At 66.4% G+C, this 56,791-nt stretch carries 51 protein-coding genes (1 of these 51 running past the window's edge); 33 read left to right on the top strand and 18 right to left on the bottom strand.

From position 1 onward, the window contains the following. The 7 genes in view from BM436_RS22355 to BM436_RS22325 are tightly spaced (at most 28 nt apart) and all read left to right on the top strand, a layout consistent with a single transcriptional unit that may run on beyond the window. A protein-coding gene (locus BM436_RS22355) for a type IV pilus biogenesis protein PilM (RefSeq protein WP_229490610.1) crosses the window boundary here: on the top strand, nucleotides 1-454 show its final stretch. The gene continues 521 nt to the left of window position 1, outside the view; 454 of the gene's 975 nt are visible here — the last part of the coding sequence; the start codon falls outside the window, past its left edge; the stop codon is at nucleotides 452-454. Then, on the top strand, nucleotides 451-1,140 hold the full coding sequence (locus BM436_RS38530) for a hypothetical protein (RefSeq protein WP_093557740.1): 690 nt from the start codon (nucleotides 451-453) through the stop codon (nucleotides 1,138-1,140). Before BM436_RS22355 ends, BM436_RS38530 begins: the two co-directional genes overlap by 4 nt. Further along, a complete protein-coding gene (locus tag BM436_RS22345; RefSeq protein WP_093557739.1) occupies nucleotides 1,137-1,910 on the top strand; it encodes a type II secretion system protein GspM in 774 nt (257 codons plus the stop codon). Before BM436_RS38530 ends, BM436_RS22345 begins: the two co-directional genes overlap by 4 nt. Further along, nucleotides 1,907-2,245 carry an MSHA biogenesis protein MshK gene (locus tag BM436_RS22340; protein ID WP_229490608.1) on the top strand — a complete coding sequence of 113 codons (339 nt, stop codon included), beginning with the start codon at nucleotides 1,907-1,909 and terminating at the stop codon, nucleotides 2,243-2,245. Before BM436_RS22345 ends, BM436_RS22340 begins: the two co-directional genes overlap by 4 nt. 28 nt (nucleotides 2,246-2,273) lie before the next feature. Continuing rightward, the gene (gene mshL / locus BM436_RS22335) at nucleotides 2,274-4,049 is read left to right on the top strand and encodes a pilus (MSHA type) biogenesis protein MshL (RefSeq protein WP_093557737.1); all 1,776 of its coding nucleotides are present in this window, start codon (nucleotides 2,274-2,276) and stop codon (nucleotides 4,047-4,049) included. Then, nucleotides 4,049-4,939, top strand: a complete 891-nt coding sequence (locus BM436_RS22330; RefSeq protein ID WP_093557736.1) for an ExeA family protein — start codon at nucleotides 4,049-4,051, stop codon at nucleotides 4,937-4,939. The genes mshL and BM436_RS22330 overlap by 1 nt, the downstream gene beginning before the upstream one ends. Next, entirely contained in the window at nucleotides 4,921-6,324 is a 1,404-nt protein-coding gene (locus BM436_RS22325; protein ID WP_229490606.1) for a tetratricopeptide repeat protein, read from the top strand. Before BM436_RS22330 ends, BM436_RS22325 begins: the two co-directional genes overlap by 19 nt. 91 nt (nucleotides 6,325-6,415) lie before the next feature. Here BM436_RS22325 and BM436_RS22320 read toward each other — a convergent pair whose 3' ends face one another. The 3 genes from BM436_RS22320 to BM436_RS22310 form a co-directional block, all read right to left on the bottom strand. Further along, the gene (locus BM436_RS22320) at nucleotides 6,416-7,417 is read right to left on the bottom strand and encodes an HD-GYP domain-containing protein (RefSeq protein ID WP_093557734.1); all 1,002 of its coding nucleotides are present in this window, start codon (nucleotides 7,415-7,417) and stop codon (nucleotides 6,416-6,418) included. A 49-nt stretch (nucleotides 7,418-7,466) separates the two neighbouring features. Continuing rightward, nucleotides 7,467-8,645 carry a pyridoxal phosphate-dependent aminotransferase gene (locus BM436_RS22315; protein ID WP_093557733.1) on the bottom strand — a complete coding sequence of 393 codons (1,179 nt, stop codon included), beginning with the start codon at nucleotides 8,643-8,645 and terminating at the stop codon, nucleotides 7,467-7,469. Between the two features lie 97 nt (nucleotides 8,646-8,742). Next, nucleotides 8,743-9,180: a putative toxin-antitoxin system toxin component, PIN family gene (locus tag BM436_RS22310; RefSeq protein WP_093557774.1), complete on the bottom strand. Its 438-nt coding sequence runs from the start codon at nucleotides 9,178-9,180 to the stop codon at nucleotides 8,743-8,745. Between the two features lie 38 nt (nucleotides 9,181-9,218). Between BM436_RS22310 and yaaA the strand changes: the two genes are divergently transcribed. Next, nucleotides 9,219-9,989 carry a peroxide stress protein YaaA gene (yaaA, locus tag BM436_RS22305; protein ID WP_093557732.1) on the top strand — a complete coding sequence of 257 codons (771 nt, stop codon included), beginning with the start codon at nucleotides 9,219-9,221 and terminating at the stop codon, nucleotides 9,987-9,989. Nucleotides 9,990-10,084: 95 nt separating this feature from the next. Here the strand turns inward: yaaA and BM436_RS22300 are convergent, their stop codons facing one another. Continuing rightward, on the bottom strand, nucleotides 10,085-10,885 hold the full coding sequence (locus BM436_RS22300) for an outer membrane protein assembly factor BamD (RefSeq protein ID WP_093557731.1): 801 nt from the start codon (nucleotides 10,883-10,885) through the stop codon (nucleotides 10,085-10,087). Between the two features lie 86 nt (nucleotides 10,886-10,971). Between BM436_RS22300 and BM436_RS22295 the strand changes: the two genes are divergently transcribed. Further along, complete coding sequence (locus BM436_RS22295) at nucleotides 10,972-12,036, top strand: RluA family pseudouridine synthase (protein WP_371859659.1); 1,065 nt, start codon at nucleotides 10,972-10,974, stop codon at nucleotides 12,034-12,036. An 80-nt stretch (nucleotides 12,037-12,116) separates the two neighbouring features. Next, nucleotides 12,117-12,866 (top strand): peptidoglycan editing factor PgeF, encoded by a 750-nt coding sequence (pgeF, locus tag BM436_RS22290; protein ID WP_093557772.1) that lies wholly within the window; start codon nucleotides 12,117-12,119, stop codon nucleotides 12,864-12,866. Here pgeF and BM436_RS22285 read toward each other — a convergent pair. Beyond that, nucleotides 12,863-13,132, bottom strand: a complete 270-nt coding sequence (locus BM436_RS22285) for a hypothetical protein (protein ID WP_307666149.1) — start codon at nucleotides 13,130-13,132, stop codon at nucleotides 12,863-12,865. The genes pgeF and BM436_RS22285 overlap by 4 nt on opposite strands. Between BM436_RS22285 and phaC the strand changes: the two genes are divergently transcribed. Beyond that, the gene (gene phaC / locus BM436_RS22280; protein ID WP_093557729.1) at nucleotides 13,112-14,848 is read left to right on the top strand and encodes a class I poly(R)-hydroxyalkanoic acid synthase; all 1,737 of its coding nucleotides are present in this window, start codon (nucleotides 13,112-13,114) and stop codon (nucleotides 14,846-14,848) included. The two genes, BM436_RS22285 and phaC, sit on opposite strands and share 21 nt — an antisense overlap. Before the next feature lie 176 nt (nucleotides 14,849-15,024). After that, a complete protein-coding gene (gene phaR, locus BM436_RS22275) occupies nucleotides 15,025-15,582 on the top strand; it encodes a polyhydroxyalkanoate synthesis repressor PhaR (RefSeq protein WP_093557728.1) in 558 nt (185 codons plus the stop codon). A 33-nt stretch (nucleotides 15,583-15,615) separates the two neighbouring features. On the opposite strand, the gene BM436_RS22270 is transcribed toward phaR, so the two are convergent. Continuing rightward, on the bottom strand, nucleotides 15,616-16,461 hold the full coding sequence (locus BM436_RS22270) for a flagellin N-terminal helical domain-containing protein (RefSeq protein WP_093557727.1): 846 nt from the start codon (nucleotides 16,459-16,461) through the stop codon (nucleotides 15,616-15,618). A gap of 133 nt (nucleotides 16,462-16,594) precedes the next feature. Continuing rightward, a complete protein-coding gene (locus BM436_RS22265) occupies nucleotides 16,595-17,422 on the bottom strand; it encodes a hypothetical protein (RefSeq protein ID WP_093557726.1) in 828 nt (275 codons plus the stop codon). 249 nt (nucleotides 17,423-17,671) lie between these two features. On the opposite strand from BM436_RS22265, the gene rimO reads away from it, so the two are divergent. Beyond that, nucleotides 17,672-19,069 (top strand): 30S ribosomal protein S12 methylthiotransferase RimO, encoded by a 1,398-nt coding sequence (gene rimO / locus BM436_RS22260; protein ID WP_093557725.1) that lies wholly within the window; start codon nucleotides 17,672-17,674, stop codon nucleotides 19,067-19,069. A gap of 71 nt (nucleotides 19,070-19,140) precedes the next feature. After that, entirely contained in the window at nucleotides 19,141-20,313 is a 1,173-nt protein-coding gene (locus tag BM436_RS22255; protein WP_093557724.1) for a cystathionine beta-lyase, read from the top strand. Here the strand turns inward: BM436_RS22255 and BM436_RS22250 are convergent. Next, entirely contained in the window at nucleotides 20,294-21,514 is a 1,221-nt protein-coding gene (locus BM436_RS22250; RefSeq protein ID WP_093557723.1) for a DUF2252 family protein, read from the bottom strand. The genes BM436_RS22255 and BM436_RS22250 overlap by 20 nt on opposite strands. A 115-nt stretch (nucleotides 21,515-21,629) precedes the next feature. On the opposite strand from BM436_RS22250, the gene BM436_RS22245 reads away from it, so the two are divergent. From BM436_RS22245 to BM436_RS22225, 6 genes are all read left to right on the top strand, one after another. Further along, nucleotides 21,630-22,790, top strand: coding sequence for a lactonase family protein (locus BM436_RS22245; RefSeq protein WP_218164909.1), 1,161 nt, complete (start codon nucleotides 21,630-21,632; stop codon nucleotides 22,788-22,790). Nucleotides 22,791-22,914: 124 nt separating this feature from the next. After that, complete coding sequence (locus tag BM436_RS36390; RefSeq protein WP_143133270.1) at nucleotides 22,915-23,427, top strand: hypothetical protein; 513 nt, start codon at nucleotides 22,915-22,917, stop codon at nucleotides 23,425-23,427. A 36-nt stretch (nucleotides 23,428-23,463) separates the two neighbouring features. Then, entirely contained in the window at nucleotides 23,464-24,387 is a 924-nt protein-coding gene (locus BM436_RS22240) for a LysR family transcriptional regulator (protein WP_093557722.1), read from the top strand. Nucleotides 24,388-24,583: 196 nt separating this feature from the next. Then, nucleotides 24,584-25,777 carry a CaiB/BaiF CoA transferase family protein gene (locus BM436_RS22235; protein ID WP_093557721.1) on the top strand — a complete coding sequence of 398 codons (1,194 nt, stop codon included), beginning with the start codon at nucleotides 24,584-24,586 and terminating at the stop codon, nucleotides 25,775-25,777. Further along, a complete protein-coding gene (locus tag BM436_RS22230; RefSeq protein ID WP_093557720.1) occupies nucleotides 25,774-26,736 on the top strand; it encodes a hydroxymethylglutaryl-CoA lyase in 963 nt (320 codons plus the stop codon). Before BM436_RS22235 ends, BM436_RS22230 begins: the two co-directional genes overlap by 4 nt. Nucleotides 26,737-26,812: 76 nt before the next feature. After that, nucleotides 26,813-28,117 carry an MFS transporter gene (locus tag BM436_RS22225; protein WP_093557719.1) on the top strand — a complete coding sequence of 435 codons (1,305 nt, stop codon included), beginning with the start codon at nucleotides 26,813-26,815 and terminating at the stop codon, nucleotides 28,115-28,117. 21 nt (nucleotides 28,118-28,138) lie between these two features. Here the strand turns inward: BM436_RS22225 and BM436_RS22220 are convergent, their stop codons facing one another. Further along, nucleotides 28,139-28,498, bottom strand: coding sequence for a DUF4870 family protein (locus BM436_RS22220; protein ID WP_093557718.1), 360 nt, complete (start codon nucleotides 28,496-28,498; stop codon nucleotides 28,139-28,141). Nucleotides 28,499-28,716: 218 nt separating this feature from the next. On the opposite strand from BM436_RS22220, the gene BM436_RS22215 reads away from it, so the two are divergent. Together BM436_RS22215 and BM436_RS22210 are read left to right on the top strand one after the other, a co-directional pair. Continuing rightward, nucleotides 28,717-29,628 (top strand): lipase family alpha/beta hydrolase, encoded by a 912-nt coding sequence (locus tag BM436_RS22215; protein WP_093557717.1) that lies wholly within the window; start codon nucleotides 28,717-28,719, stop codon nucleotides 29,626-29,628. Nucleotides 29,629-29,637: 9 nt separating this feature from the next. Beyond that, on the top strand, nucleotides 29,638-30,555 hold the full coding sequence (locus BM436_RS22210; protein ID WP_093557716.1) for a lipase secretion chaperone: 918 nt from the start codon (nucleotides 29,638-29,640) through the stop codon (nucleotides 30,553-30,555). A 4-nt stretch (nucleotides 30,556-30,559) separates the two neighbouring features. On the opposite strand, the gene serB is transcribed toward BM436_RS22210, so the two are convergent. The 8 genes from serB to BM436_RS22170 all read right to left on the bottom strand — a co-directional run bounded on the left by serB (nucleotide 30,560) and on the right by BM436_RS22170 (nucleotide 43,849). Beyond that, a complete protein-coding gene (serB, locus tag BM436_RS22205) occupies nucleotides 30,560-31,426 on the bottom strand; it encodes a phosphoserine phosphatase SerB (RefSeq protein WP_229490602.1) in 867 nt (288 codons plus the stop codon). A 4-nt stretch (nucleotides 31,427-31,430) separates the two neighbouring features. Continuing rightward, nucleotides 31,431-34,931 carry a transcription-repair coupling factor gene (gene mfd / locus BM436_RS22200; RefSeq protein ID WP_371859658.1) on the bottom strand — a complete coding sequence of 1,167 codons (3,501 nt, stop codon included), beginning with the start codon at nucleotides 34,929-34,931 and terminating at the stop codon, nucleotides 31,431-31,433. 42 nt (nucleotides 34,932-34,973) lie between these two features. Then, the gene (locus BM436_RS22195; RefSeq protein WP_229490600.1) at nucleotides 34,974-37,274 is read right to left on the bottom strand and encodes a TonB-dependent receptor; all 2,301 of its coding nucleotides are present in this window, start codon (nucleotides 37,272-37,274) and stop codon (nucleotides 34,974-34,976) included. Nucleotides 37,275-37,505: 231 nt separating this feature from the next. Further along, the gene (locus tag BM436_RS22190) at nucleotides 37,506-39,455 is read right to left on the bottom strand and encodes a phosphatase PAP2 family protein (protein WP_229490598.1); all 1,950 of its coding nucleotides are present in this window, start codon (nucleotides 39,453-39,455) and stop codon (nucleotides 37,506-37,508) included. A 124-nt stretch (nucleotides 39,456-39,579) separates the two neighbouring features. After that, entirely contained in the window at nucleotides 39,580-40,311 is a 732-nt protein-coding gene (locus BM436_RS22185; RefSeq protein WP_229490596.1) for a carbonic anhydrase, read from the bottom strand. Nucleotides 40,312-40,434: 123 nt separating this feature from the next. Then, complete coding sequence (locus BM436_RS22180; protein ID WP_093557712.1) at nucleotides 40,435-41,367, bottom strand: 5'-nucleotidase; 933 nt, start codon at nucleotides 41,365-41,367, stop codon at nucleotides 40,435-40,437. Further along, on the bottom strand, nucleotides 41,367-42,851 hold the full coding sequence (locus BM436_RS22175; protein ID WP_093557711.1) for a GAF domain-containing protein: 1,485 nt from the start codon (nucleotides 42,849-42,851) through the stop codon (nucleotides 41,367-41,369). The genes BM436_RS22180 and BM436_RS22175 overlap by 1 nt, the downstream gene beginning before the upstream one ends. 5 nt (nucleotides 42,852-42,856) lie before the next feature. Beyond that, entirely contained in the window at nucleotides 42,857-43,849 is a 993-nt protein-coding gene (locus BM436_RS22170) for a serine/threonine protein kinase (protein WP_093557710.1), read from the bottom strand. A 92-nt stretch (nucleotides 43,850-43,941) separates the two neighbouring features. On the opposite strand from BM436_RS22170, the gene BM436_RS22165 reads away from it, so the two are divergent. From BM436_RS22165 to BM436_RS22115, 11 genes are all read left to right on the top strand, one after another. Further along, on the top strand, nucleotides 43,942-44,679 hold the full coding sequence (locus BM436_RS22165; protein WP_093557709.1) for a serine/threonine-protein kinase: 738 nt from the start codon (nucleotides 43,942-43,944) through the stop codon (nucleotides 44,677-44,679). A 184-nt stretch (nucleotides 44,680-44,863) separates the two neighbouring features. Beyond that, nucleotides 44,864-45,937: a type VI secretion system protein TssA gene (gene tssA / locus BM436_RS22160; protein WP_093557708.1), complete on the top strand. Its 1,074-nt coding sequence runs from the start codon at nucleotides 44,864-44,866 to the stop codon at nucleotides 45,935-45,937. Nucleotides 45,938-46,008: 71 nt separating this feature from the next. Continuing rightward, the gene (tssB, locus tag BM436_RS22155) at nucleotides 46,009-46,509 is read left to right on the top strand and encodes a type VI secretion system contractile sheath small subunit (RefSeq protein ID WP_093557707.1); all 501 of its coding nucleotides are present in this window, start codon (nucleotides 46,009-46,011) and stop codon (nucleotides 46,507-46,509) included. A 33-nt stretch (nucleotides 46,510-46,542) separates the two neighbouring features. Beyond that, entirely contained in the window at nucleotides 46,543-48,033 is a 1,491-nt protein-coding gene (tssC, locus tag BM436_RS22150; protein ID WP_093557706.1) for a type VI secretion system contractile sheath large subunit, read from the top strand. A gap of 71 nt (nucleotides 48,034-48,104) precedes the next feature. Beyond that, nucleotides 48,105-48,596 carry an Hcp family type VI secretion system effector gene (locus tag BM436_RS22145; RefSeq protein ID WP_093557705.1) on the top strand — a complete coding sequence of 164 codons (492 nt, stop codon included), beginning with the start codon at nucleotides 48,105-48,107 and terminating at the stop codon, nucleotides 48,594-48,596. A gap of 113 nt (nucleotides 48,597-48,709) precedes the next feature. Further along, the gene (locus BM436_RS22140) at nucleotides 48,710-49,522 is read left to right on the top strand and encodes a type VI secretion system accessory protein TagJ (protein WP_093557704.1); all 813 of its coding nucleotides are present in this window, start codon (nucleotides 48,710-48,712) and stop codon (nucleotides 49,520-49,522) included. Further along, nucleotides 49,515-50,018, top strand: coding sequence for a type VI secretion system baseplate subunit TssE (gene tssE / locus BM436_RS22135; RefSeq protein WP_093557703.1), 504 nt, complete (start codon nucleotides 49,515-49,517; stop codon nucleotides 50,016-50,018). The genes BM436_RS22140 and tssE overlap by 8 nt, the downstream gene beginning before the upstream one ends. Next, entirely contained in the window at nucleotides 50,015-51,883 is a 1,869-nt protein-coding gene (gene tssF / locus BM436_RS22130; protein WP_093557702.1) for a type VI secretion system baseplate subunit TssF, read from the top strand. Before tssE ends, tssF begins: the two co-directional genes overlap by 4 nt. Continuing rightward, the gene (gene tssG / locus BM436_RS22125; protein ID WP_093557701.1) at nucleotides 51,868-52,878 is read left to right on the top strand and encodes a type VI secretion system baseplate subunit TssG; all 1,011 of its coding nucleotides are present in this window, start codon (nucleotides 51,868-51,870) and stop codon (nucleotides 52,876-52,878) included. The genes tssF and tssG overlap by 16 nt, the downstream gene beginning before the upstream one ends. Before the next feature lie 11 nt (nucleotides 52,879-52,889). Continuing rightward, nucleotides 52,890-55,631 (top strand): type VI secretion system ATPase TssH, encoded by a 2,742-nt coding sequence (gene tssH / locus BM436_RS22120; RefSeq protein ID WP_093557700.1) that lies wholly within the window; start codon nucleotides 52,890-52,892, stop codon nucleotides 55,629-55,631. 15 nt (nucleotides 55,632-55,646) lie between these two features. Beyond that, nucleotides 55,647-56,300, top strand: a complete 654-nt coding sequence (locus tag BM436_RS22115; RefSeq protein WP_143133269.1) for a hypothetical protein — start codon at nucleotides 55,647-55,649, stop codon at nucleotides 56,298-56,300. A 40-nt stretch (nucleotides 56,301-56,340) separates the two neighbouring features. Here the strand turns inward: BM436_RS22115 and BM436_RS22110 are convergent, their stop codons facing one another. After that, complete coding sequence (locus BM436_RS22110) at nucleotides 56,341-56,574, bottom strand: hypothetical protein (protein ID WP_093557698.1); 234 nt, start codon at nucleotides 56,572-56,574, stop codon at nucleotides 56,341-56,343. Nucleotides 56,575-56,791: the final 217 nt, after the last annotated feature.

Raw genomic sequence — 56,791 nt, 5'->3', positions numbered from 1 at the left:
GGCGCAGCGTAATTTCTCGGCCATGCTGGAGCCCGAGGGGCGCGGCGTGGCCATGCTGTCGTTCGACCTGGACGGCGGCCTGCTGACCGTCAGCTTCGGCGGCGAGCTCTACCTGGCGCGCCGCATGGATGTGACGCTGAACCAGCTGCTGGGCGACGACGAGGACAAGCGGCGCCAGCACTACGACCGCATCACGCTCGAGCTGCAGCGTTCGCTGGACCACTTCGAGCGCCAGTTCCATTACGTGGCCGTGTCCCGGCTGGTGCTGGCGCCCACCGGCGGCAGCAGCCTGCACGCCTACCTGGCCGAAAACCTGTACCTGCCGGTGGACATGCTGGACCTGGACAATCTGCTGGACCTGGAGAAGGTGCCCGAGCTGAAGGACTTGTCGCAGCAGGCGCGCTATTTCATGACCCTGGGCGCGGCGCTGCGGGACGAGGGGTACGCGTCTTGAGCCAGCAGATCAATCTATTCAACGCGCGTTTCCGCAAGAAGAAGAATTACTTCACGGCCGAGGCGCTGGCCGCGGGGCTGGGCGTGATACTGCTGGGTTCGCTCGGCATGGCGATGGTCGCCAAGCAGCGCGTGGCCAAGCTGGAGGCGGAAGCGGCGCAGGTGCAGGAGCGGTTGACGGCGGCGGAGAACCGCAAGGCTGCGGCGGGCGGCGGGATTTCGCCGCGCCAGAAGAGCGCCGAACTGGAGCAGCAGCTGGCGCAGGCCGAGAGCGACAACCGCGCCCTGAAGCAAGTGGGCGCCATCCTGGACAAGGGCGAGTTCGGTAATACGCGCGGCTATTCGGCGTACTTCCGCGCTTTCGCGCGCACACGCGTGAATGGCCTGTGGCTGACGGGCGTGCAGATCAACGGCGCGGCCAACGAGATCGGCCTGCAGGGCCGCACCTTGCAGGCGGGATTGTTGCCGGGTTATCTGAACGGCTTGTCGCGTGAGCCGGTGCTGAAAGGGAAATCGTTCGGCCAGCTGGAGATGGGCCAGCCCAAGCCGGCCACGCTGGTCCAGACGGCCCTGCCGGGCCAGGCAGCCGCCGTCGCGCCGACGGTGCCCTACGTGGAATTCAGCCTGCAGGCGGTGCCCGCGGCTGGCGAGCGGCAGGGCGGCAACGCCACGGCGGAGGCGAGATGAAGCGGCAATGGAAAATGTGGGCGGCCAAGCTGGAGGCGATGAGCGTGCGCGAGCGCGCCATGGTGGCTTTCGCGGCGGCCGCCGCCATCGTCTATGTGGTTTACATGGGTTTGATGGAGCCGGCGGCCAAGCGTGAGAAGACCTTGCAAATGCAGATCAACGCGCAGCGCATGCAGATCGCCAACACCGACCTGGAAGTGGTGCAAAAGGAAATCGCCGCCAAGATCGACCCCGACCAGGCCACCAAGCAGCGCCTGCAAGAGGTGAATCGCGACAACGAGGCCATGCGCACCGCGCTGCGCACCATGCAGAAAGGCTTGGTCGCGCCGGACAAGATGAGTCTGTTGCTCGAGCAAATGCTGCACGGGAACAGCAAGCTGCGCCTGGTGTCGCTGAAGACTTTTCCTCCGCGCGGCATGAGCGATGGCCGCTTCGCGGAACCGGATGCGCCCGCGCCCGTCGCGCCGCCCAACGAGGCGCAGCGCGTGGCGAACAGCCTGCTCGGACAGGCGGCCCAGCCGGCGCCCGGGGCCGGCCCCGCCGCGCCCAAGCCACCCGTGAAGAATGACGAATTGCTGTACCGGCACGGGGTGGAGATCGTGCTCCAGGGCAGTTACCTGGACATGCTGGCCTATATGGAAGCGCTGGAAAAGATGCCGGCGCAACTGTTCTGGGGCAAGGCGACGCTGAGCGCCGAGGAATATCCGAAGTCGACTTTGACACTGACCTTATACACGTTGAGCCTGGACCAGAAATGGATAGCCCTGTGAAACAAGCCTTGGTGTTTGCCTGGGCGCTGGCCGCCGTGCCGGTGCTGGCTGCGGCCCAAGCCGTGGGCGATCCGACGCAGCCGCCCGCGATGCTGGTGGCGCCGGGCGGCGAGCCAGCGGCCAGTAGCGGACCGGCGGTGCCGCAACTGCAGTCCATACTGGTGTCGCGCGAACCAGGCGGGCGCCGCGTCGCCGTGATTAATGGCGAAATGGTGCGTAAGGGCATGAAGGTCGGCGACGCGGTCGTCGAACGGGTGGGGGAGACCGAAGTGGTGCTGCTTCGCGGTAAGACACGGGAAACGCTGCGGCTGTTCCCGAAGGCGGAGAAACGATAAAAATATGACTACGGATAAGTCCAATACTATGCAGAAACTGATGCTGATCGCATGCGCGGCGGCCGCCCTGGCCGGCTGCCAGAGCGCTCCCAAGCGCGACACCTATGACGCGATCAATCAGCAAATGCGCGACGCGGTCACCAAGGCTCCCGCGCCACAGGCCGCCCCGGACGCGGTGGAGGCGGCGCTGCTGCCCCAACTGCCGGCGCTGGCCTCGCAACTGCCCAAGGCGCGCCCGGTGCTCGACGAGCGCTTCAACGTGGCCTTCAACCAGGTTCCGGTGCAGCAGTTCTACAACTCGGTCGTGGCGGGCACGCGCTACAACATGCTGATTCACCCGGAGGTGACCGGCAACATCACGGCCCACCTGAAGGATGTGACGCTGTTCGAGGCGCTGGACGCCGTGCGCGAGCTGTATGGCTACGACTACAAGGTCGAGGGCACCCGCATCTATATCCGTCCGCTGACGATGCAGACCCGCATGTTCCAGGTGAACTACCTGACCGCCAAGCGCAAGGGCAGCTCCAATGTGCGGGTGTCGTCGACCTCGGTGTCCTCGGTGGGGCCGCAGACGTCGGGCCAGACCGGCAACAGCGGCAACGGCTCCAGCTCGCCCCAGCCGCAACAGCAGCAGAACAACGGCCAGCAACGCAGCGCTCAGGACGACGCCAGCAATGTGACCACCGAGTCCGACAGCAACTTCTGGGCCGACTTGAAGTCCGCGCTGGAGGCGCTGGTGGGCGGCGTGGGCGAGGGGCGCAGCGTCGTCATCAGTCCGCAGTCGGGCGTGATCGTGGTGCGCGCCATGCCGGAGCAGTTGCGCAATGTGGACCAGTACCTGAAGGCGACCCGCCTTGCCGTCGAGCGCCAGGTGATCCTGGAGGCGAAGATCCTGGAGGTGCAGCTCAACAGCGGCTTCCAGACCGGCATCAACTGGGCCTCGTTCGCCTCGTTCAAGACCGGCCATGACAACCGCGTCTCGGGCGGCTTCCTGGCGCCCGGAACCTCGCTGGCGCCGCTGCCGTTCGCCGGCGGCCAGCCGCCCACCCAGACCAGCGGCGGCACGGCCGGCATTTCGGCCAGCACCGGCTTCTCGCTGGCCAACGCGGCCAACAACGCCGGCTCGCTGTTCGGCCTGGCCTTCCAGACCAGTAACTTCGCCGCCATGATCTCCTTCCTGGAGTCGCAGGGTTCGGTGCACGTGCTGTCCAGCCCCCGCATCGCCACGATGAACAATCAAAAGGCCGTGCTGAAGATCGGCACCGACGAGTTCTACGTCACCGGCGTCAGCACCACCACCAACACCAGCGCCGCTGGCGGCAACACCACCAGCCCCAACGTGACGCTGGCGCCGTTCTTCTCCGGCGTGGTGCTGGACGTGACGCCGCAGATCGACGAGGAGGGCAACATCATGCTGCACGTGCACCCTTCGGTCAGCCAGGTGACGACCGTGAACAAGGTGGTCAACCTCGGCAGCGCCGGTTCGCTGAACCTGCCGCTGGCCGCCTCCAGCACCTCGGAGATGGACAGCATGGTGCGCGGCCAGGATGGCCAGATCGTCGCCATCGGCGGCCTGATGCGCCAGTCCAGCACGTCCGACCGCTCGCAGCTGCCCGGCGCGGGCGACTTGCCGGTAGTGGGGGCGCTGTTCCGCAACACCGACCAGAACATGCAGAAGCGCGAGCTGGTGGTGCTGATCAAGCCCACCATCGTCGATGGCGCCGCCAGCTGGTCGCAGGACATGCAGGACGCCGGCCGCCGCATGGAGCAGCTGGACCCGCGCCGTCCATCGGAGCGCAAATAATGTACGAAGCCCACTTTGGCCTGCGCGAGGTGCCCTTCAGCATCACGCCGGACACCAGTTTCTTCTTCACCAGCCCGCATTCGCAGGAGGCGCTGAACACACTGCTGGTCGCGGCCAAGAGCGGCGAGGGCTTCATCAAGATCACTGGCGAAGTGGGCACCGGCAAGACGCTGCTGTGCCGTAAATTCATGGCGACGCTGGGCGAGGAGTTCGTCACCGCCTACATTCCGAATCCCTATCTCGAGCCGCGCACGCTGATGCTGGCGCTGGCGGACGAGCTGGAAATCACGCTGGCGCGCGACGTCGACCAGCACCAACTGCTCAAGTCCATCACCTTCCGCCTGCTGGAGCTGGCGGGGCAGGGCAAGCAGGTGGTGTTGTGCCTGGACGAGGCGCAGGCCATCCCCATCGACAGCCTGGAGGCGCTGCGCCTGCTGACCAACCTGGAAACGGAAAAGCGCAAGCTGCTGCAGATCGTGCTGTTCGGCCAGCCGGAGTTGAACGCGCACCTGGAAAGCCCGACGATCCGTCAATTGGCGCAGCGCATCACCTTCCATTACCACCTGGGCGCGCTGTCGCGGGACGATCTGGACTACTACCTGGCGCACCGCCTGCGCGTGGCCGGCTACGCGGGCGCGCGCATGTTCAGCGCCGGCGCGGTGCGGCGCCTGTTCGCGGCCACCGGCGGCATTCCAAGGTTGGTGAACATCATTTCGCACAAGGCGCTGATGCTGGCTTATGGCGAGGGACGCCAGCTGGTCGAGAAGCGGCATGTGCGCATGGCCGCGGGCGACACGGTTAGCGGCCAGCGCGTGCTGTGGCCATGGCTGGCCGCGAGCGCCACGCTGCTGGCGGCGGCTGGCGGCCTGACGTGGGCGATGCTCAAATGAGCCTGATCAATAAAATGCTGCAAGACCTGGACGCGCGCGGCGGCGGGGCCGGCCGGCAAGGCGCGGCCGCCGCCATGCGGGCGGTGGCGCCGTCGTCCGGAGGCAAGCAGCGTACGGTGCTCGCGGCCGGCGCCGGCGCGGCCGTCGTCGCGCTGGCCGCCGGCGGATGGTTCGGCTGGAAATATTTGCACCGGTCCCCCGGCGCAGCCAATCCGCAGGCGATTGCCGGCGCGGCCGCGCGGCCGCAAGGCCAGCCGGGCCTTGTTCCCGCCGGGCAGGCACAGTCGCCTCAGCCGGGTACCGTCGCCGCCGCGCCAGCGCAGTCGCTTCAGCACGGCGCCACCGCCGCGGGGCCAGGACAGCCGGTTCAGCCGGGCGCCGTGGCCGCAGAGCCGGGACGATCGCCTGCCGCCGTCGGGTCCGCAACGCCGCCGGGCGGCGGCGGGGGAGCCGCTGCCGCTGGATCGGCCGCATCGCCGCTGGCGACGGCCAGCGGCGCCGAGGGGGCGACAGCCGCGAACGCAGCCGCGGAGCCGCAGCGCGAAACGAAGGCCGAGGCGCGCAAACGCCGTCTGGCCGAAGAGAAGGCCGCCGCCGAACTGGCCGCCGAATTGAAGGCCGCGCGCAAGAAAGCCAGGGAAGCCCGCGCCGAAGCCGATGCGCTGGCCGCCGCCACCGCTTCCGGACGTCCCGTGTCCGCGTCGAAAGCCGCGCCAGCCGTCGCGGCCGACAGGCCGGCGCGCCTGGCCGCCAAGCCCGCCGCGCGGTCCTCCGAGCCCGAATCCGCGCGCCCGGTTGCGAACGGCGTGACCGTCACGTCGCAGCAGCAGGCGGACAACGCCTATCGCCGCGCCTTGCTGGCCTTGCAGGAAGCCCGCGTGAACGACGCCATCAGCGGCCTGGAGCAGGCCGTGTACACCTTCCCGCGCCACGAGGCGGCGCGCCAGACCCTGATCGGCCTGCTGTTGGAGAACCGCCGCAACGACGAGGCGATCCGCCATCTGCAACTGGGCCTCGGGCTGGACCCGAAGCAGCCGCAAATGGCCATGCTGCTGGCCCGCCTGCAGATCGAGAAGGGCGGCCCGGCCATCGACACCCTGCTGCGTACGCTGCCCTACGCCGGCAGCCACGCCGATTACGTCGGCTTCCTGGCCGGCGCCCTGCAGCGAGCGCAGCGCCACAAGGAGGCGGTCGAGCAATACCAGGCCGCGCTGCGCCTGATGCCGCAGAACGGTGTCTGGTGGATGGGGTTGGGGATTTCACTGCAGGCCGAAAAACGCAACGCCGAGGCGCAGGACGCCTACACGCGCGCCAAGGCCAGCGGCAGTCTGTCGCCGGAGCTGACCGGTTTCGTCGAGCGCAAGCTGCAGCAGTTGGGCAGGTAGGATGGCGGTCCAGCCATAGCGGCATGCCGTCGACTTGGGCTCCCGCCTGCGCGGGAGCGACGGGTCATCAGCCAACTGAACGGCATTTGGCTTAAAGGCTGGCCTGCTCGCCCCAGATCTGTTTCATGCTGAAGCGCACGTCGGCCTGGTCCTCGGTCAGCGCCTCGGCCACTTCGCAGGCCGGTTCGCTGCTGCGCCGCAGCGTCAATATCCATTGCCCGCCATTGCGCAGCGACTTGCCGGCCGCGTCGCGCAGGCAGTGGATGTGCAGCTCGCCACTGGGCTCGCGCTGCGTCACCACGCCGACCTCGCCGTTTTGCAGCCGCACCAGCGCCCCGGGCGGGTACTTGCCCAGCTGCTTGCCGAACTGCTCGGCCAGCGCGGGGTCGTTGAACTTGGCGGGGTCGCCCAGCAGGTTGTGCAGGGCCTGGTCCGGCAGCACCGAGCAGCGGTAGTTGCGCGCCGAGACCTGCGCGCAATAGCGGTCCGCCAGGCTGATCAACCGGGCGTTCTGCGTGATCTCGTCACGCGTGCAGCCGGCCGGGTAGCCTGTGCCGTCGTCGTTCTCGTGGTGCAGCAGCACGCACGCGATCCATTCCTGGTCGCTGACGCCGGCGTCGCGCAGCAGGTCCACGCTTTCCTCCGGGTGCCGGCGCACGATGGACATCTCCTCGCTGGTGAGGTTGGAGCTCTTGTGGAAGGTGTTCTGGTGCCGCAGCATGCCCACGTTCATGGTCAGCGCGGCGGCCGCGATCACCAGCACCTCCTCGTTGGGCTTGCGCATGCGCCGTGCCACCAGCGTCGCCACGATGGCGGTCTCGATGCAGTGGCGCACCGCGTAGGTGCCGTTGATCTGGTTCAGGAAGATGCAGGCCAAGGCGATGTCCGGGTTCATGTCCACCGCCGCGATCACCTCGCGCGCGATGCCCAGCAATTCGCTTTCGGCGTTGTTCTCGCTGCGCAGGTCCGCCAGCAGTTTCTCGAGCCGGCGGTTGGCCTGGTTCAGCTCGTGCAGCACCGAGGCCCGCGCCGGCGCCTGGGCGGTGGCGTCGCCCAGGATGATGTCCTTCAGACTGCTGGTGTACTGGTTCATATTAGTCCCCGTGCCGCCGCCGTCTCCTCCAGAGAAGGGGGGCGGTTTCTTATATGCGCGCCAGGCGCTCGAGTGCGAGCGCCAGCGTGTCGTCCTTCTTGGCGAAGCAGAAGCGGACGATGCCCGACTCCCGGCCTTGCCGGTAAAACGCCGAAACCGGTATCGCCGCCACCTTGATCTCGGTGGTCAGCCATTCCGCGAACTCCGCCTCCGGCAAGCCGGAGATCGCGTCGTAGCGCACGCACTGGAAGTACGTGCCGTCCGCCGGCAGCGGCTCGAAGCGGCTGCCCCGCAGGCCTTCGCGGAACAGGTCGCGCTTGCGCTGGTAGAACGCCGGCAGCTGCAGGTAGGGCTTGGGATCGGCCATGTAGCTGGCGATGCCGTGCTGCATGGGCGTGTTGACCGAAAACACGTTGTACTGGTGGACCTTGCGGAACTCCACCGTCAGCGCCGCCGGCGCGGCCACGTAGCCTATCTTCCAGCCGGTCACGTGGTAAGTCTTGCCGAAGCTGGAGACCACGAAGGCGCGCGCCGCCAGTTCCGCGTGACGGCACACCGATTCATGCCGCTGGCCGTCGTAGACCATGTGCTCGTAGACCTCGTCCGACAGGATCAGCACGCCGGTGCCGCGCACGATGTCGGCCAGCGCGCGCATGTCGGCTTCGCGCAGCACGCTGCCGGTGGGATTGTGCGGGCTGTTGATGACGATCAGCCGGGTCCGCGCGGTGACGGCGGCCTGCACCTTGTCCCAGGGGATGGCGTAGCCGGCCTGGCCCAGTTCCATTTGCACCGGCACCGGCACGCCGCCGGCCAGTTCGATGGCGGGCAGGTAGCTGTCGTAGGCCGGTTCGATGACGATCACCTCGTCGCCGGGATGCACGGCGCACAGGATGGCGGTGGTGAGCGCCTGGGTGGCGCCGGCGGTGACGGTGATCTCGGTGTTCGCGTCGTATTGCCGGCCGTAGACGGCGGCGACCTTGTCGACGATGGCCTGGCGCAGCACGGGCGCGCCCGTCATCGGCGGGTACTGGTTGAAGCCGGCGCGCATGGCCTCGGTCACCATGTCCACCAGGGCGGGTTCGCAGGCGAAGTCGGGGAAGCCCTGGCCCAGGTTGACGGCGCCATGCTCGGCGGCCAGGGACGACATGCGGGTGAAGACGGTGGTGCCGACGGCCGGCAAGCGGGTGGTCAGGACGGGTGTTGCTGGCGGTTCAAGACGGCTGTTCATGGATGCTGGAAGTAGGAAAGCGTTTGGCTTATTCTAGCGCAGGCCATCCATTCCGGTGTTGCTATTCTGCCCATATGCGTATGCCACCGCGACGGGGTCAAGCCTCCGGCGTCCACGCCTCCGGCACCATCACTTTGAACATGCCCGCCTTGGTCAGTTTGCGGCCCAGCTTGAGCAGCGCCTTGTCCTTGGTGATCAGGATGTCGGCGCCGGCGTCGCGCGCCAGTTCCAGGAACTTCTGGTCGTCGCGGTCGCTGCACACGGGCAGGCGGATGCCGGACACCGGTGGCGCCACCACCTTGATCAGCGCGTCGAAGCGGGCCGCGCTCAGCGGGCGGCTGTCGTCGTCCAGCGGCAGGTGCTTGTAGTGCAGCACCACCAGGTATTCCTCGCGGCAGTCCGCGCGCGTGATGGCCTCCACCGCGCCGCTCTCGATGGCGGACAGCAGCGCGGACCAGCGCGGGTCCTTGAACACGAACAGGTCGAGGCAGACATTCGTGTCCAGCACGATGCGTTTTGGTGGAACAGGTATCATGTCGGTCATTCTTGTCTTAACGTAAGTTTTTCGATTTTATGCTGATAGTGCTTTCGCCCGCAAAGAGTCTCGACCTCGAGACGCCTCCCACCACCAAGCTGCACACGCAACCCGATTTCCTGGACCACTCCGAACAGTTGATCGACCGCCTGCGCGAGTTCTCGCCGGCCGGCATCGGCGAGCTGATGGACATCTCGGACACGCTGTCGACGCTGAACGTGGCCCGCTACGCCTCGTGGACCAAGGATACGTCCGAGGCGCGCCAGGCGGTGATGACCTTCAACGGCGACGTCTACGACGGCCTGGCGGCGCGCACGCTGACGCCGAAGCAGCTGGATTACGCGCAGTCGCGCGTGCGCATCCTGTCCGGCCTGTACGGCATGCTGCGGCCGCTGGACCTGATCCACCCGCACCGGCTGGAAATGGGCACCCGCCTGCACACGCCGCGCGGCAAGGACCTGTACGCGTTCTGGGGCGACACCATCACCAACGCGCTGAACCGGACGGCCGAGGAGCAGGGCGCCGAAGTGCTGGTGAACCTGGCGTCGGAGGAGTATTTCAAGTCCGTCAAGCGCGCCAAGCTGGCGGTGCCGGTGATCACGCCGGTGTTCGAGGACTGGAAGAACGGCAAATACAAGATCATCTCGTTCTACGCCAAGCGCGCGCGCGGCCTGCTGGCGCGCTACGCGGCGGTGAAGAACATCAACAATCCGGAAAAGCTGAAAGCCTTCGATGTCGACGGCTACGCCTTCGACAAGAAGGATTCGGATGAGCGGACCTGGGTGTTCCGGCGCAGGATCGCGGACTAAGGCGGTCACACCGGGGACAGACCCGCGACCACCGGCCGCGGCCCTAGCCCAGGTGTGTGGCGCGGAGGGTCTGTCCCCTATGACGCGCCGTCAGATCAGCTCCAGAACTTCCACCACTGCCGTTCCTTCTTCACGCCTTCTTCGAGGAACTTGCTGTTCGGGTAGTTCTGCTTGAAGACGCGCAGGGCGTCGTCGTGCAGCTGCTTGTTGCCCATCTTGTCGTAGCCGCGGATCATGATGAACAGCGCCTCCTCGATCGACGGCGAGTCGCGGTAGTCGCTTAGCACGCCCATGGCGCGGTTGACCGACGCCAGGTAGGCGCCGCGGCGGTAGTAGTAGCGCGCCACGTGCACCTCGTAGGAGGCCATCGCGTTGATCAGATACTTCATGCGGTCGATGGCATCCGGCGTATACTGGCTGTCCGGGAACTTCTCGACCAGCGCCTTGAACGCCGTGAAGGCCTCGCGCGTCGCTTTCGGGTCGCGCTCGGTGGGGTCCTGTTCGTAGATGAAGTTCAGGAAGCCGATCTGATCGTTGAAGCTGATCAGGCCGCGCAGGTAGTACATATAGTCCACGTGCGTGTGGTTCGGGTGCAGCTTGACGAAGCGTTCCACCGCGGCCAGCGCCTGGGCCTGGTCCTGGGCCTTGTAGTTGGCATAGGCGATATTCATCTGCGCCTGCTGCGCGTACGTACCGAACGGGTAGCTCGATTCCAGTCTTTCGAACAACTGAATTGCGCGCTCATAGTGCGCGCCTTCCAATTCCTCCATGGCCTCCGAGTATAATTTCGTAGCGGACCAACCTTTGGTTTCATCTGCCTTTTCCGGCAGCAAGCTACACGCGGATAAACCTAGCAGTACGACTGTTGCTGCAACTACCGATAATTTTTTTTGCATGTTGTTTTGCAAGAACGTTTAACCAAGATTTTTACAACAGGCTGATTATAGCCGATGGGAATGCTGTGACTTTAACTAATAACGAAATAGACGCCGACGCGGACGCCGAGTTCCTGGGCGAAGACGAGGTGGTCGACGCATTGGCCCCTATCGTACTCGAACTGAGCCCGGATTCGTGTGGCGAACGCCTCGATAAGGTGATTTCCAAGCTGGTGCCGCAATTTTCGCGCGTGCGTCTGCAGATGTGGATCGAGGAAGGCTTCGTTACCGTGGACGGCAAGCCGTCCAAAACCAAGGCCACCGTCTACGGCGACGAGAAGGTGGTGATCCTGCCCCAGCCCGACCAGGACTCCGAGGCCTATAAGCCCGAGCCGATGGCGCTGAACATCGTGTTCGAGGACGAACACCTGATCGTCGTGAACAAGCCTGCCGGCCTGGTGGTCCACCCCGGTTCGGGCAACTGGTCCGGCACGCTGCTGAACGGCCTGCTGCACCACTGCCCGCAGCTGACCGGCGTGCCGCGCGCCGGCATCGTGCACCGCCTGGACAAGGACACCTCCGGCCTGATGGTGGTGGGCAAGACGCTGGCGTCGCAGACCGACCTGGTGCGCCAGTTGCAGGCGCGCACCGTCAAGCGCGAATACTGGGCGCTGGTGTGGGGCACGCCTCAAAAGGGCGGCACCATGAACGCCTCCATGGGCCGGCATCCGAAGGACCGCGTGAAAATGGCCGTCTCGACCAGCCTGGGCTCGAAGCCCGCCATCACGCACTACGAGCGCATCGAATCGGGCCTGCTGGACCGCCGCCCGGTCAGCCTGGTGCAATGCCGTCTTGAAACGGGCCGCACGCACCAGATCCGCGTCCACATGGCGCACCTGGGCTTCCCGCTGGTGGGCGACTATGTCTACGGCAAGCCGCACCTGACGCACTTCTTCCCGCGCCAGGCGCTGCAGGCGCGCCGCCTGGGGCTGGTGCATCCGGCCACCGGCGAGGCCTGCGAGTGGCGCGTGCCGCTGGCGGACGACTTCGCCGCGCTGATCGAGTCGGCCGGCATCGCCAATCCCGGCCTGAACGATGTCGGCGGCGACATCGAGGAACAGTACGATTACGACTACGGCGACGATTTCGACGACGAGGAAGACGACGAGTGACCGACTCCCTATCCCGCTCCCCCGGCTGGCTGGCGCCCGACTGGCCCGACCTTCCCCCCAACATCGGCGCGCTGGCGACCATGCGGCGCGGCGGCGTCAGCGCCGCGCCCTATGACGACGGCCAGGGCGGCGGCGGGCTGAACCTTGGCATCCACGTGGGCGACCAGCCGCACAACGTGGCGGCCAACCGCGCCGCGCTGACGGCGGTGCTGCCGGACGAGCCGGTCTGGCTCAGCCAGGTGCACGGCGTGGCCGTGGCGGACGCGGGGCGGGTGCGCCCGGGCGAGGTGCCGGTGGCCGACGCCAGTATCGCGCGCGCGCCGGACACGGTTTGCGTTATCCTCACGGCCGATTGCCTGCCGGTGCTGTTCTGCGACACCGCCGGCACCGTGGTGGGCGCGGCGCACGCGGGCTGGCGCGGCCTGGCCAACGGTGTACTGGAGGAAACAGTGCGCGCCATGCGCGAAAAAGGTGCGGGCGAAGTGCTGGCGTGGCTGGGCGTGGCGATCGGCCCCGCCCGCTTCGAGGTGGGGGCCGATGTGCTGAAGGCCTTCGTGGAAGGCGCGCCGGACCCGGCCGCCCGGGACGAGGTGCGGGCGGCCTTCCGCCCCGTGGCCGCGCGGCCGGGCAAGCATCTGGCCGATTTGTACGCCCTGGCACGGGCCGTGCTTCGCAGGGTGGGGGTGACGCGCGTCGCGGGCGGCGAATACTGCACCGTGTCGAATTCAGGCCGCTTCTATTCGTACCGGCGCGATGGCGTGACCGGACGTCAAGCCAGTTTGATCTGGATCAAAGGCAAGGCGGGTGGTGGCGCCGGGAATGGCGCTTAAGCTTCGGGTGGCCGCTGGCTGGCCGCCCGCGCCCGCTCTTCCAGGGCGCGGGCGCGCTTGCGCCGGCCCGACCCTGTTAAATAAAATAGTATTCCCAATGGCAACACGCAATAGCTTAAAAACGTCATAATTCCGGCGACGACAGTAGGTTCGGTCAGCGCCATGAGCGCAACCACGTAAATCCAAGCAACAGCGACTATCAGCATAAGCAGTTCCGGTAAAAACTCATTAAAAATGGAATAAATATGAAATTGCCTGATCCTCAAGCCTTTGCCAACGCATGGATGTCGCAGTTCAGCGACCCCAACCAGTGGCAATCCTGGTTCAACATGACGCCCGAAGTCCAGTCGCATCCGGTGGCCGCCATTCTGCGCGACGCCGGCGCCGTCATCAAGCCAGACGCGATCGAGCAACTGAAGAACGACTACTTCCAGCAGTTCGGCGCGCTGTGGCAGGAGTTCCTGGCGGGCAAGGCGCCCGCCGTCTCCGACCGCCGCTTTTCCTCGCCCGCGTGGCAAAGCAACCCGGTCACCGCGTTCAATGCCGCATCATACCTGCTCAACTCCAAATTCCTGACGGCCATGGCGGAAGCCATCGAGGCCGCGCCGCAGCAGCAGCAAAAAATCCGCTTCGCCGTGCAGCAAGTGGTGGACGCCATGTCGCCTGCCAACTTCCTGGCTACGAACCCCGAAGCGCAGCAAAAACTGGTGGAAACCAAGGGCGAAAGCCTGACCAAGGGCCTGGCCAACATGCTGGCCGACATGGGCAAGGGCCACATCTCCCTGTCCGACGAGTCCGCTTTCGAGGTGGGCCGCAACCTGGGCAACACGCCGGGCCAGGTGGTGTATGAAAACCACCTGTTCCAGCTGATCCAGTACACGCCGACCACGGCCAAGGTGCACGAGCGTCCGCTGCTGCTGGTGCCGCCGTGCATCAACAAGTTCTACATCCTGGACCTGCAACCGGAAAACTCGCTGGTGCGCTACGCGGTGGAGCAGGGCAACACCGTGTTCCTGGTCTCCTGGCGCAATCCGGACCAGTCCATGGCCAACACCACCTGGGACGACTACGTCGACACCGGCGTCGTCAACGCCGTGCACCTGGTGCAGGAAATCACCGGCCAGGACAAACTCAACATCCTCGGCTTCTGCGTCGGCGGCACCCTGGTGGGCACGTCGCTGGCCGTGATGGCCGCGCGCGGCGAGCACCCGGCCGCCAGCGTCACGCTGCTGACCACCTTCCTCGACTTCAGCGACACCGGCGTGCTGAGCGTGTTCGTCGACGAGCAGCAGGTGCAGCTGCGCGAGCAGACCCTGAAATCCGGCGGCCTGATGCCGGGCCGCGACCTGGCGACCACCTTCTCCAGCCTGCGTCCGAACGACCTGGTGTGGAACTACGTGCAGTCGAACTACCTGAAGGGCAACGAGCCGGTGCCGTTCGACCTGCTGTACTGGAACTCGGACAGCACCAACCTGCCGGGCCCGATGTTCTGCTGGTACCTGCGCAACACTTACCTGGAAAACAACCTGAAGGTGCCGGGCAAGCTGACGGTGGCGGGCGAAAAGGTCGACCTGTCGACCATCGACGCGCCGGCCTTCATCTACGCCTCGCGCGAAGACCACATCGTGCCATGGCACTCGGCCTACGGTTCGATGGACATCCTGAACCCGAAAAAGCCGAAGGCCAACCGCTTCATCCTGGGCGCGTCCGGCCACATCGCCGGCGTGATCAATCCGGCGGCCAAGAAGAAACGCAACTACTGGACCAACGACGCCGCGCTGAAAGCCAAGGGCAAGCGTCCGGACGCCGAGGCCTGGTTCGAGGGCGCGACCGAGCATCCCGGCAGCTGGTGGCCGGAGTGGGCCAAATTCCTGGCCGAGCACGGCGGCAAGGATGTCGATCCGCCCGCGCAGCCGGGCAACGCCAAGTACCGGGTGATCGAACCCGCGCCTGGTCGTTACGTCAAGGCAAAAGCCAGTTAATGCGGGCTTGTTGTTTCGCAGGGCAAGTTGCGATGCAATAAACCACGAAAGCACGTGCCAAGCGGGTTTTTTTCACTCTATAATAGGTGAATAAGGCTTGTGAAAAAGCGAACCTTGGTTCGCTTTTTTTTCGGATTAACAAAGTATGCGCTGCGGCGCAATAAGTGGACCCTGTGATGAGTAGTGTTAAAAAAAGTGCGGAACGCTTGATCAAGAAATACCCTAATCGCCGTTTATACGACACGCAGACCAGTTCTTACATCACGTTAACCGACGTAAAGCAGCTGGTGCTGGACAACGAGGAATTCACGGTTGTCGACGCCAAATCGAACGAGGACTTGACCCGCGCCATCCTGCTGCAAATCATCCTGGAAGAGGAGGCCAGCGGCGTGCCGATGTTCTCGACCGGCGTGCTGGCGCAGATCATCCGCTATTACGGGCACGCGATGCAGGGCATGATGGGCTCCTACCTGGAAAAGAACGTGGAAGCCTTCACCGACATCCAGCGCAAGTTCACCAGCGCCGCCGTCGACGGCAAGCCGTTCAGCCCGGAAATGTGGACCCAGTTCATGAACGTCCAGGGTCCGATGATGCAGGGCATGATGAACAACTATATCGACCAGAGCAAATCCCTGTTCGTGCAAATGCAGGAGCAGATGCAGAACCAGAGCAAGAGCCTGTTCGGGGCCTTCCCGTTCATGGCGCCGGTGGTGCCGCCCACCGACAAGAAATAAGTTCAATATGAAAGGGGCCGGACGGCCCCTTTTTCAATTCAGCAGCGAGATCACCAGCGCCGAGCTGCTGTTGCTGCGGCGTATCATGTTGGTGCTCGATTGCAGCAGCATCAACTGCACGGTGGCCTGCGCGGTTTCACTGGCGAAGTCCGTGTCCATGATGCGGCCCTCGGCGGTGCTGGTGTTCTCGTGCATGGTCATCAGATTGTCGAACGAGTGCTGCAGCCGGTTGATCAGCCCGCCCAGCTCCGAGCGCGAGGTACCGACCTTGCCGACCGCCTCCTGGAGCTTGCCGATGCTGGCGTTCGCGTTGCCATTCAATAGCTCGACACCGGTTCCGGCGTTGTTCTGGGCCGCGTCGTAGGCCGACTGCCAGGTCTGCTCGAAATTGTACTCCGTGCTCTCGTCCGCGCTGGCGCCGAACTGGAAGCGGGTGTTGAAATCGGGGCTGTCGTCCTCGCCGGGGAAGAAGCCGCTGTCGCCATTGAGCAGGTCTTCCGACACCACGCGGCTGTTTTCCCGGCCCAGCTCGTCGTACTCGGCCTGCATCGCGGCCCGGTCGGTGTCGCTGTAGCCGTCGTCGGCGGCCATCGTGGCCAGCTCGGCCATGCGCAGCAGGGACTTGCCCAGGCCCTCCATCATGGCGTCGATCGATTGCAGCTTGGAGATGCTGTTCTGGGTGTTGCGCATGGCGACGCGCATGCCGCTGTTCTGCGCGTGCAGCCGGGTGGCGATTTGCAGGCCGGCGGCGTCGTCCTGGGCGGAATTGATGCGGTAGCCGGTGGCCAGGCGCGTGTTGGAGGTGCCCAGTAGTTTCTGGGAGCGGTCCGCCGCGTTGTTCGCGGCGAGCGACGCGGAATTGGTGTGGAGGCTCAGCACGGCGCAATCTTCCGATATTGATTGACGGAAATTCTACTATAAGCGCCATCGGAAGTCTGCCGCATTTTCGTCACAGCGCGGCGCGGCCGAACGGCCCGGGCGAGCCCGCGGGCCGTCCGGCCGCCCGCGTCCGTCAGTTTATTTTCTCGTACTTGCGCGACGACCTGCGCTCCACCGACGCGGCGGCCTTCGCGGTGATGCGTTCCCGGCCCAAGATCTCGTCGATGGAGGCGCGCGCGGTCCGGTGCGCACGGCGGCTCGCCGTTTGCACTTTTTTCGTCGCGAGCCGTTGCATGGCGACCGGGTCGTCCGCCATGGCGTAGGTCTCGTGCTCGCCCGTTTGGGGATCGAAGAATCCGATGTAGCCGCCCGGGTTGATGCCGAACGACACCAGCGACGTGGCGCCGTGGGAGCGCCCGAGGAAGTCGTTGCGGCTGCCGGGTTCCGCGTCGGGCGTGAAATACAGCGGCAGCACGAAGTTGGACACCGGGACGCCGTCTATCTCGTACGTCTCGTCCTGCACCGCGTCGGACATTTCGTACCAGTGGAACACGGTCCTGTCCTCGCTGGGGTGGGGGCCGGCGACCAGCAGGTTGACGTGCGGGTCCGCGAGCAGCTCCAGCGCCTCGTGGGACAGGGTCACCGACCACGGCTCGCCCAGGCTGTCCGCCAGCTCCGTGAACACGAAGCCGTAGGGGATGCCGCGGGCATTCCGGTCGTGATAGCCCAGCGCGTTCGGGATGTCGGTCTGGTCCCACATATAGAGGATGGCGTCGCCGCGCATGTCGGGCGGGTTCAGCTTGTCCGGCTGCGTGCTGCTGCGTCCCCCGAGCCGCAAGGTGGCGCTCAGGCCCCAGTGCGGCGCGAAATCCTCCGTGATCTGGCGGTTGATCGCGCGTATCGCGGTTTGCAGCTCTTCGTCCTGGATCGAATCGGTATGGTTGATTATGGTAATGATCATGTCATCTCCCTGGCGCTGGTGGTGAGGGCCGGCGTCGTCGGCGCACGCGCACGCGCGCCTTGCGCCGGCCTGGAAATCGGGCTGGCTGGCACCCTGTCGGGAGGGGGGAATCGGGGCTGTCTTGTACTATAGTGGGAATCGCCGCCCGCATACTCACGAATTGTCACGCCGTCGCCGCGCGCCTCCGGGAAGTGGCGGGCTAATCGGGTATAATGGCCGATTGGCTTAAACATTCTCCAGCAATCCACCATGCAAGAAATCTCCCGTATTCCCAAGACTGCAACCGCAGCGGCACCGGCCGGCGCCGCACCGAAAGTCGGATTCGTTTCGCTCGGCTGCCCCAAGGCGCTGGTCGACTCCGAAAACATCCTGACCCAGCTGCGCGCCGAGGGTTACGAAACGGCGAAATCGTACGAGGGCGCCGACCTGGTCATCGTCAACACCTGCGGCTTCATCGACGCCGCCGTGCAGGAATCGTTGGACGCGATCGGCGAGGCGCTGGCCGCGAACGGCAAGGTCATCGTGACCGGCTGCCTGGGCGCGAAGAAGGACGCCGCCGGCGACGACATGATCAAGAAGGTGCACCCGAAAGTGCTGGCCGTGACCGGACCGCACGCGCTGGGCGAAGTGATGGCCGAGGTCCACCACCACCTGCCCAAGCCGCACGAGCCCTTCCTGGACCTGCTGCCGCCGCAGGGCGTCAAGCTGACGCCGAAGCACTACGCCTACCTGAAGATCTCCGAGGGCTGCAACCACCGCTGCAGCTTCTGCATCATCCCGTCCATGCGCGGCGACCTGGTGTCCCGCCCGATCGGCGAACTGATGCTGGAAGCGGAGAACCTGTTCAAGTCCGGCGTCAAGGAACTGCTGGTCATCTCGCAGGACACCTCGGCCTACGGCGTGGACGTGAAGTTCCGCTCCGGCTTCTGGAACGGCCGCCCGATCAAGACCCACATGACGCAGCTGACCGAAGCGCTGGGCCAGCTGGCCAAGCAGTACGGCGCCTGGGTGCGCCTGCACTACGTCTACCCCTACCCGCACGTGGACCAGGTGATCCCCCTGATGGGCGACGGCCACGTGCTGCCCTACCTGGACATCCCCATGCAGCACGCGCATCCCGATGTGTTGAAACGCATGAAGCGTCCCGCCAGCGGCGAGAAGAACCTGGACCGCATCCTGGCCTGGCGCGCGATGAATCCGGACCTGACCATCCGCTCCACCTTCATCGCCGGCTTCCCCGGCGAGACCGAGGCGGAGTTCGAATACCTGCTGGACTTCCTGAAGGAAGCGCAGATCGACCGCCTGGGCTGCTTCGCCTACTCGCCGGTGGAGGGCGCGACCGCCAACCTGCTGGACAATCCCGTGCCCGAGGAAGTGCGCGAGGAGCGCCGCGGCCGCGTGATGCTGCTGCAGGAAGAGATTTCGCGCCAGCGCCTGCAGGCCAAGGTCGGCAAGACCGTGCGCGTGTTGATCGACGAACTGACGCCGAGCGGCGCCGTGGGCCGTTCGGCCGCCGACGCGCCCGAGATCGACGGCGTGGTCTATGTGAAGAAGCCGTACGAGCCGCACAAGAAGCTGGCCGTGGGCCAGTTCGTGGACGTCGAGATCACCCGCGCCGACGCGCACGACCTGTGGGGCGACTCCTGAGTTTCTAAACAGTTGTAGAATGCATAAGGCGGACGCGCACCATGCGCTCCGCCTTTTTTTCATTGCGAGCCATGACCAAAAAATCCCTGCAGACCGCGCTGATCCACTCGAGCTACGAGGCCCCGCCGGGCTTCGACGCCTTCCCGACCGCCATCCACCACGCGTCGACCGTGCTGTTCAAGGACGTCGCCGCGCTGCGCTCGGGCGAGTGGAAGGAGAAGAACGCCTACACCTACGGCCTGCACGGCACGCCCACGACCTTCACGCTGGAGGCGCGCCTGGCCGAGATCGAGGGCGGCGAGTTCTGCCTGCTGGCGCCTAGCGGCCTGGCGGCCATCGCCATGATCGACTTCGCGCTGCTCAAGACCGGCGACGACGTGCTGCTGCCCGATAACGTCTACAACCCCAACCGCGAGCTGGGACGCTGGCTGCAGCAGGACTACGGCATCACCGCGCGCTATTACGACCCGCTGATCGGCGCCGGCATCGCCGCGCTGATCCAGCCGAACACGAAACTGGTGTGGACCGAGGCGCCCGGGTCGGTGTCGATGGAGGTGCCGGACCTGGCGGCCATCTGCAAGGCCGCGCACGACAAGGGCGCCCTGGTCGCGCTGGACAACACCTGGTCCGCCGGCCTGGCGCTGCGCGGCTTCGATCTGGGCGTGGACATCATCATGCAGGCGCTGACCAAGTACCAGTCCGGCGGCTCGGACGTGCTGATGGGCGCCGTCATCACGCGCGACCGCGGCGTGCACGAACGCGTCGCCACCGCCCACATGCGGCTTGGCATGGGCGTCAGCGCGGACGACACCTACCTGGTGCTGCGTGGCCTGCCCACCATGAAGATGCGCTTCGAGGCGCACGACTCCGGCGCGCGCAAGGTGGCTGCGTGGCTGAAGGCGCGGCCGGAGATCGGCAGGGTGCTGCATCCCGCCTTCGAGGATTGCCCCGGCCACGAGAACTGGAAACGCGACTTCACCGGCGCCGGCGGCCTGTTCTCGGTGCTGTTCGACGCCCGCTACACGGAGGAGCAGACCGACCGCTTCGTCGACGCGCTGACGCTGTTCGGCATCGGCTACAGCTGGGGCGGCGCCAACAGCCTGGCGGTGCCGTACCGCATCCAGGCCATGCGCAAGGAGTGGAAGGACGGCGGCGTCCTGGTCCGCTTCAACATCGGCCTGGAAGACCCGGACGACCTGATCGCCGACATCGAGCGGGCCCTCGCTACGCTGCGGGCGGCGTAGCCGGCGCCGCTTTCCACGCCGCCCAGTCGCGCTCCGTCTGCGCGGCGTAGCCGAACGCGAAGTCCGCCAGTTCGTCCAGGAAGCCGGCCGTGTTGGCCGCGTCCACCACCGGGGCCATGTCAATGGGCAGGGCCGCGCGATAGGTGGCCGCCGCCAGCGCATGCGCCGTGGCCACCGCGCGGCCCAGGTAGGGCGCGGCCTCCATCAGCTTGGGCACGCTATCCAGGTCCTTCACCTCGAAGTCCTCCTGGCGAGGCGATTTCTCGTGCACGTAAAAGGCCACGCCCTCGATGGTCGTATAGCTGGACAGCGGGTCGGGATTGACCATGTGCGCCCATTCGGTCCTGGCGATGCGGCAGCCTTCGTGATGCTGGTAGATGGCCGGCGGCAGCATGCCGTCCGCCGCGATGGTCACGGCGCTTTGCGTCGCCTGTTTCAGCTCCAGTATCACGCCCGTTTCCAGTAGCGCGTAGTAGCGCAGTTTGCCCAGGCTGCCCACGCCCGCGCCGACGCGCTGGCAAACGTCCAGCACGCGATTGCTGGCGCCCACGTGGGCCGCGACCGCCGCCGCGACCGCCTGATGGCGCGCGGGCTGCAGCGGCGCCAGGTCGTCCTTCTTCTTCTGCAGGTTGAAGCGGCCGGCTTCCGTGTACTTCTTCAGCAGCTTGCCCGGCTTGTTTTCCGCGCCCGCGACAATGGTGTCGCGCACCACGCCGCTGGTGTTATCCTCCGCCAGTTGCGCGTATGGTTGCAGGATGGTGTCCCGGTAGGCCGCGGCCATCGCGTGGATGGCGGGGGCGATGACGACCGGATCGTCCGCGCCGGGCAGCTTGTTGTCCCTGGCGGCCAGCACCAGGCTGGCGGCCAGGCGGCGCAGCTCCCAGATGAACGGCCCCACATAGCCCTCGTCGAAATCGCCGATGGCGAACACCTGCTTGTCGCCGCTGTCCAGCACCGATCCGAAGTTGGCGATGTGCGCGTCGCCGCACAGCCAGGCCGCCGCCAGCGCGCCGGTGCTGTCCGGCGTGGACGTTCTCATGTCGTGATAGAAGAGATGGGCGGTGCCGCGGTAGAACTGGAAGGGGCTGGCCTTTATCTTCTCGATCTTGCGTTCGACGTCCCCGCGATTGGCGGCGACGAACTGCGCGTTGTGACGGTCTATTTCGGCGGCCACCAGGCCGGTACGTTGGATAGTGTTCATGGCGCGTCCTTATGCGGAGTGTCCCGGCAATTATAGGCACGCCGCTCTACGGCGGTCGCCCCTTTGCTATCATTGCGTCCACTGACGAAACGCCAACCTTACGCAAGGAGCCACATTGGCCAAGAACCTTCTGAAACGCATCGCCATCGCCGGCGGCCTCGCCGCCATGCTGGCCCATTCCGCGTACGCGGCACAGCAAGACGTTTGGCTGGGTACCGACTCAAGCCAGCTGAGCAAGGGCATCTACCACACCACGCTCGACACCGAGACCGGAAAGCTGTCCGAGTCCCGCCTGGTGGCGCAGATGAACGGTCCCGGATTCCTGGCCCTGCACCCCAACGGCAAAGTGCTTTACGCGGTGGGCGCCCTGAACGGCCAGGACGTGGTGGCCGCCTACGCGCTGGCCGCGGCGGACGGCAAGCCCGGCCTGAAACTGATGAACTCGCTGCCCATCGGCGATGGCGGCGCCGCGCACCTGGCGATCGACCCGACCGCTAGGACGTTGATCACGGCGCAGTACGGCGGCGGTTCGGTTGCCGCGTTCTCGCTGAACGCGGACGGTTCCCTGCTGGCGCGTACCGAGCTCATCAAGCAGCAGGGCGGCGCCAAGGTCGTTCCCGGCCGCCAGGACGGATCGCACGCCCACTGGGCCGGCTTTTCGCCCGACAACCGCTACGCCTTCATACCGGACCTGGGGCTGGACAAGGTCGTCATCTACAAGGTGGACGCCGCCACCGCCAAGCTGACGCCGCACGGTTTCGGCGCCGTGCCGCCCGGCGGCGGCCCGCGCCACATGAAGTTCCATCCGAATGGCAAATGGATCTATGTGCTCAACGAGCTCGACCTGAGCGTCTCGGTCTTCGACTACGACGCGGCGGCCGGCAGGATGACGCTGAAGAACACCATCCCCACGGTCTCGAAAGCGGACCTGGCCAAGGAGCGCTTCACCAGCGCGTCCGAAATCCATGTGCACCCGTCGGGCAAGTTCGTCTACTCGGCCAACCGGGGGCACGACACCATCACGGCGTTCGCCGTGGACGCGGCCAGCGGCGACCTGAGCGTCATCAGCCGCACCAATGTGCGGGGCGCCACGCCGCGCAACTTCAGCCTCGACCCGGCCGGGAAGTGGCTGCTGGCGGCCGGCCAGGATTCCCACTCGCTGGCCAGCTTCGCGGTGAACCAGCAGACCGGCGAGCTGACCTACAATCGCAGCGTGATTCATACGCCTTCGCCGATTTGCGTGCTGTTTGGCGGTGTGGCGAATGGCTCAAAATGATGTTGCTGAAATGATATGATCATTGGCGCAAGAGGGCTCCCAGAGTGGTCGGCTACTCTTGCGCCTGCTTTCAGCCCAAGCGGACATTCCTTCACAGCGTGCGTTGCAATCTTAAGGTAGAGCAATGGAGAAGAATTTTTGGCCGCGGCTAAGAAAAATTGGTTTTTTCCTTGTCGGCATAGCTATTGGAGAAAAAACTTTCGCAACAGAACCGCTACATGACCAGTATGTAGTGGGCGCGAAAAGCGGATGGATTTTTCCGTCGGAATGCTGTTGGATGAAGTTGCCGCCCTCTGAACGTTTGATCACGATGAAAAAGGCGGATGTCGGATGCTCGGCGATAGGTGGGCCGGTGGGAAAATTCAAGCTCGAGTCAGGAAAGTTATGGCTGACCGGTCTTCTCAAATGTGGTGGCGAAGTCTCTCTTCGTGAGGTCTATCCTGATTTTGAAAGTCCGGCTTTGGCAAACTGGCTTACCGGCACGTTTAAAACTCAAATTGGATTTCTATGCTACGACAACGCTGTCCGGCCGATATATTCAGTAAAGCAGGTTCTGACCGTTGAACAAGGAGTTGTAACGTCCTTGTCTGAAACAAAAAACGATGCTTCAGCTTGCTCCAAAAATACTGCTCGTTAAAGCTTGAAATCAATAGGACGCCAGGAAAGTTCACGCATGGCCATCATCAATCTCCTCCGTAAGCTCGACCTCACCACCCTGCAACTCTTCCTCGCGGTGCAGGAGGAGGGCACGCTGACCCGCGCCGCGGAGCGCGAGGCCATCGCCGTTTCCGCCGCCAGCAAGCGCCTGGTGGACCTGGAGCAGGCGGTGGGCGTGGCGCTGTTTTCGCGCAAGGCGCGCGGCATGGAGCTGACTCCGGCCGGCCAGACCTTGCTGACCCACGCGCGCCGCATGCTGCTCAGCGTGGAGAAGATCGGCATCGAACTGGCCGAGCACGCGCAAGGCGTGCGGGGCTACGCGCGCATGGTGGCCAACCTGTCGGCCATCGTGCAGTTCCTGCCAGAGGACTTGCGCGCCTTTCTGCAGCTGCACGCACAGGTCAAGCTGGAGCTGGAGGAGCGCCCCAGCGACAGCGTGGTGCGCGGGGTGGAGGACAGCTGGGCCGATATCGGCATTTGCTCGGGCGATGTCGATATACGCGGCCTGCATTCCACGCTGTACCGGTACGATTCCCTGGTGCTGGTGATGCGCCCGGACCATGAGCTGGCCAGCCACCAGCGCCTGCCGTTCGCGGCGACGCTGGATTGCGACCATGTGGGCCTGCACGTGAATAGCTCCATCAACTCGCGCATGCACCTGGCGGCGCGCGAGGCGGGCAGGGCGCTGCAAGTGCGGATACAGGTGCCGGGCTTCGACGCGGTGTGCCGCATGGCGCAGGTGGGCATGGGGCTGGGCGTGATTCCGCGCGAAGTGTTCCAGGCCATAGGGCGGCCACTCGGCTTGGTTTCCGTCGAGCTGGAGGATGGCTGGGCCGAGCGCGAGCTGAGGATCGTGGTGCGCGACCCGCTGTCACTGTCGCCCGTGACGCGGGTGCTGTTCGATCATCTTTCCGCGGCCGAGGCGCGCGCGGCCGGCTAAACCGGGGACAGACCGTCCGCGCCACAAGCCGGCGCAGAGGCACGCGGCGCGGACCGCGGGTCTGTCCCCTGGGTGACGGCGCTGGCCGAACCCGCACCGAGCGTTCGCGTTTCGCGAACGCAGCTTGAAATCTTACGGTTGGACCGGCGCCCCCCGGCGGCTCTATCCTGATAGCCATCAACAGGAGGAGACAACCATGAGTGGACCACTCACAGGAATCAAGGTAATCGAGATCGGCACGCTGATCGCCGCGCCGTTCGCGGCGCGCATGATGGCCGAATTCGGCGCGGACGTCGTCAAGATCGAGGCGCCGGGCGAAGGCGATCCCATACGCAAATGGCGCAAGCTGCACGAGGGCACGTCGCTCTGGTGGTATCTGCAGAGCCGCAACAAGAAATCCATTTCGGTCAACCTGAAGGCCGCCGAGGGCGTGGAGCTGGTCAAGCGCCTGGCCGAGGGCGCGGACGTGCTGATCGAGAACCTGAAGCCGGGCGCGCTGGAAAAGCTGGGCCTGGGCTGGGACGTGCTGCACGCGCTGAACCCGAAACTGACCATGGTGCGCATTTCGGGCTACGGCCAGACCGGCCCCTACAAGGACCGGCCGGGCTTCGGCGCCATCGGCGAGGCCATGGGCGGCATCCGCTACACCACCGGCGAACCGAACGGCGCCCCGGCCCGCGCCGGTGTCAGCCTGGGCGACTCCCTGGCGTCGCTGCACGCGGTGATGGGGGCGCTGATGTCGGTGCTGCGCGTGAAAACCGGACAGGGCAACGGCCAGGTGGTGGACGTGTCGCTGGTGGAGAGCGTGTTCAACCTGATGGAGAGCCTGGTGCCGGAATACGACCTGCTGGGCCATGTGCGCGAACGCAGCGGCGGGGCGCTGCCCGGCATCGCGCCTTCCAACACCTATCCCACCAAGGATGGCGGCTACGTCGTCATCGCCGGCAACAGCGATCCCATCTTCAAGCGCCTGATGCGGGCCATCGGCAGGGGCGGCCTGGCGGACGACCCGGCGCTGGCCTCCAACGACGGCCGCGTGGCGCAGGTGGTGATGCTGGACGCGATCATCGCCGAATGGACCAGCTCCCACACCATCGCCTACGTGCTGGGCGTGCTGAAGGAGGCCGGCGTGCCGGCGGGTCGCATCTATTCGGTGGCCGACATCGTCGCGGACCCGCACTACCAGGCGCGCGGCATGCTGCTGGACGCCGAACTGCCGGGCGGCCAGGCGGTGAAGATGCCGGGCATCGTGCCCACCCTGTCGGAAACGCCGGGCGAGGTGCGCTGGCAGGGGCCCGCGCTGGGCGAGCACACCTCGTCGGTACTGGCGGAACTGGGTTACGGCGAGCAGGACATCGCGCGCATGCGCGCCGAGGGAGTGGTGCAATGAGCAGCGAATTCCTGACCGTGCAGGAGGTGGCCCCGCGCGACGGCTTGCAGATCGAGCCGGTGTGGGTGCCCACCGAGGCCAAGGTGGCGCTGATCGACGCGCTGTCCGAGGCGGGATTCAGCCGCATCGAGGCGGGCTCCTTCGTGTCGCCCAAGGCGGTGCCGGCGCTGCGCGACGGCGAAGAGGTGTTCATGCGCATGCGGCGCCTGCCCGGCGTCATCTACGTGGCGCTGGTGCCCAACCTGAAGGGCGCGCAGCGCGCCATGGCGGTGGGGGCGGACGAGCTGAATCTGGTGATGTCGGCCAGCCAGTCGCACAACCGCGCCAATATGCGCATGGATTGCGAGGCGTCGCTGGCGGCGTTCGCGGACATCGCGGCCCACGCCCGCGGCGGCGATGTGCTGCTCAACGCCACCGTGGCCACGGCCTTCGGCTGCCCCTTCGAGGGGCGCGTCGACGAGGACCGCGTGCTGGACATCGTCGACCGCTACCTGGCGCTGGGTATCCGGGGCATCACGCTGGCCGACACCACCGGCATGGCCAGCCCGCGCCAGGTGGCGCGCCTGGTGCGCCGGGCGCGGGCGCGCCTGCCGGCGTCCGCGCTGACGCTGCACTTCCACAACACGCGCGGCCTGGGCTTGGTGAACGTGCTGGCCGCGTACGAGGCGGGCGCCCAGCGTTTCGACGCCTCGCTGGGCGGCCTGGGCGGCTGCCCCTTCGCGCCCGGCGCCTCCGGCAATATCTGCACCGAGGACTTGGTGCACATGTGCGGGGAAATGGGCATCGAAACCGGCATCGACCTGCAGCGGCTGATCGGCCTGTCGCGCGGCTTGCCCGCCTTGCTGGGCCATGACGTGCCCGGCCAGGTGGCCAAGGCGGGTCGCAACTGCGACCTGCACCCCATGCCCGCCGAGCGCGTGGAGCCTGGCCAGCCGCCGGCGAAGCAAGCCGCCGCCTGACCCCATCACTCTTTGAAGACAACGACCGGCCCCGCGAGGCGGCCGGCATGGAGACCCTATGTCCAAACAAACAGCAATGCGGGCCGCGATGGCGGCCGCCAACAACGATGTCAGCGAAGCGGCCGTGGTGCGCAAGGTCGCGTGGCAGCTCATGCCGCTGATTATGATTTGCTACCTGTTCGCCTTTTTCGACCGCATCAACATCAGCTTCGCCAAGTTCCAGCTGCAGGGCGACCTGGGGCTGAGCGACACGGCCTACGGCTTGGGCGCCAGCCTGTTCGTGGTGGGCTACGTGCTGTTCGAAGTGCCCAGCAATATGTTCCTGTACAAAGTGGGCGCGCGGCGCTGGATCGCCCGCATCATGATCTCCTGGGGGCTGGCCACGGCGGCCATGGTGTACGTCAGCACCGAATGGCAGTTCTACGCGCTGCGCTTCCTGATCGGCGCCATGGAGGCGGGCTTCGCGCCCGGCGTGCTGTACTACCTCACGCTGTGGTTCCCGGCCAGCTTCCGCGGCCGCGTCACGTCCATGCTGTTCCTGGCGTCGGCCTTCGCCGGCCTGGTGGGCGCGCCCGCGTCCGGCCTGATCCTGGCGCACATGGAAGGCTTGCTGGGCATGCGGGGCTGGCACTGGCTGTTCATGCTGGGCGGCCTGCCGTGCATCGTGCTGGGCCTGGTGGTGCTGAACCAGATGAAGGACCGCATCGAGGACGCGCACTGGCTCACCAAGGAAGAGCAGGCCGTGCTGCGCGGCAGCGTGGCGCAGGCGGCGCCCAAGGATGGCGGCCACTCGCTGCTGGGCGCCATCAAGACGCCGGGCTTCCTGACGCTGGGCCTCGTGTATTTCCTGATCCAGATCGCGTCCTACGGCTTGAACTTCTGGGCGCCGCACCTGATCCGCAGCGCGGGCACCTTGAATCCGGCGGCCATCGGCATGCTGACGGCGGTGCCCTATGTGTGCGGCGCGATCTGCATGGTCGTCGTCGGCCGCCTGTCGGACGCCAGCGGCGAGCGCCGCAAGTTCGTGGCCGGGCTGCTGGTGCTGGCGGCGGTGGGCTTCTTCACCGCCGGCCTGTTCGACAAGCACACCACGCTGCTGGTGGTGGCGCTGGGTGTGATGGGCGCCGGCGTGGTGGCCGCCATTCCCGCGTTCTGGGCCCTGCCGCCCAAGCTGGTGACGGGCGCCGGCGCGGCCGGCGGCATCGCGCTGATCAACACGCTGGGGCAGTTGGGCGGCATCGTCAGCCCGATCATGGTGGGCCGCATCAAGGACATCAGCGGCAGCACCACGCCGGCGCTGTATGTGATCGGCGGGCTGGCGCTGGTGTGCGCCACCATCGTGATGGTCGGCCTGCCGCGGTCGCTGCGCGAGAAAGAGTAAAACCGGAAGCGACCCCGCCGCTCAGGGCATTGCGCGATTGTTGTTCAGGTCCACGATGCCCTTGATCAGGCGGTAGGCTTTCCACAGCCAGGCGCCGGCCCAGATCAGCATCGCCAGCGGGATGCCGATGATGGTCAGCCAGCACACGCCGCCGATCACCATCCACACCAGGTACCACCAGAACGAGCGGATCTGCCAGCTGTGGTGGGTGTAGACGAAGGTGCCCTCGGTCTCCGAGCGCTTGACGTAATTGATGATCAGCGGGATGAAGGAGAACGCGCCCAGCGAGAACACGAAGCTGACCGCGTGGACGATGTACAGCCACCACGCGGTGTTCTTCGCGGACTCCAGGCGGGTGTCGAAAACTAGTTCAGATGCCATGGCCAACTCCTTATCATAGTGATGTGCCAGTTTATCAACATTTCTCAATGCTGTACTCAATAAAACAACGTATGGCGAAAAATGAATCGTGCGTGCGTTTTGTTTAGATGGCAATGTTATATATTCTGAAGCACGCATCTGCCAGCCGCGCCGACGGTATGAATGTAGAGCAGAGCGAACCTGGTCTTCGGTCTTCCATCTCGCTTTGGGTACATCAAATGAAGAAAATTCTTTGGCAGTTCCTTTCCGTCCTGCTGGCCGCCGCCAGCCTGTTCTCCACGTCCGCGCACGCCGCCGGCTACACGCAAACCAAGTATCCCATCGTGCTGGTGCACGGCCTGTTCGGCTTCGACAGCATCGGCCCGGTGGACTATTTCTACAACGTGGCGCCCGCGCTGCGCAGCGGCGGCGCCCAGGTCTACCTGGTGCAGGTGTCGGCCGCCAACACCACCGAGGTGCGCGGCGAACAGCTGCTCACGCAAGTAAAGCAGATCCTGGCGGCCAGCGGCGCGGCCAAGGTGAACCTGATCGGCCATAGCCACGGCAGCCCGACCTCGCGCTACGTGGCCTCGGTGCGGCCGGACCTGGTGGCGTCCGTCACCAGCGTGGGCGGCGTGAACAAGGGTTCCAAGGTGGCGGACGCGATGCTGTCCGCGCCGCCCGAGGCGGCCACCATCGTCGAGGCCTTCGCCGGCCTGATGAGCGCCCTGGGCGGCTCGCCGGACCTGCCGCAAAGCGCCCCCGGCGCGTTGATGTCGCTGAGCACCCCGGGTTCGCTGGCGTTCAACGCGCAGCACCCGCAGGGCGTGCCCACCTCCGCCTGCGGCGAGGGCGCCTACCAGGTCAACGGCATCCACTACTTCTCGTGGAGCGGCGCGCGCATCCTCACCAATCCGCTGGACATCGTGGACCTGCATTTCCTGCTCACCACGCTGGCCTTCAACGGCGAGAAGAACGACGGCCTGGTGGCGACCTGCTCCAGCCACCTGGGCAAGGTGATCCGCGACGACTACAAGCTGAACCACCTGGACGAGGTGAACCAGATGTTCGGCCTGACCAACATCTTCGAAACCAATCCCGTCACCATCTACCGCCAGCATGCCAACCGCCTGCAAGGCCTGGGTCTGTAAGGGGCGGGCATGGCGACACGCGCAACACTGCTGGGCGGCGCGGGCGCGGCGCTCGGGCTGGGATTGCTGTACCTGTGGATGGCGCCCCGGCCGCCGGCGCCGCCGGAAGCGGCCAGGGCGGAGCCCAACCACTTCGCCTTCGTGAAGTCGATGGAGGGCACGCGGCCGGATGGCGACATCAAGCTCAATCCGGCCGACCAGTTGGTGGTCGACGCGGAGTTGGGCTATCTGTTCGACTATTACCTGGCCGGGCTGGGCGAGCGCGATCTGGCCGAGATCCGGGCCGAGATCGAGCGTGAATTGGACCGGCGCCTGAAGCCGGGGGCGGCGGTGGCGGCCAAGCGGCTGCTGTCCAGCTACCTGGAATACAAACGCGCGCTGGTCGACCTGGAGCGCACCGTCAAGGCGGGCAAGGACATCGTGCAGGCCGCGCGCGCGCGCCGCGAGGCGGTGATGGAGCTGCGCAAGCGGTATTTCAGCCCGCAGGAGATCGCCGGCCTGTTCGGCGCCACCGACGCCTACGACGCGGACGCCCTCGCGCGCATGGAGGTGACGCAGGACAAGAAGCTGAGTGAAGCGGAACGCAAGGAAAAGCTGGCGCGGCTCGATGCCAAGCTGACGCCGGCGCAGCGCGCGGAACGCGACGCGCCGGTGGCGCTGATGAAGCTGGAGGACACGGTGCGGCAGGCCAGGGCCAAGGGCGCGGGGGACAACGAGATCTACCGCATGCGGGCCGAGGCGCTTTCGCCCGAGGCGGCGGCCAGGCTGGCGGACGTGGACCGCGAGGAGGCGCAATGGCGCACGCGCATCGCGGCCTACCAGGCGGAGCGCAAGCAGTTGCTGGGCGCGGGCGAACCGGCGCTGCAGCAGTTGCGGGACGCCCGCTTCACGCCGATGGAGCAGAAGCGGCTGGGGGCCTACGAGTAGAGAGTCAGCCCAGCAAGTTCAGAATACCGTCCAGCCCCACGAAGTTCAGCGCCACGCTGGCCTGCTCGCGCACCACCGGCTTGGCGCGGAACGCGACCGACATGCCGGCCACGCTCATCATCTTCAGGTCGTTGGCGCCGTCGCCCATCACGATCGCCTCGCGCGTCGTGATGCCCAGCGAGGCGCAGACGTGTTCCACGGTGCGCTTCTTCACTTCCGCGTCGACGATCTCGCCCAGCACCTGGCCGGTCAGTTTGCCGTCGACGATTTCCAGTTCATTGGCCAGCGTGTAGTCCAGCCCCAGGCGCTCCTTCAGGCGCGCCGTGAAGAAGGTGAAGCCTCCCGACACCAGCAGCGTTTTCAGTCCGGCCTCCTTGACGGCGGCCAGCATGCGTTCGGCGCCCGGCGACAGTTGCAGGCGCTCGTTGTAAACGCGGTCCAGCGCCGACGCGTCCAGCCCCTTCAGCAGCGCCACCCGCGCGCGCAGGCTGGCGGCGAAATCCAGTTCGCCGCGCATGGCGGCCTCGGTGATCTCGGACACCTGCGCCTTCAGGCCCTGCATGTCGGCGATTTCGTCGATGCACTCGATGGTGATCAGCGTCGAGTCCATGTCCATGGCCACCAGCTTGAATTCGTCCAGCTTGTGCACGCCCATCATGTAGGTGGCGTCCAGCTGCGCCGCGTGCGCGGCCACTTCGATGGTCTGGCGCAGGGCGATGGAGTAGGTGATGCCTTCGCAGCGGATGGCGTTGTCCGAGAGGGGAACGATGCGCTGCGGCGCGGTCAGGGCGGCGATGCGCTCCAGGCGCCGCATGCAGTCTCCGGTGCCTTGCAGCACCAGGTTCATCGTATAGTCGTTTGCGTTCTTCATCGGGTCAGGCTACCAGTTGTTTGATTGCGTTTTTGATTTGCGTTACGCGCGCCGGCAGGTCCGGCATGCTCGCGGTGATTTTGAGTTTGTCCTGCCCGTTCAGCTTGATCTGCTTGTTTTTCTGGATCAGCGTGATGATGCGCATCGGGTCGATGGGCGGCATGGGCATGAACTGCAGCGTGGCGGCTTCGCCATGCGCGTCGATCTTGACGATGCCCACCGTCTTGGCGGCGATGCGCAGGCGGTGCGTCTCGATCAGGGCTTTGGCCGGCTCCGGCAGCTTGCCGAAGCGGTCTATCATTTCCTCTTGCAGGTCGTCGATCTTGTCCTGCGAGGTGCAGTTGGCCAGGCGCTTGTAGATGGACAGGCGCTCGTGCACGTCGCCGCAGAAGTCGGACGGCAGCAGCGCCGGCACGTGCAGGTTGATCTCCGTGGTGGTCGACAGCGGCGCCGCCAGGTCCGGCTCCTTGCCCGCCTTCAGCGCGCGCACGGCCTCGTTCAGCATGTCGGTGTAGAGCTGGAAGCCCACCTCCAGCATCTCGCCGGACTGGTTCTCGCCCAGCACCTCGCCCGCGCCGCGGATCTCCAGGTCGTGCATGGCCAGGTAGAAGCCGCTGCCCAGCTCCTCCATCTGCTGGATCGCGTCCAGGCGGCGCTGCGCCTGTTTGCTCAGCGACTGCACGTCGTGCACCAGCAGATAGGCGTAGGCCTGGTGGTGCGAGCGGCCGACGCGGCCGCGCAGCTGGTGCAGCTGCGCCAGGCCGAACTTGTCGGCGCGGTGCATGATGATGGTGTTCGCGGTCGGCACGTCGATGCCGGTCTCGATGATGGTGGTGCACAGCAGGATGTTGTAGCGCTGCGCCACGAAGTCCCGCATCACCTTTTCCAGGTCGCGCTCGTGCATCTGGCCGTGCGCCACGGCGATGCGCGCCTCCGGCAGCAGTTCCGTCAGCGCCGCCAGGCGGTTCTGGATGGTCTCCACCTCGTTGTGCAGGAAGTAGACCTGGCCGCCCCGTTTCAGCTCGCGCAGGCAGGCCTCGCGGATGATGCCCTCGTTCTCGCCGCGCACGAAGGTCTTGATGGCCAGGCGCTTTTGCGGCGCGGTGGCGATCACGGAGAAGTCGCGCAGGCCTTCCAGCGCCATGCCCAGCGTGCGGGGAATCGGCGTGGCGGTCAGGGTCAGCACGTCCACCTCGGCGCGCAGGGACTTGAGCGCCTCCTTCTGGCGCACGCCGAAGCGGTGCTCCTCGTCGATGATGACCAGGCCCAGGCGCGTGAATTTCACGTCGTCCGACAGCAGCTTGTGGGTGCCGATGACGATGTCCAGCGTGCCGTCGTGCATGCCCTTGATGGCTTGCGCGATCTCCTTGCCGGTGCGGAAGCGCGACATCTCGGCGATGCGCACGGGCCAGTCGGCGAAGCGGTCGGCGAAGGTCTGGGCGTGCTGCTCGGCCAGCAGCGTGGTGGGCGCCAGGATGGCGACCTGCTTGCCGCCCATGACGGCGATGAAGGCGGCGCGCAGCGCCACCTCGGTCTTGCCGAAGCCCACGTCGCCGCACACCAGGCGGTCCATCGGCTTCCCGGACGTCATGTCCTTGATCACGTTCATGATGGCCGCCGCCTGGTCCGGCGTCTCGTCGAAGCCGAAGCTGTCGGCGAAGCGCTCGTAGTCGTGCGACGAGTATTCGAAGGCGTGGCCCTGGCGCGCGGCGCGGCGGGCGTACAGGTTGAGCAGCTCGGCGGCCGTGTCGCGCACCTGCTCGGCCGCCTTCCGCTTGGCCTTTTCCCACTGGCCGGAGCCCAGCGTGTGCAGCGGCGCGTCGTCCGGCGAGGCGCCGGAGTAGCGCGAAATCACGTGCAGCTGCGACACCGGCACATACAGCTTGCTGTCCTTGGCGTATTCCAGGTGCAGGAACTCGGTCTCGCCCTCGCCCAGGTCCATGCTGGCCAGGCCCATGTAGCGGCCGATGCCGTGGTTGATGTGCACCACCGGGTCGCCGATCTTCAGCTCGGACAGGTCGCGCACCATCGACTCGACCTGGGTGACGCCTTCCTGCTTCTTCTTGCCGGCGCGGCGGCCGGAGCCGGCGTACAGCTCCGTCTCGGTGATGAACGCGATATCCAGGCCGTCGGCGGACAATTCGAAGCCGGCATGCAGCGGCGCCACGCCCAGCGCCAGCTTGGCGTCGGACTGGATGAAGCCGTCGAAGCCCTCGACCGGCGCCATGGCGAGGTCGAATTCGGTGAAGTACTGCTGCAGCGTCTCGCGCCGTCCGCTGGACTCGGCGCAGATCATCACGCGGCGGCCCGCTTGCAGCAGGTAGGAGCGCAGGTTGACCAGCGGGTCCTCGACATGGCGGTTGACGGCGATGTTGGGCACCGGCGCGGACAGTTCGGACGCCCCGGCCTCGGCGTTCTTGACGATGGACAGGCGCGGATAGGGCTTGGCCAGCGTGAAGAACTGCTCGTCGCGCAGGAAAATCGCATCCGGCGGCAGGATGGGGCGCTCCCGGTCCGCCCTCAGGAAGCGGTGGCGCGATTCGGTGTCGAGCCAGAAGCGCTTGATGGCCGCGTCGATGTCGCCCACCATGGCCAGCATGGCGCCTTGCGGCAGGTAGTCGAACAGCGTGGCCGTCTCTTCGAAGAACAGCGGCAGGTAGTACTCGATGCCGGCCGAGGCGATGCCGCTGCTGATGTCCTTGTACACCACGGCGCGCGAGGGATCGCCCTCGAACTGCTCGCGCCAGCGGCTGCGGAAGGTGGTGCGGGCCGTCTCGTCCATCGGGAACTCGCGGCCGGGCAGCAGGCGCACTTCCTTCACCGGGTACAGCGAGCGCTGGGTGTCGGCGTCGAAGGTGCGGATGGTTTCGATGGTGTCGCCGAACAGGTCCAGGCGGTAGGGCAGGGCCGACCCCATGGGGAACAGGTCCAGCAGGCCGCCGCGCACCGAGTATTCGCCGGGCGACATCACCTGCGTCACATGGGTGTAGCCGGCCAGCGTCAGTTGCGACTTGAGCTTGGCCTCGTCCAGCGACTCGCCCTGCTTGAAGAAGAAGGTGTAGGCCGCGAGGAAGGACGGCGGCGCCATGCGCACCAGGGCCGTCGTGGCGGGGACGATCATCACGTCGCACTGGCCGCTGCTGATCTCGTGCAGCGTGGCCAGGCGCTCGGACACCAGGTCCTGGTGCGGCGAGAAGGCGTCGTAGGGCAGGGTTTCCCAGTCCGGCAGCAGGTGGCAGCGCAGGCCGTCGCCGGCGAACCACGGGATTTCATCGATCAGGCGCTGGCCGTCGCTGGCGTTGGCGACGATCACGGCCAGCATCTGGCCGCGCGCCTTCAGTTCAAGGCCGGCCCGCGCCAGGGCGTAGGCGTCCGCGGAACCATACAAGGCGGGCAAGGCGTAGCGGTTGCCGGGTTTGGGAAGTGCTTTTTTTATTTCAAAGGACATCGATGACATCGGTGAACGGTTGAGCGCAAGGGAACGGTCCCTGTGCGCTCCGTGCATTATAGACGATGCCCGTTGCCGGCGTGATGCATGGGAACGCGCTTAGAACGCGTACTTCACGCGCAGGCCCGCATAGCGCTGCGAGTTGCGTGGCAGCATCTGCGTCAGCACATGCGAGCCGCCATGGAAGTTGTAGTTGTCGGCGATGAACGACGAGTAGCTCTTGTCGAACAGGTTGTTCACATACAGCGTCACCTTGAGGCTTTGCGTGGGATCGCTGAACCCCACGCTTCCGTTCACCACGCCGTAGGCCTTTTGCGTGGCCAGCGGGTTGTTTCCCAGATCGAAATTGACCTCGGACTGGCGCTGGTAGTTGAGATTGGCGACACCGCTGTAGCCGGAATCGGCCAGCGGGAAGTTGTACGTCGCTCCCAGCGTGACCTTCAGCCTCGGCGCGTTGGCCAGCCGCTTGCCGGCCAGGTCCTGCACCGACACGCTGCCCACCCGGCGGCAGCCCTCGGCCAGGGTTTGGCCGGGGTAGCAGTTCGCCATCGGGAATTTCTTGATCATGGCGTCGACATAGGCGACCGAGCCTTCCAGCATCAGCGTGTTGACCGGCTTGGCCGCCACCTCCAGTTCCACGCCGCGGGTGCGCAGCTCGCCCACGTTGGTGACGGCGTTCTGCGTCACGTTCGTCACCGGGTCGAAGCGCGAGGACTGGGCCTGGAAGTCCTGGTAGTCGGTATGGAAGACGGTGGCGTTCACCTGCAGGCGGTTTTGCAGGAAGCGGCTCTTCATGCCGATCTCGTAGGCCTTCGAGGTTTCGGGCGCCACCGGCAGCCGCACGCGCGACTGGTCGAATCCCGTTGAGATGTCGTAGCCGGCACCCTTGTAGCCGGTCGCGAAGGAGCCGTACACCATCACGGCCTTGGCCAGATCCTGTTGCAGCGCCAGTTTGCCGGTGACCGCGTTGTCGCCGCTCTTGCCGGCGAAGTGGACCGGGGTGGCCGGCACGCGGTTGGTGAAATCGACGTCGATGGTTTCGCGGTTGAAGCGCAAGCCGGCGTTCACGCGGGTACCCTTGGCCAACTGGTAGTCGGCCTGGGTGAAGGCCGCCAGCGTGCGGTTGCCGGCCCGCGCCTCCCAGTTCGCCACCGACAGCGTGGGGCCGCGGGTGAAGCCGCGGTCGTTGCCGGAATCGGAGAAGTACAGGCCGCCCAGGTAGTTCAGCACGCCCTCGCCGCTGGAGGCGAGGCGCAGTTCCTGGGTCAGCATCCTGGAATGATAGGGGCCGCCCTGCGTGACGCCGCCGTGGCTGACGCCGCGGGTGAGGGCGGCCAGCAGGTCGACGGCGCCGCCGTCGTAGTCGGCCAGCAGCGCGTATTTCCAGTCCTGATAATTGGTCACGGAAGTGAGCGTATGGCGCTCCAGCTTCCAGTTCAGCGTGCCGCTCAGGCTGGCGCTCTGGTTGTCCGCATAGCCGGGCGTATCGATGCGCACGTTGCGGTTTTCCGGTCCCGGCGTCACGCCGGCGAGCGTCGGCTCGAGCGGAGCGACGTTTTGCTGTTTCGCGCCGGGCGGCACGGCCAGCAGTGTCAGCACCGGGCCTTCGACATGGCGGGTGTTGTAGTCGGCGATCAGCTTGCCCTGCAGCGTGGCGGAAGGCTTGAAGTCCAGCCGCGCGCGCACCCCCTTGGCGCGGTCGCCATTGAGGCCGGTGCCCAGCGTCAGGTTGTTGATGTCGCCATCGCGTTGGCCGGTGTAGGCGTTGATCCGGAACCCCGTCCGCTCGTCGAGCGGCCCTGAGACGCTCGCCTCCAGGCGGCGCTCCTTGTCGCTGGTGAGGGCCAGTTGCACGTGGCCCTGGAGGGTCTCGGCGGATTCCTTGGTGACCACGTTGATGACGCCGGCGGACGAATTCTTGCCGAACAAGGTGCCCTGGGGACCCCGCAGCACTTCCACGCGCTCGATGTCGCTCAGGTTGGAAAACGCCTGCAGTTGCTGGATCGCCGGCACGTCGTCGACGATGACGGACACCGCGGATTCGATGCCGATGCTGAAGGCGAAGGTGCCGATGCCGCGCAGGGCGATGGTGTTGTTGTTCGGATTCTGGTTGATCGTCATCGCGGGCGCCACGCGGGTCAGGTCGCTGAAGTCGACGATCTGCTGGTTCTCGATGGCCCGGGCGTCCACCGTGTTCACCGCGACAGGGACGTTTTGCATCGACTGCGGGCGTTTCTGCGCGGTGACGACCACGCTTTGCAGGCCTTCCTCGGCTTTGGCGGCGGGGCCCGCGCCGGTCTGCGCGTGGGCCGGCGCGGTGGCGGCGAGCGCCAGGACGGCGACCGCGTGGGCGATCGTGGTGAGGGGCGGATGGCTGGTTCGGCTGGCGTGCATGGTCATTTTCTTCTCCTGTGTGCGTCGCCCGGCTGCGATGGCTGGGCGCTCAGATTGTGCTACTAATGCGCTAATATATTAGTTAGCGCGAGCACAATAACCCATTGCCCGGCTCGCCGCGCAGGGAGGGCGCAAATTATCAGGGTTTTGATTGTTACGGTTGTTACCGCCTGGATCGGAAGGCGCCGGCGCCGTCCATCGCTGGACCGCCACCGGCGCCTCCGGTCTCCTTGTTTCTTAATTACTCAAGCGCAGCTGCAAGCCTGTATCGGTATAGACCGCTTCCGCCTTGAAACCACTGACGGTAATGGTGTCGAACCTGCCTTTCAGGCCGGCGGCGGCGATGACGTGCAGCGTGTCGCCCGCGGCCGGTTTGTAGCCGTTCTGGAAACCGATGGCCAGGGCGCCGCCGGCCACCGTCATCACACCCGCCACCGTCATACGCCCCTGCTGCGCGCCGCCCAGTTTCAATTCGAGGTTGCCCGTGGCCAGTTGCGTGTATTTTCCCGCCAGGGCCAGGCCGGACCCCGCGCTGCCGACCAGCGTGCCGCCGCCGACGTAAACGTCGCCCTTGCCGAAGGCGGTGCTGGCGCTGCCTTCCAGACGTCCCGCCTCGAGCTGGGTGCCGCCGCTCCAGGTGTTGTTGCCGCCCAGCTTGAGCGCGCCCGTGCCTTGCTTGACCAGCTTGCCGGTGCCGGAAATGTCGTTGCGCCAGTGGTCGACGGCGTGATAGCCGCCCTTGGCCGCGTCCATGGCCACTACCACGTTGCCGGTGAAGGCGCCGTAACCGTCCGCCGCGGCGAACAGGTTCAGGCGGCCCCAGCCTTCAGCGTCGTCCAGCAGGGGATAGCCGGAAGGCAGCGCCGTGGTTTTCAGCACCACGCGGCGCTGGACGTCGCTCAGGTAGGGCAGGCGGGTTTCCAGCAGCACTTCGGCGCCTTTCGGCACCACGGCGGCGGCGGTGGTGGCGCCGGTCGGCGCGAAGCCGAAGGTCAGGCGGCGGAGGTAGGCGGCCTTGTTGCTCGCGTGGTCGGAAAAACGGTCGTTCGCGGCGGTGCCGGAATGGGCGAAGTCGTGGAAGTTCGCGGCGGTGGTGCCGGTCCTGGCCATCAGGGCGGCGTGGGCCTGCGCGACGGCTGCCGCCTTGGTGGCCGCGTTGGCCGGATCGGCCAGGTTGGCCGCCGCCACGGCCTGCGCCTGCACACGGCCGCTGATCACGTCCAGCGGCGAGTGCATGCCGGAGAGGATGCGGTTTTCGCCCAGCTCCAGGCCGCGCGTGATGATTTCCTGGTAGCGTTCAGGCAGGGCGTAGGCCATGCCCAGCGCGCCGCGCACGGCTTCGGCGGAATGGCCGCTGGTGAAGCCGCCGTCGGTGCCGGGCGCGGCGCTCTTGGCCGGCACCAGGGCCGGCAGCACCGCCACGCTGGCGCTCCAGCGGTATGGACGCGCGTATTTGAAGAAGCGCTTGGCCGGTTCGGTCGAGCCGTTGTTGCCCATGGCGTTGACCAGGGTGACCACGGTGCCGAATTCGGCGTTGGCGCCGCCGGCGACGCCGGTGTTGTTCCCGCTATCGTTGTACAGCACCGTGGTGGCGTCGGCGGGGACGCCGGTGATGCTGGTGGTCTGGCGCGCGGCGCCGCGCCAGGCCTCGGTCAAGGGGCCCATGCCGTCGGTCAGGCTGTAGCCCTTGCCGCGGCGGTCGTCCAGGTAGGCGGCCAGTTCCTGGGCCGGGGTGCGGCCGGCGGTGGCCTTCACCACGTAGTCTATATTGGCGTTGTGCACTCCGGCGTTGACGATGGTGCCGCCCGGCGTGCCGTCGTTGGGGACGCCGGTCCAGGTGGAGGCGGTGACGGCGGGGAAGTCGCCGACGGCGGGCGCGGTGACGCCGGCGTCGACGATCTCGGTGAGGGGCTTCCAGATGTCCAGCATGCCGATCAGCACGCGCACCCCGGCGTTGGTGGCGGCGGTTGCGTAACGCGCGTCGCCGCGCTGGTTGGTCGCGACATTGTCGACGAAGGCCGGCACCGCCGCCACCGGGGCCGTGTCGGCGGCGCCCTGGTCGGGTGGCGGCGCCGGAATGCTGGGTTGTTCAATGCTGTGGTCGGTGCTGCCGCAGGCGGTCAGCGCCAGGATGGCGCTGATGGCGAGGGTCAGCGGCAACCGGCGCAGCGGATTCAGTTCTTGCATGGTCATACCTTCACTTGGTGGCTGGGAAAAAACTTCCCGCATGCTACCGGCGCAATGTGACGGTCATGTGACCGCTACCACCGCGTGAAGATATGCCGGGGCGCCGGAGGCGCCCGTCCACCGCTTAGTCCAGGATGACGCGTCCGTTCAAAGACTGCACCGGACGGTTGTTGGGATGGTGTATCAGCGCGGCGAACGACGCCACCTGTTCCTTCGAGACCGTGACCGGGGCCTTCATCACCAGCCAGCGCACGCCTTCGGAGCACGGCGGGGTGGTCAGGGAGCCGCTGAAGCGGTAGTAGGCGCGCTTGGCCGGCAGCAGGGCGGCGGCGCTCAGCGGCGCGCCCAGGGCGGCCTTGGCGCCGGCTTCCTTCGGCAGTTGCGGCCACAGGGCCGTCAGGGCCTTGTTCTCGGCGCCTTCCTTGAACATCACGGCCACCACGGCCAGGTTGCCGTCCTTGTCGGCGTGCACCAGGTGCACCTCCAGCGGGTAGGACTGGCCCTTGATCAGGTTCTCGCTGGGGGCGTGGAAGTGGTATTGCTTCAGTTCGAAGCGTTCACCGTCCAGCATCAGCGAACTGCCCGGCTGGAAGCCCACCTGCAGCGTGTGGCCGTTGTTGAGCACTTCGTTGCCGCCGGCGTGGTAGTCCATCTTCAGCGGCGTCAGCGCGGCGTGGATGGTGCCTTTCACATCGACCGGGGACTGGTTCTTGCCGGAGCAGGCGTAGTTGTCCGGGCTGAGCTTGGCCCACTGTTCGGGGCCGGCTTCGCCCTCGTAGGTCCAATGGCTGCCGTCTCCCGCCATGGCCGCGCCGGCGGCGCAGGCCATCAGTGCTGCGATCGCAAATCGTTTCAATTCGAGCTCCTAGTCTGTTTTGTAGGTGCCCCACACGCACATGTGGTGGGGCAACTTTATTGTAGACACAGGCCGGCCGCGAAGTATATAAGGGTTGCTACTAGTGCTAGCGCCGCGCGCTTATCATTTTGGCAGGTTTGCGATGCCGAATGGGACGTGGACCATGGGGATGGTGCCGCCCTCGGACTTGAGGTGGCCGAGCTGGTCGTCGAAGAAGATGTGGGGTTTGAGGATGGACAGCACGCGCGCCTTGTCCATTCCGCCCAGGAAGAAGGTCTCGTTGGCGGACACGCCCCAGTCCTTCAGCGTGGTCACCACGCGCTCGTGCGACGGCGCGCCGCGGGCGGTGACGATGGCGATGCGCAGGATGCGGCGGTAGTCCGGGTCGCGCCGCACGGCCATGGATTCGAGGCGCTGCATCAGGTGCAGCTTCTGGAACAGGTCCGCCAGCGGACCGGGACGGTGCGGCGTGGCCACGTGCCGCGTTTCGTGCGCGTGGAACTCCAGCACGTCGTTGTTGCGCTTGAAGACGGTCTCGGATTCGTCGTCGGCGATCACGCCGTCGAAGTCGAAGGCCACGCGCAGTTCCATGTCGTCCTCGTCGTCCTCGATCAGGGAGGGCAGCACCAGGCCGGCGGGGAGCTTGTTGGCGAGGGCGTTCTGCACGTCCTCTCCGTTCGCGCTGAGGAACAGCGAGGCGTTGAAGGCGGGCAGGTAGGCGTAGGGCGACTTGCCGGTGACGAAGGCGGCGCGCGTGATGTCCAGACCGTAGTGGGCGATGGACTTCATCACGCGCAGGCCGGTTTCCGGCGAATTGCGCGACAACAGCACCACTTCGACCGGCGCCTGCTTGATGAAGTGCTTGTTGATGTTGAGGAAGCGGCGGATGAAGGGGAAGGCCACGCCCTTGCCCAGGATCTCGTCGATGTGCGCTTCCTGATACTTGCGGTATTCCTCCTCGCCGCCTTCCTCGTATACCTTGTGCGAGGCGGAGAGGTCGAACAGCGCGCTGGAGGCGATGCCGATGACCAGCTTGTTCTGGATGGGGAAGGACATCAGTTTTTGACCAGCCGGATCACGCCGGTGACCTTGAAGTGGATGTCGCCGTTCTCGCCGGGCGTGGTTTCGATGTGCAGTTCGCGGATGCCCTGCTGCGCGGCGCTGGTGGCGATCTGGCCTATCGTGTTGGCGATCAGCGTCTGTTCGACGTCGGGCAGGGCGGGCATCGGCGGCGGCGGCACGGGGCCGAGCGGACGGACGATGGTGGCGTCGGGGTTGTCGGCGGCGTGGCCGATGTATTGTCCGACGTGCTGGCCCGGGGCCGCTCCGGCGGCCGCGTCGAACGGGGAGCCCGGCGCCGGGCGGGCCGGCTGCGCGGCGGCCACTTCGGGCGGCCGCGTCGCCGCGGCTGGTGGCAGGGTGGAGCCGGCCGGCGGCGGCATGGTCGATCCGGCCGCGGGCGCGGCCGCCATCCCGGCCGCCTGTCCCGCCGCCCGCGGGGCCGGCGCGGGGCGGCTGGCGGCGGTGGGCGGTATCGTGTCGGTGTGCGCCGTATCCGGCTGCGCGGCGCCGAAGAACTGGTTCACCATCCAGCCGAACTCGCGCCGCGTGGTCACGCAGTAGACCGGCTTCGAGCCCGGGAACACGCGCTGCACGGCGCCGCTGGCCTTGAGCTGGTCCGGGTCCACGGCCAGCACGTACAGGCCGTTGCGGCCCTCCTCGATCGGCATCCACTGGTTCTGCACCACGTATTCGCGGTTGAAGCTGTCCAGCAGGCCGTGCGGGCGGCGCCGGTCGACCTGGAACATGAAGTAGGGCACGCCGAAGAAGTCGGCCAGCGCGCGGCCCACCACGCCGGGCTTGATCGCCAGTTCGTCCAGCAGCACGTCCTCGATGTCGACGTTGCGCGCGGCGGCGTTGCGCATGGCCAGGTCCAGCTGCACGCGCGGCAGCACGGTCTCGGACAGCATGGCGGCGAAGCGCCCCCGTTCGCGCGTGGGCGCCTTGTGGCTGTGCAGGAAGGCGATGGCCAGCGACCCGCAGATGTGCTGCACGCCTTCCTCCACCATGGCGTCGAACGGCCCGCCGTTGCGGTTGTTGATCAGCTGGAGCACGCCCAGCACCTCGCCCTTGTCGTCCAGGATGGGCGAGACCAGCATCTCCTTGGTGCGGTAGCCGGTGCGGCGGTCCACGCCCTGCTGGAAGCACAGGTCCATGTCGTGGCGGCGCAGCTCGGCCTCGTCGTACACGTCCAGCAGGTTGAGCATGCGGCGCGACAGCGCGGCGTAGCCGGCGATGCTCTGCGCCGAAATCGGCAGCTTGAGCTGCTTGAACGAGGCCAGCCCGGTCTTCACCTTGGACACCATGCTGGCCTTGTCGTCCGACAGCGAGTAGATCGTCAGGCGGTCGCCGCTGAACAGTTCGCACAGCTCGGCCGACATGTCGAGCATGATGTCGTCGATGTCGTTGGCGGCGTGGATCTTGTTGGTCAGCAGTTGCAGCTGCTTGAAGAATTGCAGGCGGTCTTCGGCGGACGTCATCTACGCTACTCGCCTGTGCGCATGCCGGGCACGCCGTTGATGCCGGTGATGACGGTGGCGTCCGGGTCCGAGGCTTCCAGCGCGGCGTTGCGCGGCAAGAAGGGGTTCACCTCGCGCGCCTGCGGCGGCATGGTGTCGTTCACGCCGATGGTCTCGCCGTTCAGCGCGCGGCGCAGGTCGTCGCGGAAGTCGCGGGCGGACGGGTAGCGGTCCTCGGGCCGCTTGGCCAGCGCGCGCAGCACCACGCGGTCGAACATGGGGCTGATCAAAGGGCTCAGGGAACTGGGCAGCTCGGGCTGGCCGTACACGATCTGCTGCTGCACGGCGAACAGGCCCTGGCCCTTGAACGGCTTTTCGCCGGTCAGGAACTGGTACAGGATGATGCCGACGGCGAAAATGTCCGAGCGCGGGCCCACCGCCTGGCCGGTGATCTGCTCCGGCGACATGTAGCTGGGCGTGCCGACCATGGTGCCGGCCTCGGTGTGGTTGGCGTTCACGTCCTGCATGCGCGCCACGCCGAAATCGGTGAGCTTCACGCGCAGCTGGCCGCTGAGCATGACGTTGGCCGGCTTGATGTCGCGGTGGATGATGCCGTGCTGGTGGGCGTAGTCGACGGCGTCCAGCAGCTCGCACGTCATGCGCACCGAGTCCTCCAGGGTGAAGTCGAGCGTGAACACCTGGCTATCATCGAAGTAGCTGCCGAGCTCCTCGCCGGCGATCAATTCCATCACCAGGTAGGCCACGCCGTTCTCCTCGCCGAAGTCGTACACGGTGACGATGTTGGGATGGTTCAGGCGCGCGACGGCCTGCGCCTCGGTGATGAAGCGAGACGCGTACTCGGCGCGCAGGGCGGGATCGTCGATGCGGCTCATCTGGATCACCTTGATGGCGACGCGCCGGTTCAGCTTGGGATCGACGCCTTCATAGACCAGGCCCATCGCGCCCCGTCCCAGCACGCGCAACAATTGATACCGGCCTAGCTGCTTCAATTCGTTCATTGGTCTATCGAATACGGGCTAAAGGGAGAAGTGTATAGCAGAAACGTCTCGTCGTATCATAAGCCAAAGCCTTTGTTTCTGAGTGGTGAACCATGCAAATTAATACATTCGGTCCCTATACACTGCGCCGCGAACTGGCACGGGGGGTGTGGCTGGCCGAAAGCGGCGGGCGCGAGGTCGCCCTCAAGCTGGCGCCGGCGGGCGGCGGCGCCTTCCTGCGCGCGGCCTGGCTGGCCGCCCGGCTGGACCATCCGGGCGTGGTGGCCGTGCTGGACGCGGGGGAGCGGGACGGCACCGCCTACGTGGTCAGCGAGCACGTGCCGGGGCCGTCGCTGGCCGCGGCGCTGGAGGCGGGGCCGCCGCCGCTGGAACGGGCGCTGGCCTGGACGGGGCAGCTGCTGGAGGCGCTGGCGCACGTGCACAAGCGGGGCGTGGTGCACCGGGATATCAAGCCGTCCAACCTGTTGCTGGCGGCCGACGGCGGCCTGAGGATCGCCGATTTCGGCCTGGCCTGCCGCGCCGGGCCGGCCGAGGCGCACGGCACCCCGGCCTATATGGCGCCGGAGCAGATGCGCGGCCAGGTGGACCAGCGCAGCGACCTGTACGCCGCCGGCGTGGTGCTGTACCAGTTGCTGGAGGGCCGCAAGCCCTATCGCGGCACGCCGTTCGAGGTGATGCGGCTGGCGCTGGCCGGCGAACCGCCGCCGCTGCCGCGCGCGCTGGCGCGCTACGACGCGGTCCTGGCGCGGGCGCTGGCGCCGGACGCCGGGCGCCGTTTTCAGACCGCGGACGATTTTCTCGCCGGTCTCCACAGTTGCTCCACATTGTGATGCCACGATCACGCCCCGTCACAGAGCGGGAACGCGAGAGCATAAGGCGCTGTGATTTGCAATGGATATCGCGTAAAAATCAGTGGCAAAAAGGGAATTATTTTTTCCGAACTGTTGCCGATTTTCTAGTATAGTCTCCGTGGAAATGTTCGCCCTATGGGTAGAGTGAGGTTTATTGCGCACCATGAGTATTGTTGATATCGATTCCCTGCTTCAGCCGGTGTCCGACGACGCCGCCTGCGGCCCCAACCTGGAGTACGACCCGGAGTTCCTGGAGCTGGAGCAGGCCGTGCTGGGGAAACCCGAGACGCAGTACGGCGACACCATCACCCCCGCCGTGCCTCCCGAATGGAAAGTGGTCAAGCGCCTGGCGCTGGAACTGCTGTCGCGCAGCCGCGACTTCCGCGTGGTGCTGCCGCTGGCGCGCGCCGCGCTGGCGCTGCACGGCATCCGCGGCCTGTCCGACAGCCTGAAGCTGATCGAGCGCCTGTTGGACGAGCGCTGGGACAGCGTGCACCCGCAGCTCGATCCCGACGACGACATGGACCCCATGTTGCGCATCAATTCCCTGGCCGCGCTGACCGATCCCGGCTTCCTGCGCGAAGTGAAGGAGGCGGCGCTGCTGCCGCTGCCCGGCCTGGGCGCGTTCTCGCTGCGTTCGCTGGAGGTGGCCAGCGGCGAACTGGCGCCGGCCGAGGGCGAAACCAAGCTGGAACTGCATTCGATCTCCGCCGCGCTGGTGGACGCCGATCCCGAGAAGGTGGCTGGCGCCAGCGAGGCGCTTGTCTCCGCCTGCGACAGCGCCACGCGGATCGAGGTGATCCTGGTGCGCCAGGTCGGGACTTCGCAGGCGCTGAACCTGGACCCGTTGGTGCGCCTGTTGCGCCGCGGCCGGGACTTCTTCGCCAGCCAGCAGGGTGACGACGGCGCCGGCGAGGCGCAGGCCGGCGGCGACGCGCAGGGCGGCGACGACGGCGAGGGCGCCGCCCCCGCCGGCGGCCGCGGCGCCGGGCCGCGTTCGGCCGCCATCAGCGGCGACGTCGCCAGCCGCGCCGACGTGCTGCGCATGCTGGACAAGATCAACCAGTACTACGCGCAGTACGAGCCTTCGAGCCCCGTGCCGCTGCTGCTGGAGCGGGCCAAGCGCCTGGTGCCCAAGAGTTTCCTCGAAATCATGCAGGACCTGGCGCCGGACGGTGTGGCCCAGCTGCTGGTCATCAGCGGTCAAGAGCTGAAGCAACAAGAAGATGAGTACTGATGATAGTACTGAATACCGTGTACCGAGCCGGGCAATTCGGGCATTTGTTAACAATCAAGGAGGAGTGAATCGTGGGCAAAGAGAGTAGCCAGAAATTCATCGCGCGCAACCGCGCGCCGCGCGTGCAGATCGAGTACGACGTCGAGGTGTATGGCGCCGAAAAGAGCATCCAGCTGCCGTTCGTCATGGGCGTGCTGGCCGACCTGTCCGGCCAGCCGGCCGACCCGCTGGCGCCGGTGGCGGACCGCAAATTCCTCGAGATCGACGTCGACAACTTCGACGAGCGCCTGAAGGCCATGAAGCCGCGCGTCGCGGTGCAGGTGCCGAACACGCTGACCGGCGAGGGCAACCTGTCGATCGACATGACGTTCGAGAGCATGGACGACTTCACGCCGGCCGCCATCGCGCGCAAGGTCGAGTCGCTGAACAAGCTGCTCGAGGCGCGCGGCCAGCTGTCCAACCTGCTGACCTACATGGACGGCAAGACCGGCGCCGAGGAACTGATCGGCAAGGTGCTGAACGACCCGGCCCTGATGCAGGCCCTGACCTCGGCACCGAAGCCGCAAGAGTAAGCGACAAATAAGCAACCACCCCGGAGGATAGAGATGGCTCAGACCCAAGAAGAACTGCAAGGGGCAACCGGCACGCTCGAGTTGAGCGACTTCGGCAGCCTGTTGCAGAAAGAATTCAAGCCGCAATCGGACAAGGCCAAGGAGGCCGTCGAGAACGCGGTGAAGACGCTGGCCGAACAGGCGCTGGCGGGCACCAACCTGGTATCGGGCGACGTGCTGGCCACCATCGAGGGCCTGATTTCGGCGCTGGACAAGAAGCTCACCGAGCAGATCAACCTGATCCTGCACACCGAGGAGTTCCAGAAGGTGGAGGGCGCCTGGCGCGGCCTGCACCACCTGGTGAACAACACCGAGACCGATGAAACGCTGAAGATCCGCGTGATGAACATCTCGAAGAACGACCTGGCCAAGACGCTCAAGAAGTACAAGGGCACGGCCTGGGACCAGAGCCCGATCTTCAAGAAGATGTATGAAGAGGAGTTCGGCCAGTTCGGCGGCGAGCCGTTCGGCTCCATCGTGGCCGACTACTACTTCGACAACAGCGCGCCCGACGTCGAGCTGTTGACCTCCATGGCCAAGGTGGCCGCCGCCGCGCACGCGCCGCTGATCACCGCCGCCGCGCCGTCCGTGATGCTGATGGAATCGTGGCAGGAACTGTCGAACCCGCGCGACCTGACCAAGATCTTCCAGACCCCGGAACACGCCGCCTGGCGCTCGTTCCGCGAGTCCGAGGATTCGCGTTACGTCGGCCTGGCCATGCCGCGCTTCCTGGCGCGCCAGCCGTACGGCGCCAAGACCGATCCGGTGGAGGCCTTCGACTTCGAAGAGGACACCTCGGCCGCCGGCAGCAAGAACTACACCTGGGCCAACGCGGCCTACGCGATGGCGGTCAACATCAACCGCTCGTTCAAGAACTACGGCTGGTGCTCGCGCATCCGCGGCATCGAGTCCGGCGGCGCGGTGGAAGGCCTGCCGGTGCACAGCTTCCCGACCGACGACGGCGGCGTGGCCATGCAGTGCCCGACCGAGATCGCGATCTCGGACCGCCGCGAGGCGGAGCTGGCGGCCAACGGCTTCATGCCGCTGGTGCACAAGAAGAACACCGACTTCGCCGCCTTCATCGGCGCGCAGTCCATGCACAAGCCTGCCGAGTACGACGATCCGGACGCCAGCGCCAACGCCGCCCTGGCCGCGCGCCTGCCGTACCTGTTCGCCACCTGCCGCTTCGCGCACTACCTGAAGTGCATCGTGCGCGACAAGATTGGATCGTTCAAGGAACGCGACGAGATGCAGCGCTGGCTGACCAAGTGGATCAACAACTACGTGGACGGCGATCCGGCGAACTCGAGCGAAAACACCAAGGCGCAAAAGCCGCTCGCGGCCGCCGAAGTGCAGCTGGAAGAAGTCGAAGGCAATCCGGGCTACTACACCTCCAAGTTCTTCCTGCGTCCGCACTACCAGCTGGAAGGCTTGACGGTGTCGCTGCGCCTGGTGTCGAAACTGCCGTCCGCCAAGGGCGGTTGATTTAGCTTTACCAATTTAGCGGCCGGGCGATCCCCCGGCCATCCCAGTGCATCACTTAGAGGAGAACCAACATGGCAATGGACATTTTCATCAATCTTGGCGACAAGATCAAAGGCGAATCGCGCGACAAGGTACAAGGCCCTAAAGGCGACGTCGACGTGCTGGCCTGGAGCTGGGGCATGAGCCAGTCCGGCACCACCCACTCGGGCGGTGGCGGCGGCGCCGGCAAGGCCAACTTCCAGGACATCTCCTTCACCAAGTACATCGACAAGGCCTCCAACGGCCTGATGACCGCGCTGGCCAAAGGCTCGCACATTCCGAAGGTGGTCCTGCTGGTGCGCAAGGCCGGCGAAGGCCAGCAGCGCTACATCGAGATCACCATGGAAGAAGTGATCGTGACCTCGATCTCGACCGGCGGCAGCGGCGGCGAGGACCGCCTGACCGAAAACGTGACGCTGAACTTCGCCAAGGTGAAATTCGCCTACGCGGTGCAGGACAGCAAAGGCGGCGTGGGCGCGGATGCGACCTTCGCATGGAACATCGCCGAGAACGTCGCGGCTTAATAGCAGTAGCGTACGTCAAAACCACAAGCGCACACCCGGGGTCAGACCCGTTGGGTCTGACCCCGGCATCCGCCGCAGGTTCTAATATTTTCGTCGGCCGGGGAGGGCATGGCATGTCTGCGCAAGATCTCATCACTGAAGGCAAACTGGACGCCGCGCTGGCGGCGCTGCAGGACCAGGTCCGCAAGGACGCCGCCAACCCCAAACACCGCATCTTCCTGTTCCAGCTGCTGTCCGTGATGGGCCAGTGGAACCGCGCGCTCACGCAATTGAACGTGGCCGCCGAACTGGACGCGGGCGCCTTGCCGATGGCGCAAACCTATCGCGAAGCGATACAGTGCGAAGCCCTGCGCGGCGACATTTTCGCCGGCAAGCGCGCACCCCTGATTTTCGGCGAACCAGCGCCGTGGCTGGTGTTGCTGCTCGAGGCCCTGCGCCTGGACGCGACCGACCCCGACGCCGCCGCCAACGCGCGCGCCCAGGCCTTCGAGCAGGCGCCCGCCAGCGCCGGCACCATAGACGGCCAGCCCTTCGAATGGCTGGCGGACGCGGATTCGCGCCTCGGCCCCGTGATCGAGGCGGTGGTCAACGGCAAATACTTCTGGATACCGGTGGAGCGCATCAGCCGCATCGAGTTCGAAGCGCCGACCGACCTGCGCGACAAGGTGTGGACGCCGGCGTCTTTCACCTGGACCAACGGCGCCAGCACCGTCGGCCTGATCCCCACCCGCTACAACCACACGCAGGCCGGCAGCGACGACGCGCTACTGCTGTCGCGCCGCACCGACTGGGTGGACGGCCCTCAGGGCTCCCACGGCCTGGGGCAGCGCATGCTGGCCACCGACGCCGGCGAGTACGCGCTGATGGACGTGCGCCTGATCGAGTTCGCCGAGGTTGAACAGGACCAAGAAGCGGGCAATGGCTGAACTGGCGCCACGCGAGCGCCTGCAGCCCTCGCTGCTGGACCGGCTGACCGATGACGAACCGGACAAATCGGTCGAGTCGCGCGAGCGGCGCGTGATGTCGGTGCGTAGCCTGCGCGAGAGCGTGTTGCGCGACCTGGGCTGGCTGCTCAACACCACCAACCTGTTTTCCGTCACCGGGGGCGCCAGGCTGCCGCACCTGGAAGGCTCGGTCGTCAATTACGGCATGCCCGACATTTCCGGCATCTCCGTCACCGGCCTCAATCTGCAAGACCTGGAGCGCGGCATCCGCCAGGCGATCTGGGATTTCGAGCCGCGCCTGATGCGCGCCTCGGTGAGCGTGCGCGCCATTCCCGCCGCATCTGAAAGCAACAAGATCATGTTTGAAATCGAAGGCGACATGTGGGCGCAGCCCTATCCGGAGCGGCTCTACCTGAAGACCGAGCTGGATCTGGACCGCGCCACGATACGTCTGAGCGAACAGGCGGGGGGCGCTTGAATCCCCGCTTCCTCCGTTATTACAGCCAGGAGCTGCAGCACCTGCGCGAAGTGGGCGGCGAGTTCGCGCGCGAGTACCCGAAGATCGCCGGCCGCCTCGGCCTGGAGGGCTTCGAGTGCGCCGATCCCTATGTCGAACGCCTGCTGGAGGGCTTCAGCTTCCTGACCGCGCGCGTGCAGATGAAACTCGACGCCGAGTTCCCGCGCTTCACGCAGCACCTGTCCGAACTGGTTTATCCGCACTTCCTCGCGCCCACGCCCTCGATGGCGGTGGTGCAGCTGCAGCCGGACCTGAGCAATCCCGCCCTCAAGCAGGGCTACCCGGTGCCGCGCGGCAGCGCGCTGCGCAGCGTGCTGGGCAAGGGCGAATCCACCGCCTGCGAATACCGCACCGCGCACGACGTGACCCTGTGGCCGCTGGAACTGGCCGAGGCCAAGTTCTTCACCTACACCGGCGGGCTGGATGTGCCGCTGCCGTCCAGCGTGAAGGCCTGCCTGCGCCTGCGGCTGCGCACCAGCGGCAATGTGCCGCTGCGCGCGCTGGCGCTGGACACGCTGGCGCTGAACCTGCGCGGCAGCGACGAGCTGCCGGTGCGCATCTACGAGAAGATCCTGTCCGGCATCGAGGGCGTGCTGGTGCTGCCGGGCAGCCGTCCGGCCGGCTGGCACGCGCTGCTGCCGAAGACGGCGGTCGCGCCGCTGGGCTTCGGCGAGGAGGAGGCGCTGCTGCCCAGCGGCAGCCGCACCTTCCAGGGTTACCGGCTGCTGCAGGAATACTTCGCCTTCCCGCAGCGCTACCAGTTCGTCGAATTGCGCGGCCTGCGCCAGGCTGTCGGCCGCTGCGACGACACCGAGATCGAGATCCTCATCCTGCTCAACCGCGGCGACGCGCAACTGGAGCAGATGCTGGACGCGTCGAACTTCGCGCTGAACTGCACGCCCGCCATCAACCTGTTCCAGCGCCGCGCCGACCGCATCAACGTCTCGGACGGCCAGCTGGAATACCACGTGCTGGTGGACCGCACCCGTCCCATGGATTTCGAGGTGTTCGGCATCGACTCCGTCACCGGCTACGGCACCGGGCCGAACGCGGAGCAGGCCTTCCGCCCGTTCTACACGGCGCGCGACATCGGCGGCCTGCACCAGGACAAGGCCTTCTACCAGATACGGCGCGAGCAGCGCATGATCTCGCAGCGGCAGCGCCTGAACGGTCCGCGCTCCAGCTACATCGGCAGCGAGACCTTCATCTCCATCGTCGACGCGGCCGAGGCGCCGTACAGCAGCGACCTGCGCCAGCTGGGACTGAACGTCTGGTGCACCAACCGCGACCTGCCGCTGTCCATGCCGCTGGGCGTGGGCAAGACCGATTTCATCCTCGATTCCGGCGCGCCGGTGACGGCGGTGCGCTGCCTGGCCGGCCCGAGCCAGCCCTATCCCTCCTTCGCGGAAGGGGCGGTGGCCTGGCGCCTGCTGAACCACTTGTCGCTGAACTACCTGTCGCTGGCCGACAGCGACGCGCGCCAGGGCGCCGTCGCGCTGCGCGAACTGCTCGCGCTGTACTGCCACGCGGGGGACCTGAACGCGCAGCGCCAGGTCGAGGGCGTGCAGTCGATTAGCACCAGCACCATCACGCGGCGCATGCCTTCGCCGGGTCCCATCACCTTCGGGCGCGGCCTGCAGGTGACCGTGACGCTGGACGACGCCGCCTTCGAGGGCACGGGCGCCTTCCTGCTGGGCGCGGTGCTGGCGCAGTTCTTCGCGCAGTACGTGTCCATCAACTCGTTCACGGAAACCGTGGTGCGCACCGTGGCGCGCGGCGACATCATGCGCTGGCCGGCGAAGGGGGGCGCATGCGCGATCCTGTAGCGCTGGAGGTCGCGCTCGAACGCGACGCCGCGAAGATGGATTTCTTCCAGGTCTTGCGCCTGATCGAGAACGCCCATCCGGAACTGCCGCGCATCGGCGCCTCGCTGCGCCCGCGCGATGACGCGGTGCGCTTCGGCCAGGACCCCGCGCTGGTCTTCCACGCCACCATGCTGGGACAGTTCATGCGCGCCGGCGGCGACGCGCGGGCGCGGCTGGCCGTCAACTTCTTTGGCCTGCTGGGCGCCAACGGACCGCTGCCCACCCACATCACCGAGTACACGCGCGACCGGCTGCGCAACGGCGGCGACGGCACCCTGCTGGCCTTCTTCGACGTGTTCCACCACCGCCTGCTGTCGCTGTTCTACCGCGCGCGGGCGCAGGCCGAGCCGGTCATCAGCCTGGACCGCGAGGACACGGACCGCTTCGGCGCCTTCGTCGGCAGCCTGTTCGGCATCGGCTCGCCGGCGCTGCGCCAGCGCGACGAGATCGGCGACTTCGCCAAGCTGCACTTCGCCGGCCTGCTGGCCAACAACGCGCGGCCGGCGTCCGGCCTGGTCTCCATCCTGCGCGAGTATTTCAAGTTGCCGGTGCGGGTCGAGCAGTTCGTCGGCCACTGGATGCGGCTGCCGGTGGAGATCCAGTCGCGCCTGGGGCGCCTGGAGGACGGCAACCGCCTCGGCATCTCCACGGTGCTGGGCAAGAGCGTGTGGGACAGCCAGAACAAGTTCCGCATCGTGATCGGCCCCATGGGCTACGCCGACTACCAGCGCCTGCTGCCCGGCGGCGACAGCATGAAACGCCTGCTGGCGTGGGTGCGCACGTACGCGGGCACGGCCCTGGACTGGGACGTGCGCCTGATTTTGAAGAAGGAAGAAGTCCCGGCACTAAGACTGGGCGGCGGAACCAAATTGGGCTGGAGCACCTGGCCGGCCGGCAAACCGCCCACACGCAATCCAGACCAATTGCTTATCAACCCAAGCGCCCATGCGGGCTAAGGAAAAACATCATGGCAGAAATCAGCCGCGTTGCCCTGTTCGGAAAACTGAATTCCCTTTGCTACCGCGCCATCGAGAGCAGCACCGTGTTCGCCAAGCTGCGCGGAAATCCCTATGTGGAACTGGCGCACTGGATGCACCAGATCCTGCAACTGCAGGATTCGGACGTGCTGCGCCTCATCAAGCACTATGAACTGGACGCCGCCGCGCTGGCGCGCGACCTGACGGCGGCGCTGGACCGGCTGCCGCGCGGCTCCACCTCCAGCATCGACCTGTCGTCGCAGCTGGAGGAAACCGTGGAGCGCGCGTGGGTGTACGGCACGCTGATGTTCGGCGAATCGTCGGTGCGTTCCGGCCACCTGCTGGTGGGCATGCTGAAGACGTCCGGCCTGCGCAACGCGCTGTACGGCATGTCGTCGCAGTTCCAGAAGATCAAGGGCGAGGACCTGAGCGAGAAGTTCGCCAGCCTGCTGAAGGATTCGCCGGAATCGGCCATGGCCGCCACCGACGGCTTCCAGGCCGGCGGCGGCGCCGCTCCCGGCGAGGCCAGCGGCGCGATCGCGCCGGCCGCCATGGGCAAGCAGGAGGCGCTGAAGAAGTTCACCGTCGATCTCACCGAGCAGGCCCGCGGCGGCAAGATGGACCCCATCGTCGGCCGCGACGACGAGATCCGCCAAGTGGTCGACATCCTGATGCGCCGCCGCCAGAACAATCCCATCCTGGTGGGCGAGGCCGGCGTCGGCAAGACCGCCGTGGTGGAGGGCTTCGCCCAGCGCATCGCCCGCGGCGACGTGCCGCCCAGCCTGAAGGAAGTGCAGCTGCTGGTGCTGGACGTGGGCCTGCTGCAGGCCGGCGCCAGCATGAAGGGCGAGTTCGAGCAGCGCCTGCGCTCCGTGATCGACGAAGTGCAGGGCAGCGCCAAGCCCATCATCCTGTTCATCGACGAGACCCACACCCTGGTGGGCGCGGGCGGCGCGGCCGGCACCGGCGACGCGGCCAACCTGCTCAAGCCGGCCCTGGCGCGCGGCACGCTGCGCACCATCGGCGCCACCACCTTCGCCGAATACAAGAAGCACATCGAGAAAGACCCGGCGCTGACCCGCCGCTTCCAGACCGTGCAGGTCGACGAGCCGAGCGAGGAACGCGCGATCCTGATGATGCGCGGCGTCGCCTCCACCATGGAAAAGCACCACAAGGTGCAAATCCTGGATGAGGCGCTGGAGGCCGCCGTCAAGCTGTCGCACCGCTACATCCCGGCGCGCCAGCTGCCGGACAAGTCGGTCAGCCTGATCGACACCGCCTGCGCGCGCGTGGCCGTCAGCCTGCACGCCACGCCGGCGGAAGTGGACGACAGCCGCCGCCGCATCGAGGCGCTGGAGACGGAACTGGGCATCATCGCGCGCGAAAACGCGATCGGCATCGAGACCGCCAAGCGCGAGGCCGAGGCCACCGCGCTGCTGAACACGGAGCGCGACCGCCTGGGCGGGCTGGAAAACCGCTGGAACGCCGAGCGCGTGCTGGTCGATGAATTGCTGGCCCTGCGCGCCAGGCTGCGCGACGGCGCGCTGCCGGTGGAAGGCACGGGCAGCAGCCTGGAGGCGGCGGCCGCCGCCGAGGCGGGAGCGGCGGTTCCGGCGGCCTCGCCGGCGCTCGACTCGGCCGAACGCGCCACGCTGATGGAACAGCTGAAGGGCGTGCAGGCCAAGCTCACCGAACTGCAGGGCGAATCCCCGCTGATCCTGCCCACCGTGGACTACCAGGCCGTGGCCTCCGTGGTCGGCGACTGGACCGGCATCCCGGTCGGCCGCATGGCCAAGAACGAGATGGAAACCATCCTCAAGGTCGCTTCGCTGCTGAGCCAGCGCGTGATCGGCCAGGACCACGCGATGGAGATGATCGCCAAGCGCATCCAGACCTCGCGCGCGGGACTGGACAACCCGAGCAAGCCGATCGGCGTGTTCATGCTGGCCGGCACCTCCGGCGTCGGCAAGACCGAAACCGCGCTGGCCCTGGCCGAAGCGCTGTATGGCGGCGAGCAGAATCTCATCACCATCAACATGAGCGAGTACCAGGAGGCGCACACGGTGTCGACGCTGAAGGGCGCGCCGCCGGGCTATGTGGGCTACGGCGAGGGCGGCGTGCTGACCGAGGCGGTGCGCCGCAAGCCGTACTCCGTGGTGCTGCTGGACGAGGTGGAGAAGGCGCATCCGGACGTGCACGAGATGTTCTTCCAGGTGTTCGACAAGGGCTTCATGGAGGACGGCGAGGGCCGCTTCATCGACTTCAAGAACACGCTGATCATCCTCACCACCAACGCCGGCACCGAGTTGATCGCCGGCCTGTGCAAGGACCCGGACCTGATGCCCGACCCGGAAGGCATGGCCAAGGCGCTGCGCCCGGCGATGCTGAAGGTGTTCCCGCCGGCGCTGCTGGGCCGCATCGTCACGATTCCCTATTACCCGCTGTCGGACGAGATGCTGGGCCAGATCGTCAAGCTGCAACTGAACCGCATCAAGAAGCGTGTGGAGGCGCGCTACAAGATCCCGTTCCAGTACAGCGAGGACGTGGTCAAGCTGGTGGTGTCGCGCTGCACCGAGGGCGAGTCCGGCGGCCGCATGATCGACGCCATCCTCACCAACACCATGCTGCCGGACATCAGCCGCGAGTTCCTGACGCGGATGATGGAGGGCGGCACCATCGGCGGCGTGCAGGTGGACGCGAAGGACGGCGGTTTTACCTACAGTTTCAGCTGATAAAAAGGAGAGCACATGGCACTGATTATTCCAACCCCGGATGAAGTGAACGCGCTGTTCCGGGCCGCGCTGAGCAGCGACCTGTTCGGCAATCCGGGGATCGCCTCGCGCACCGAAATGCTGGCCATCCTGCACGAGGTGCGGGCATGGGCCTCGGCCAATTCGGTGACGGCGCAGGCCATCCTGTCGGTGGTGACCAATGCCGAGCAGGACGTCTACCTGGTGGGCATGAAGGGCGGCGGCTACACCTGCTTCAGCAGCGACGATCCGGCGCCGGGCAAGGGGGTGGTGTACTTCAACTTCGACGCCCGCTTCGAGATCAAGCAGGAAGGCAAGGCCAACGCGCCGCTGCACAACTACATCGCCTTCCTGCACGAGATGGGCCACGCGAAGCAGTGGATAGAAACGCCCGAGTTCTTCAACGGCAGCCTGCAGAACAAGCCGGACTTCGCCAAGGTCATCAAGACGGCGGCGCAGAACATGGCCATGCGCACCGGGAACTGCAGCTTCGGCGACGCGGGCCGCGCGCTCAAGCTGCAGAACCTGCGCCTGACCAAGCCGACTTGGAGCGTGCGCATCGAGAACGACAACTTGATGCGCCACGAGTGGCCGATGTGCGATGAAAGCGGCCATGTGCGCCGCGCCTACACCGACCTGGTGATGTTGTAGGCGACAGCGGGGCGACACCGAAACTTTTCCGGCCGCGCCTTCAGCGCGCGGCCATGCGGGCCGCCGGCAGCGCCGGCGGCGCCGACATCATTCTCCACCACAGAAACATCGTCACGGCCGCTAGCACGGCGGCGCCGATACCCATCCCAGTCCAAGGAAGGCCGTTACCCGCCATGTGCGCGAAATGGTTGGCAGCGCCCGTAGCCAGAGCTGCGCCCATCATCGTCAGCATGCTCGCAAGGATCATCACGGCGTTCTGGATTTGCCCGGACATGTGCAGGGTGGGCCCAACACATGCATCAGCAGCTTGCCGCTGGGTGCGCCTTTGCTTGCCCTTTCAAGGCAGCCGAATAGCCGCTGAACCAAATCGAGAAGGGATTGGATATCCTACTCGAGTTGACGTGCAGCGCGATGCCGTTCTTGAACAGTTCCAGTTTCTCGGCCTGTTTGCGGTGCCATGCCCAGTGTTTGTCACCTCCGCAGGCGTACAG

It is taken from the genome of Pseudoduganella namucuonensis (genome assembly GCF_900116645.1).
Lineage (GTDB): Bacteria > Pseudomonadota > Gammaproteobacteria > Burkholderiales > Burkholderiaceae_D > Rugamonas > Rugamonas namucuonensis.
This window is presented reverse-complemented; position numbering and strand designations above follow the sequence as displayed.

What these genes read in the sequence shown, in the direction of transcription:
- serB (WP_229490602.1), bottom strand. Translation starts at nt 31,426, where the DNA reads ATGAAGAACGCAAACGACTATACGATGAACCTGGTGCTGCAAGGCACC.
- BM436_RS22315 (WP_093557733.1), bottom strand. Translation starts at nt 8,645, where the DNA reads ATGAACAGCCGTCTTGAACCGCCAGCAACACCCGTCCTGACCACCCGC.
- tssA (WP_093557708.1), top strand. Translation starts at nt 44,864, where the DNA reads ATGAGTATTGTTGATATCGATTCCCTGCTTCAGCCGGTGTCCGACGAC.
- mshL (WP_093557737.1), top strand. Translation starts at nt 2,274, where the DNA reads ATGCAGAAACTGATGCTGATCGCATGCGCGGCGGCCGCCCTGGCCGGC.
- BM436_RS22145 (WP_093557705.1), top strand. Translation starts at nt 48,105, where the DNA reads ATGGCAATGGACATTTTCATCAATCTTGGCGACAAGATCAAAGGCGAA.
- BM436_RS22330 (WP_093557736.1), top strand. Translation starts at nt 4,049, where the DNA reads ATGTACGAAGCCCACTTTGGCCTGCGCGAGGTGCCCTTCAGCATCACG.
- mfd (WP_371859658.1), bottom strand. Translation starts at nt 34,931, where the DNA reads ATGCACGGAGCGCACAGGGACCGTTCCCTTGCGCTCAACCGTTCACCG.
- BM436_RS22345 (WP_093557739.1), top strand. Translation starts at nt 1,137, where the DNA reads ATGAAGCGGCAATGGAAAATGTGGGCGGCCAAGCTGGAGGCGATGAGC.
- BM436_RS22180 (WP_093557712.1), bottom strand. Translation starts at nt 41,367, where the DNA reads ATGTCCTTCCCCATCCAGAACAAGCTGGTCATCGGCATCGCCTCCAGC.
- BM436_RS22225 (WP_093557719.1), top strand. Translation starts at nt 26,813, where the DNA reads ATGCGGGCCGCGATGGCGGCCGCCAACAACGATGTCAGCGAAGCGGCC.
- tssE (WP_093557703.1), top strand. Translation starts at nt 49,515, where the DNA reads ATGGCTGAACTGGCGCCACGCGAGCGCCTGCAGCCCTCGCTGCTGGAC.
- yaaA (WP_093557732.1), top strand. Translation starts at nt 9,219, where the DNA reads ATGCTGATAGTGCTTTCGCCCGCAAAGAGTCTCGACCTCGAGACGCCT.
- BM436_RS22190 (WP_229490598.1), bottom strand. Translation starts at nt 39,455, where the DNA reads ATGCAAGAACTGAATCCGCTGCGCCGGTTGCCGCTGACCCTCGCCATC.
- pgeF (WP_093557772.1), top strand. Translation starts at nt 12,117, where the DNA reads ATGCGGCGCGGCGGCGTCAGCGCCGCGCCCTATGACGACGGCCAGGGC.
- phaC (WP_093557729.1), top strand. Translation starts at nt 13,112, where the DNA reads ATGAAATTGCCTGATCCTCAAGCCTTTGCCAACGCATGGATGTCGCAG.
- BM436_RS22320 (WP_093557734.1), bottom strand. Translation starts at nt 7,417, where the DNA reads ATGAACCAGTACACCAGCAGTCTGAAGGACATCATCCTGGGCGACGCC.
- BM436_RS22210 (WP_093557716.1), top strand. Translation starts at nt 29,638, where the DNA reads ATGGCGACACGCGCAACACTGCTGGGCGGCGCGGGCGCGGCGCTCGGG.
- BM436_RS22220 (WP_093557718.1), bottom strand. Translation starts at nt 28,498, where the DNA reads ATGGCATCTGAACTAGTTTTCGACACCCGCCTGGAGTCCGCGAAGAAC.
- BM436_RS22240 (WP_093557722.1), top strand. Translation starts at nt 23,464, where the DNA reads ATGGCCATCATCAATCTCCTCCGTAAGCTCGACCTCACCACCCTGCAA.
- BM436_RS22140 (WP_093557704.1), top strand. Translation starts at nt 48,710, where the DNA reads ATGTCTGCGCAAGATCTCATCACTGAAGGCAAACTGGACGCCGCGCTG.
- BM436_RS22235 (WP_093557721.1), top strand. Translation starts at nt 24,584, where the DNA reads ATGAGTGGACCACTCACAGGAATCAAGGTAATCGAGATCGGCACGCTG.
- BM436_RS22175 (WP_093557711.1), bottom strand. Translation starts at nt 42,851, where the DNA reads ATGACGTCCGCCGAAGACCGCCTGCAATTCTTCAAGCAGCTGCAACTG.
- rimO (WP_093557725.1), top strand. Translation starts at nt 17,672, where the DNA reads ATGCAAGAAATCTCCCGTATTCCCAAGACTGCAACCGCAGCGGCACCG.
- BM436_RS22310 (WP_093557774.1), bottom strand. Translation starts at nt 9,180, where the DNA reads ATGATACCTGTTCCACCAAAACGCATCGTGCTGGACACGAATGTCTGC.
- tssC (WP_093557706.1), top strand. Translation starts at nt 46,543, where the DNA reads ATGGCTCAGACCCAAGAAGAACTGCAAGGGGCAACCGGCACGCTCGAG.
- BM436_RS36390 (WP_143133270.1), top strand. Translation starts at nt 22,915, where the DNA reads ATGGAGAAGAATTTTTGGCCGCGGCTAAGAAAAATTGGTTTTTTCCTT.
- BM436_RS22115 (WP_143133269.1), top strand. Translation starts at nt 55,647, where the DNA reads ATGGCACTGATTATTCCAACCCCGGATGAAGTGAACGCGCTGTTCCGG.
- BM436_RS22110 (WP_093557698.1), bottom strand. Translation starts at nt 56,574, where the DNA reads ATGTCCGGGCAAATCCAGAACGCCGTGATGATCCTTGCGAGCATGCTG.
- BM436_RS22170 (WP_093557710.1), bottom strand. Translation starts at nt 43,849, where the DNA reads ATGAACGAATTGAAGCAGCTAGGCCGGTATCAATTGTTGCGCGTGCTG.
- BM436_RS22250 (WP_093557723.1), bottom strand. Translation starts at nt 21,514, where the DNA reads ATGAACACTATCCAACGTACCGGCCTGGTGGCCGCCGAAATAGACCGT.
- BM436_RS22300 (WP_093557731.1), bottom strand. Translation starts at nt 10,885, where the DNA reads ATGCAAAAAAAATTATCGGTAGTTGCAGCAACAGTCGTACTGCTAGGT.
- BM436_RS22230 (WP_093557720.1), top strand. Translation starts at nt 25,774, where the DNA reads ATGAGCAGCGAATTCCTGACCGTGCAGGAGGTGGCCCCGCGCGACGGC.
- phaR (WP_093557728.1), top strand. Translation starts at nt 15,025, where the DNA reads ATGAGTAGTGTTAAAAAAAGTGCGGAACGCTTGATCAAGAAATACCCT.
- BM436_RS22165 (WP_093557709.1), top strand. Translation starts at nt 43,942, where the DNA reads ATGCAAATTAATACATTCGGTCCCTATACACTGCGCCGCGAACTGGCA.
- BM436_RS22215 (WP_093557717.1), top strand. Translation starts at nt 28,717, where the DNA reads ATGAAGAAAATTCTTTGGCAGTTCCTTTCCGTCCTGCTGGCCGCCGCC.
- tssG (WP_093557701.1), top strand. Translation starts at nt 51,868, where the DNA reads ATGCGCGATCCTGTAGCGCTGGAGGTCGCGCTCGAACGCGACGCCGCG.
- tssH (WP_093557700.1), top strand. Translation starts at nt 52,890, where the DNA reads ATGGCAGAAATCAGCCGCGTTGCCCTGTTCGGAAAACTGAATTCCCTT.
- BM436_RS22195 (WP_229490600.1), bottom strand. Translation starts at nt 37,274, where the DNA reads ATGACCATGCACGCCAGCCGAACCAGCCATCCGCCCCTCACCACGATC.
- BM436_RS22255 (WP_093557724.1), top strand. Translation starts at nt 19,141, where the DNA reads ATGACCAAAAAATCCCTGCAGACCGCGCTGATCCACTCGAGCTACGAG.
- BM436_RS22265 (WP_093557726.1), bottom strand. Translation starts at nt 17,422, where the DNA reads ATGATCATTACCATAATCAACCATACCGATTCGATCCAGGACGAAGAG.